The sequence below is a fragment of the Gammaproteobacteria bacterium genome, from assembly GCA_009845905.1.
Lineage (GTDB): Bacteria > Pseudomonadota > Gammaproteobacteria > Steroidobacterales > Foliamicaceae > Foliamicus.
Map to the genome: position 1 here is coordinate 171,397 of VXYS01000003.1, position 46,291 is coordinate 217,687.

47 protein-coding genes and 1 tRNA gene (1 of these 48 cut by a window edge) are annotated in these 46,291 nt (G+C 65.1%); 26 read left to right on the top strand and 22 right to left on the bottom strand.

Going from position 1 to position 46,291, the window contains the following annotated elements:
• The 7 genes in view from F4036_00850 to F4036_00880 are tightly spaced (at most 56 nt apart) and all read left to right on the top strand, a layout consistent with a single transcriptional unit that may run on beyond the window.
• Nucleotides 1-487, top strand: the end of a protein-coding gene (locus F4036_00850) for a TRAP transporter large permease subunit (GenBank protein MYK36291.1). Its footprint begins 767 nt before the window's first position; 487 of the gene's 1,254 nt are visible here — the last part of the coding sequence; the start codon falls outside the window, past its left edge; it ends in the stop codon at nucleotides 485-487.
• A complete protein-coding gene (locus F4036_00855; protein ID MYK36292.1) occupies nucleotides 484-1,584 on the top strand; it encodes a sorbosone dehydrogenase family protein in 1,101 nt (366 codons plus the stop codon). Before F4036_00850 ends, F4036_00855 begins: the two co-directional genes overlap by 4 nt.
• 50 nt (nucleotides 1,585-1,634) lie before the next feature.
• Nucleotides 1,635-3,488 carry a signal peptide peptidase SppA gene (gene sppA, locus F4036_00860; protein ID MYK36293.1) on the top strand — a complete coding sequence of 618 codons (1,854 nt, stop codon included), beginning with the start codon at nucleotides 1,635-1,637 and terminating at the stop codon, nucleotides 3,486-3,488.
• 56 nt (nucleotides 3,489-3,544) lie between these two features.
• On the top strand, nucleotides 3,545-4,288 hold the full coding sequence (locus F4036_00865; protein MYK36294.1) for an ABC transporter ATP-binding protein: 744 nt from the start codon (nucleotides 3,545-3,547) through the stop codon (nucleotides 4,286-4,288).
• Nucleotides 4,281-5,744 (top strand): ABC transporter permease, encoded by a 1,464-nt coding sequence (locus F4036_00870; GenBank protein ID MYK36295.1) that lies wholly within the window; start codon nucleotides 4,281-4,283, stop codon nucleotides 5,742-5,744. The genes F4036_00865 and F4036_00870 overlap by 8 nt, the downstream gene beginning before the upstream one ends.
• Complete coding sequence (locus tag F4036_00875) at nucleotides 5,725-6,555, top strand: alpha/beta hydrolase (GenBank protein MYK36296.1); 831 nt, start codon at nucleotides 5,725-5,727, stop codon at nucleotides 6,553-6,555. The genes F4036_00870 and F4036_00875 overlap by 20 nt, the downstream gene beginning before the upstream one ends.
• 11 nt (nucleotides 6,556-6,566) lie before the next feature.
• The gene (locus tag F4036_00880) at nucleotides 6,567-7,307 is read left to right on the top strand and encodes an alpha/beta hydrolase (GenBank protein ID MYK36297.1); all 741 of its coding nucleotides are present in this window, start codon (nucleotides 6,567-6,569) and stop codon (nucleotides 7,305-7,307) included.
• A 72-nt stretch (nucleotides 7,308-7,379) separates the two neighbouring features.
• Here F4036_00880 and sufT read toward each other — a convergent pair whose 3' ends face one another.
• Genes sufT through F4036_00915 form a run of 7 tightly spaced genes read right to left on the bottom strand, consistent with a single transcriptional unit; the run spans nucleotide 7,380 to nucleotide 13,250 of the window.
• The gene (gene sufT / locus F4036_00885; protein ID MYK36298.1) at nucleotides 7,380-7,931 is read right to left on the bottom strand and encodes a putative Fe-S cluster assembly protein SufT; all 552 of its coding nucleotides are present in this window, start codon (nucleotides 7,929-7,931) and stop codon (nucleotides 7,380-7,382) included.
• 5 nt (nucleotides 7,932-7,936) lie between these two features.
• Nucleotides 7,937-8,455: an SUF system NifU family Fe-S cluster assembly protein gene (locus F4036_00890; protein ID MYK36299.1), complete on the bottom strand. Its 519-nt coding sequence runs from the start codon at nucleotides 8,453-8,455 to the stop codon at nucleotides 7,937-7,939.
• Entirely contained in the window at nucleotides 8,455-9,714 is a 1,260-nt protein-coding gene (locus F4036_00895) for a cysteine desulfurase (GenBank protein MYK36300.1), read from the bottom strand. The genes F4036_00890 and F4036_00895 overlap by 1 nt, the downstream gene beginning before the upstream one ends.
• A 5-nt stretch (nucleotides 9,715-9,719) precedes the next feature.
• Nucleotides 9,720-10,583, bottom strand: coding sequence for a hypothetical protein (locus tag F4036_00900; protein MYK36301.1), 864 nt, complete (start codon nucleotides 10,581-10,583; stop codon nucleotides 9,720-9,722).
• Nucleotides 10,580-11,341 (bottom strand): Fe-S cluster assembly ATPase SufC, encoded by a 762-nt coding sequence (sufC, locus tag F4036_00905; GenBank protein MYK36302.1) that lies wholly within the window; start codon nucleotides 11,339-11,341, stop codon nucleotides 10,580-10,582. The genes F4036_00900 and sufC overlap by 4 nt, the downstream gene beginning before the upstream one ends.
• The gene (gene sufB, locus F4036_00910) at nucleotides 11,338-12,795 is read right to left on the bottom strand and encodes a Fe-S cluster assembly protein SufB (GenBank protein MYK36303.1); all 1,458 of its coding nucleotides are present in this window, start codon (nucleotides 12,793-12,795) and stop codon (nucleotides 11,338-11,340) included. Before sufB ends, sufC begins: the two co-directional genes overlap by 4 nt.
• The gene (locus F4036_00915; GenBank protein MYK36304.1) at nucleotides 12,792-13,250 is read right to left on the bottom strand and encodes an SUF system Fe-S cluster assembly regulator; all 459 of its coding nucleotides are present in this window, start codon (nucleotides 13,248-13,250) and stop codon (nucleotides 12,792-12,794) included. The genes sufB and F4036_00915 overlap by 4 nt, the downstream gene beginning before the upstream one ends.
• 153 nt (nucleotides 13,251-13,403) lie before the next feature.
• Between F4036_00915 and F4036_00920 the strand changes: the two genes are divergently transcribed.
• Nucleotides 13,404-14,420 (top strand): fructose-bisphosphate aldolase class I, encoded by a 1,017-nt coding sequence (locus F4036_00920; GenBank protein MYK36305.1) that lies wholly within the window; start codon nucleotides 13,404-13,406, stop codon nucleotides 14,418-14,420.
• A gap of 12 nt (nucleotides 14,421-14,432) precedes the next feature.
• Here the strand turns inward: F4036_00920 and F4036_00925 are convergent, their stop codons facing one another.
• Genes F4036_00925 through F4036_00940 form a run of 4 tightly spaced genes read right to left on the bottom strand, consistent with a single transcriptional unit; the run spans nucleotide 14,433 to nucleotide 18,332 of the window.
• Complete coding sequence (locus tag F4036_00925) at nucleotides 14,433-15,755, bottom strand: hypothetical protein (GenBank protein ID MYK36306.1); 1,323 nt, start codon at nucleotides 15,753-15,755, stop codon at nucleotides 14,433-14,435.
• A gap of 14 nt (nucleotides 15,756-15,769) precedes the next feature.
• A complete protein-coding gene (locus tag F4036_00930; GenBank protein ID MYK36307.1) occupies nucleotides 15,770-17,275 on the bottom strand; it encodes a M48 family metallopeptidase in 1,506 nt (501 codons plus the stop codon).
• A gap of 26 nt (nucleotides 17,276-17,301) precedes the next feature.
• The gene (locus F4036_00935; GenBank protein MYK36308.1) at nucleotides 17,302-17,769 is read right to left on the bottom strand and encodes a peroxiredoxin; all 468 of its coding nucleotides are present in this window, start codon (nucleotides 17,767-17,769) and stop codon (nucleotides 17,302-17,304) included.
• 32 nt (nucleotides 17,770-17,801) lie between these two features.
• Nucleotides 17,802-18,332, bottom strand: coding sequence for a glycine cleavage system protein R (locus F4036_00940; GenBank protein MYK36309.1), 531 nt, complete (start codon nucleotides 18,330-18,332; stop codon nucleotides 17,802-17,804).
• A gap of 45 nt (nucleotides 18,333-18,377) precedes the next feature.
• Here F4036_00940 and F4036_00945 point away from each other — a divergent pair, with 45 nt between their 5' ends.
• From F4036_00945 to F4036_00955, 3 genes are all read left to right on the top strand, one after another.
• Nucleotides 18,378-19,253, top strand: coding sequence for a 4-hydroxy-tetrahydrodipicolinate synthase (locus F4036_00945; GenBank protein MYK36310.1), 876 nt, complete (start codon nucleotides 18,378-18,380; stop codon nucleotides 19,251-19,253).
• A complete protein-coding gene (locus F4036_00950; protein MYK36311.1) occupies nucleotides 19,250-19,543 on the top strand; it encodes a hypothetical protein in 294 nt (97 codons plus the stop codon). The genes F4036_00945 and F4036_00950 overlap by 4 nt, the downstream gene beginning before the upstream one ends.
• Before the next feature lie 12 nt (nucleotides 19,544-19,555).
• Nucleotides 19,556-19,643: transfer RNA gene (locus F4036_00955), tRNA-Ser, on the top strand.
• Between the two features lie 72 nt (nucleotides 19,644-19,715).
• On the opposite strand, the gene F4036_00960 is transcribed toward F4036_00955, so the two are convergent.
• Genes F4036_00960 through F4036_00975 form a run of 4 tightly spaced genes read right to left on the bottom strand, consistent with a single transcriptional unit; the run spans nucleotide 19,716 to nucleotide 22,618 of the window.
• The gene (locus tag F4036_00960; protein MYK36312.1) at nucleotides 19,716-20,666 is read right to left on the bottom strand and encodes an N-acetylmuramoyl-L-alanine amidase; all 951 of its coding nucleotides are present in this window, start codon (nucleotides 20,664-20,666) and stop codon (nucleotides 19,716-19,718) included.
• Nucleotides 20,663-21,241 (bottom strand): glutathione S-transferase family protein, encoded by a 579-nt coding sequence (locus tag F4036_00965; protein ID MYK36313.1) that lies wholly within the window; start codon nucleotides 21,239-21,241, stop codon nucleotides 20,663-20,665. Before F4036_00965 ends, F4036_00960 begins: the two co-directional genes overlap by 4 nt.
• A 20-nt stretch (nucleotides 21,242-21,261) precedes the next feature.
• The gene (locus F4036_00970; protein ID MYK36314.1) at nucleotides 21,262-21,924 is read right to left on the bottom strand and encodes a DUF4440 domain-containing protein; all 663 of its coding nucleotides are present in this window, start codon (nucleotides 21,922-21,924) and stop codon (nucleotides 21,262-21,264) included.
• Nucleotides 21,911-22,618, bottom strand: a complete 708-nt coding sequence (locus F4036_00975) for a DUF3108 domain-containing protein (protein MYK36315.1) — start codon at nucleotides 22,616-22,618, stop codon at nucleotides 21,911-21,913. The genes F4036_00970 and F4036_00975 overlap by 14 nt, the downstream gene beginning before the upstream one ends.
• A gap of 58 nt (nucleotides 22,619-22,676) precedes the next feature.
• On the opposite strand from F4036_00975, the gene F4036_00980 reads away from it, so the two are divergent.
• Nucleotides 22,677-24,599, top strand: a complete 1,923-nt coding sequence (locus F4036_00980) for an NAD(P)-binding protein (protein MYK36316.1) — start codon at nucleotides 22,677-22,679, stop codon at nucleotides 24,597-24,599.
• 15 nt (nucleotides 24,600-24,614) lie between these two features.
• Here F4036_00980 and F4036_00985 read toward each other — a convergent pair whose 3' ends face one another.
• Genes F4036_00985 through F4036_01005 form a run of 5 tightly spaced genes read right to left on the bottom strand, consistent with a single transcriptional unit; the run spans nucleotide 24,615 to nucleotide 28,379 of the window.
• Nucleotides 24,615-25,370 (bottom strand): SDR family oxidoreductase, encoded by a 756-nt coding sequence (locus tag F4036_00985; GenBank protein ID MYK36317.1) that lies wholly within the window; start codon nucleotides 25,368-25,370, stop codon nucleotides 24,615-24,617.
• A gap of 35 nt (nucleotides 25,371-25,405) precedes the next feature.
• Nucleotides 25,406-26,155 carry a nucleoside phosphorylase gene (locus tag F4036_00990; protein ID MYK36318.1) on the bottom strand — a complete coding sequence of 250 codons (750 nt, stop codon included), beginning with the start codon at nucleotides 26,153-26,155 and terminating at the stop codon, nucleotides 25,406-25,408.
• A gap of 6 nt (nucleotides 26,156-26,161) precedes the next feature.
• Nucleotides 26,162-27,016 carry a carbohydrate kinase family protein gene (locus F4036_00995; GenBank protein MYK36319.1) on the bottom strand — a complete coding sequence of 285 codons (855 nt, stop codon included), beginning with the start codon at nucleotides 27,014-27,016 and terminating at the stop codon, nucleotides 26,162-26,164.
• The gene (locus F4036_01000) at nucleotides 27,013-27,576 is read right to left on the bottom strand and encodes a cysteine hydrolase (GenBank protein ID MYK36320.1); all 564 of its coding nucleotides are present in this window, start codon (nucleotides 27,574-27,576) and stop codon (nucleotides 27,013-27,015) included. The genes F4036_00995 and F4036_01000 overlap by 4 nt, the downstream gene beginning before the upstream one ends.
• Nucleotides 27,577-27,584: 8 nt before the next feature.
• On the bottom strand, nucleotides 27,585-28,379 hold the full coding sequence (locus F4036_01005) for a GntR family transcriptional regulator (protein ID MYK36321.1): 795 nt from the start codon (nucleotides 28,377-28,379) through the stop codon (nucleotides 27,585-27,587).
• Nucleotides 28,380-28,492: 113 nt separating this feature from the next.
• Between F4036_01005 and F4036_01010 the strand changes: the two genes are divergently transcribed.
• From F4036_01010 to F4036_01050, 9 genes are read left to right on the top strand one after another with little or no spacing between them, the layout of a single operon-like run.
• On the top strand, nucleotides 28,493-30,808 hold the full coding sequence (locus F4036_01010; GenBank protein MYK36322.1) for a TonB-dependent receptor: 2,316 nt from the start codon (nucleotides 28,493-28,495) through the stop codon (nucleotides 30,806-30,808).
• A gap of 35 nt (nucleotides 30,809-30,843) precedes the next feature.
• Nucleotides 30,844-31,308, top strand: coding sequence for a VOC family protein (locus tag F4036_01015; protein ID MYK36323.1), 465 nt, complete (start codon nucleotides 30,844-30,846; stop codon nucleotides 31,306-31,308).
• Between the two features lie 16 nt (nucleotides 31,309-31,324).
• Nucleotides 31,325-32,050, top strand: a complete 726-nt coding sequence (locus F4036_01020; protein ID MYK36324.1) for an SDR family oxidoreductase — start codon at nucleotides 31,325-31,327, stop codon at nucleotides 32,048-32,050.
• 11 nt (nucleotides 32,051-32,061) lie between these two features.
• On the top strand, nucleotides 32,062-33,192 hold the full coding sequence (locus tag F4036_01025; protein MYK36325.1) for an MFS transporter: 1,131 nt from the start codon (nucleotides 32,062-32,064) through the stop codon (nucleotides 33,190-33,192).
• Complete coding sequence (locus F4036_01030) at nucleotides 33,189-33,953, top strand: SIS domain-containing protein (protein MYK36326.1); 765 nt, start codon at nucleotides 33,189-33,191, stop codon at nucleotides 33,951-33,953. Before F4036_01025 ends, F4036_01030 begins: the two co-directional genes overlap by 4 nt.
• Nucleotides 33,954-33,963: 10 nt before the next feature.
• Nucleotides 33,964-35,436, top strand: a complete 1,473-nt coding sequence (locus F4036_01035; GenBank protein MYK36327.1) for an aldehyde dehydrogenase family protein — start codon at nucleotides 33,964-33,966, stop codon at nucleotides 35,434-35,436.
• 25 nt (nucleotides 35,437-35,461) lie between these two features.
• Nucleotides 35,462-36,409 carry an alpha/beta hydrolase gene (locus F4036_01040; GenBank protein MYK36328.1) on the top strand — a complete coding sequence of 316 codons (948 nt, stop codon included), beginning with the start codon at nucleotides 35,462-35,464 and terminating at the stop codon, nucleotides 36,407-36,409.
• Between the two features lie 13 nt (nucleotides 36,410-36,422).
• On the top strand, nucleotides 36,423-38,453 hold the full coding sequence (locus F4036_01045) for a pyrroloquinoline quinone-dependent dehydrogenase (protein MYK36329.1): 2,031 nt from the start codon (nucleotides 36,423-36,425) through the stop codon (nucleotides 38,451-38,453).
• Nucleotides 38,454-38,463: 10 nt separating this feature from the next.
• Nucleotides 38,464-39,123, top strand: coding sequence for a thiopurine S-methyltransferase (locus F4036_01050; GenBank protein ID MYK36330.1), 660 nt, complete (start codon nucleotides 38,464-38,466; stop codon nucleotides 39,121-39,123).
• A gap of 12 nt (nucleotides 39,124-39,135) precedes the next feature.
• Here the strand turns inward: F4036_01050 and F4036_01055 are convergent, their stop codons facing one another.
• Nucleotides 39,136-40,761 (bottom strand): mucoidy inhibitor MuiA family protein, encoded by a 1,626-nt coding sequence (locus F4036_01055; protein MYK36331.1) that lies wholly within the window; start codon nucleotides 40,759-40,761, stop codon nucleotides 39,136-39,138.
• 37 nt (nucleotides 40,762-40,798) lie between these two features.
• Here F4036_01055 and F4036_01060 point away from each other — a divergent pair, with 37 nt between their 5' ends.
• Genes F4036_01060 through F4036_01075 form a run of 4 tightly spaced genes read left to right on the top strand, consistent with a single transcriptional unit; the run spans nucleotide 40,799 to nucleotide 45,072 of the window.
• Nucleotides 40,799-41,629 carry a type 1 glutamine amidotransferase gene (locus F4036_01060; GenBank protein ID MYK36332.1) on the top strand — a complete coding sequence of 277 codons (831 nt, stop codon included), beginning with the start codon at nucleotides 40,799-40,801 and terminating at the stop codon, nucleotides 41,627-41,629.
• A gap of 19 nt (nucleotides 41,630-41,648) precedes the next feature.
• Nucleotides 41,649-42,932: an FAD-dependent oxidoreductase gene (locus F4036_01065; protein MYK36333.1), complete on the top strand. Its 1,284-nt coding sequence runs from the start codon at nucleotides 41,649-41,651 to the stop codon at nucleotides 42,930-42,932.
• A complete protein-coding gene (locus tag F4036_01070) occupies nucleotides 42,932-44,101 on the top strand; it encodes an alpha-hydroxy-acid oxidizing protein (GenBank protein MYK36334.1) in 1,170 nt (389 codons plus the stop codon). The genes F4036_01065 and F4036_01070 overlap by 1 nt, the downstream gene beginning before the upstream one ends.
• On the top strand, nucleotides 44,098-45,072 hold the full coding sequence (locus tag F4036_01075) for a pyridoxal-phosphate dependent enzyme (protein ID MYK36335.1): 975 nt from the start codon (nucleotides 44,098-44,100) through the stop codon (nucleotides 45,070-45,072). The genes F4036_01070 and F4036_01075 overlap by 4 nt, the downstream gene beginning before the upstream one ends.
• A gap of 25 nt (nucleotides 45,073-45,097) precedes the next feature.
• Here F4036_01075 and F4036_01080 read toward each other — a convergent pair whose 3' ends face one another.
• Nucleotides 45,098-45,616, bottom strand: a complete 519-nt coding sequence (locus F4036_01080; protein ID MYK36336.1) for a hypothetical protein — start codon at nucleotides 45,614-45,616, stop codon at nucleotides 45,098-45,100.
• A 111-nt stretch (nucleotides 45,617-45,727) separates the two neighbouring features.
• Here F4036_01080 and F4036_01085 point away from each other — a divergent pair, with 111 nt between their 5' ends.
• Nucleotides 45,728-45,922 (top strand): hypothetical protein, encoded by a 195-nt coding sequence (locus F4036_01085; GenBank protein MYK36337.1) that lies wholly within the window; start codon nucleotides 45,728-45,730, stop codon nucleotides 45,920-45,922.
• Nucleotides 45,923-46,291 lie beyond the last annotated feature (369 nt).

Consider the following 46,291-nt stretch of genomic DNA (forward strand, 5'->3'; position numbering starts at 1 on the left):
GCGCCTGCCTCTGATCATGCGCGATTCGATGACGCTGGTGGGCGGCATACTGCTGATCCTGGCGGTATCGCTGGCGTCCACCAACCTGATGATCGACGCCGAGGTGCCGCAGCGGCTGCTGGCGGTGGTCGGCAAGGTCGTGAGCGGGCCTGTGACTTTCATGCTGGCCTTGCTGGTCTTCCTGCTGATCCTGGGCGCTTTCCTGGACATCTTCTCCGCCATTGTCCTGGTCGTGCCGCTGATCCTCCCGGTCGCCGCCCAGTTCGGCGTGCACCCGGTTCACCTGGGCATCATTTTCCTGGCGACCATGCAGTTGGGTTACCTCACGCCTCCCGTGGGCCTCAACCTGTTCATTGCGAGCTATCGGTTCGAGCAGCCGATCGTTCGCGTTTACCTGGCCAGCCTGCCGTTTCTGCTGGTGCTCATGGCGTCGGTGCTGCTGATCGCCTTCTGGCCCTCGCTTTCCCTTTGGATGATCGGAACATGATTCGAAAAACTACTCTTGCATTGTGCGCCCCTGCGGTGCTTGCGTTCGCCGCCGGCGGGGCGCACGCGGACTTTGACATTGGCGAAGTCCGCTTGCCGCCGGGCTTCGAGATAGAGGAGTACGTGACCGGCCTGCGAAACGCCCGCGGGCTTGCGATCGGCGAGAACGGCACGCTGTTCGTCGGCACCCGGAACGCCGGGAAGGTGTACGCGGTGCGCAATCCGGGCGGCCCCGGCCAGGAGATCATCGAACTGGCCTCGCGCCTGATCCTGCCGAACGGCGTGGCGGTGCGCGGTTCCTCGCTGTTCGTGGCGGAGGTTCACCGCATTCTGGAATACGAAAACATCGAACAGCGGCTCGGGGAGGGCATCAGCCCCAGGGTGTTTCATGACGGCCTTCCCACCGCCCGGCATCACGGCTGGCGGGCCATGGGCTTCGCGCCCGACGGCTGGCTGTACGTGGCGGTAGGCGCGCCCTGCAACGTTTGCGACAGCTATGCAACGATCGAGCGTATTCCGGCGCAAGGCGGCGAACGCGAGGTCTATGCGCGGGGCGTGCGCAACAGCGTGGGCCTGGCCTGGCACCCGGAAACCGGCGAGCTCTGGTTCACGGAAAACGGACGGGACCTGATGGGCGACGACATTCCGCCGTGCGAGCTGAACCATGCTCCGCGGCCCGGCATGCACTTCGGTTTCCCTTTCTGTCACGGCACGGACATTCCCGACCCGGACGGAAAATGGGCGGCGCTGGGCGATTGCGCCTCGGCCGTGCCCCCGGCGCAGGAACTGGGGCCCCACACCGCGCCGGTAGGCTTGACGTTCTACACCGGCGACGCCTTTCCCGCCGAATACAAGGGGCGGCTTTTCGTTGCCGAGCACGGCAGCTGGAACCGCAGCAGGAAAATCGGCTACCGGGTGATGATGCTCGAACTCGAGGGCAATGAAGTCGTGAGCTACGAGCCTTTCGCCGAGGGCTGGTTGCGCGATGAAGAGACGCTTGGACGACCGGCTTACGTCATCGAGGATGGGGAGGGCAACCTGCTGATCAGCGACGACCACCGCGGCGTCGTATACCGCGTGCGCTACACGGGCGCCTGACGGGGCCTATCCGGTACACTAGGCGCAGCAAATATGAGGAGTAAAGGCTCATGATCGGGAAGTTATTTCGTGCGATCTGGACAGGTGTCGACGGTTTTCGGAAGGTCATTCACCTGGTCCTGATGATCTTCGTGTTCGTTGTGATGCTGGCGGCGCTGGGTTCGGGCCAGACGGCCGTGAAAATCGAGGACGGCACCGTCCTGCTTCTGAATCCATCCGGTGTGCTGGTGCATGAACTCAGTGCAGGAGAGCTTGATCTCGAATTGCTGAGCATGAACGACGAGCCGCCGGCCGAAACGCTGGTACGGGACGTTGTGCGGGCGCTCAGGCACGCCGCCGGGGACGACCGGATCGCGGCCGTGCTGGTGGACATCGACGGACTTGCCGGCGGCGGCTTCACCAAGCTGCAGGACATCGCCGCGGCGATGCGCGAGTTCCGGGAGTCGGGCAAACCCATGATCAGCTATTCGAGCTGGTACGGACAGAGCGGCTACCTGCTGGCGTCCCAGGCGGACGAGGTGTTCGTGCATGACTACGGTGGGGTGGACATCCGCGGCATGGGTCGCTGGCGGATGTACTACGCCGAAATGTTCAACAAACTCGGCATCGACCCGCACGTGTTCCGGATAGGCGAATACAAGTCCTTTGTCGAGCCCTATTTCCGCAACAACATGTCGGACGAGGACCGGCAGAGCGCCGAACAGTGGCTGGGCGCACTCTGGGGCGAGTATCAGCGCGAGGTCACGGAGGCCCGGGAGCTGGCCGCGGACGCGCTGGACCAGTACGCGGCGAACCTCACCGGGGCCCTGGAGGGTGCGGGGGGCGACCTGGCGCGGGTCAACCTCGAGGCCGGCCTGGTCGATGCGATACACAACGACGAGACCTTCAAGGAATACATGAAGGAACGCTTCGGTGATTCCGAGGACGGCGAATACCACAAGGTCGGATTCGCGGACTACCTGACGGTGGCCGACCGCGAGAACCCGCTGCACTCCGACGACGAAAACAAGGTGGGCGTGGTTGTGGTGGCCGGTTCCATCATTGACGGCAGCGCCGGTCCCGGCGCCGCCGCCGGCGACAGCATCGCCAAGCTGGTCCGGCATGCCGCCGAGGAGGACGATATCAAGGCCCTGGTGCTGCAGGTGGACAGCCCGGGAGGCAGCGCGTTCGCGTCCGAAGTGATTTCCGGCGCGGTTGCGACCGTTTCCGAGGCCGGCAAGCCGGTCGTGGTTTCCATGAGCAGCGTGGCGGCCTCCGGCGGTTACTACGTCGCCGCCGAAGCCGACGAGATCTGGGCCTATTCGGGAACCATTACCGGGTCGATCGGAGTGGGCGCGGTGTTCTTTACCGCGCCCAAGCTGCTCGAGCGTATCGGCTTTACCGAAGACGGGCTGGGCACGACGCCGCTGTCCGAACAGGGCCGTATCGGCGCGGACCTGGACGAAGGGCTCCGCCGGCAGGTCGATGCGCAGATCGGCAGGGTCTATGAGCGTTTCGTGGGCCATGTGTCGCAGGGGCGGGGCATGAGCTTTGACGAAGTGGACGATATCGGCCGCGGCCGCGTCTGGATCGGTTCCGATGCCGCGTCCATCAACCTCGTTGACCGTATCGGCACGCTGGAAGACGCGGCCGAGAGCGCCGCCGGGCTGGCCGGTATGGAAGAGGGCGACTACAGCGTGGAGCGGATCGAGCGCAAGCGCCCCTTCTTTACGGGCCTGAGCGAGTTCTTCCAGCTTCGCTTGGCGAGGCTCAAGCAAAGGCTCGGCATTGGTTCGGAGCCGGACCGGTTCATGGACGCGGTCCAGCAGGCGAGAAAGATATTGAACGCCGAACTGGACCAGCTCGCGCAGCTCAACGACCCGCGCGGCTTCTACTACCACTGCGGAACCTGCGCTGCCTATTGAGCGTTTCCTCGCACGGGAAATTCGATGCCTACGGCTGAGGGCAGGTCCGCGACGCGATGCTTGTAGCCGAGAACGTCACCTACAGCTACTGGGGGCAGGAGAAGCCCGCGGTTCGTGAGGCCGGCGTCCGGGTTTCTCCGGGCAGCATCGTGGCGCTGGTGGGGCCGAACGGCGCCGGGAAGACCACGCTGATCCTGTGCCTTGCGGGCCTGTTCGAGCCGCACGCGGGCCGAATCGCCCGGCATGGCGCCGACGTCCGAGACGGCCTTCGCCGGCACCGGGCGCGCACCGGTTTTCTGTCGGAGCACTACGGGCTGTATTCCGGGCTGACCGCGCGCCAGAGCATGGAATACGCGGCGCAGTCCCGCGCGCGCGCGTTTCCCGAGCTGCTATCGTCGGCGGCGCGCAACGAAGCGATCGAACAGGTGGCCGAGGAGTGCATGGTGGCGGACCTTCTGGACAAGGACCTCGACACGCTCTCGCGCGGACAGCGTCAGCTTCTTGCGATGGCCGAGGTCGAAATATCGCGTCCCCCGCTGCTGCTCCTCGACGAACCGGCATCCGGACTGGACCCCGATCACCGCGAGCTACTGGCGGCCAGGCTGGAAGAGCTGCGCGCGGAGGGCCGCGCGATCCTCGTGTCCTCGCACATCCTGGCGGAACTCGAGGAATACGCCACCGACCTGGTGGTGATGCAGGAAGGTGCGACCCTGCCGCAGCAGAGCGGGCTGTCGCCGGGCAGCCTTCGCGACGTCTATCGGCGGTTGCGCGCCGAGGCGCGTGGGGGCGGTCATGCGTGAATTCATTGCCCGCCTGAATCCCGAACTCCTGCGCGGATGGCGGGCGGAAGCCACGCGATTGCGCCTGGCAATCACGCTGCTGCTTTCGGCGGGGGTGGCCTGGTGCATCCAGCTGGCCTGGGATTGGTCCGCGCTTGGCCGGGCCGGCGCCATCGCGTTCGGCATATTCAGCTTTGTGGTCACGCCCATCCGAATCGTCGGCGCAATCGCGGAAGAGCACAACCGGCATACCTGGCAGCGCCAGCGGATGAGCGCGCTCAGCCCGGCGCAATTGATGCTGGGCAAGGCATTCGGCGCAACCGCCCTGACCGACCTGGCGGCGCTTTGCGCGCTGGTCTGCTGGGGGCTGGGGGTGTATTTGCCGGGGGAGAATCCGGTCGTCCTGGGTGGCGCGCCGCCCGAGGCCGCCGAGGCGATTGCTGAGCGAATGCGCGCCGGATTCCCGGTGAACGCCTGGCTGATGGTTTGCGCCAACCTGTTCGCGCGCCTCCTCGCGCTGGCACTGGCGATTCGCAACTGCGACCGCTCCAGGGCGGCGCGCGGCCGGTCCTTCGTCGTCGCGATCCTGCTGGCGCTGTTGCTGACCAGTCCGCTGACGGCCCTGAAGGAAGGCTTGGCCGGCCGGCTCTCCGGCGAAGCGGGCGATGCGGCGCTGTGGTTCGGCTTCGTGCCCATGAGCGGCGACGCCTTCTGGGCGGCAAGCGGGTTTGCATTCGTCGCGTTCGCGGCATTCTGGTGCTGGTGCGCAGCCCGCGAGACCCTCAGCGGGAGACGTTTCGCGGTGGAAGCTCCGGTGATTGGGCTCGGCCTGGGCCTCTGGTGGGCGGGCACGGCTTATGCGGCGGCCGACGCCGCACGGTTCGTTTCGATTGAAGGCGGCTACGGGCCCGGCCGGTACGCGACCGCGGCCCTGTTATTGATCCTGACGGCCATCGCGTACCTCTGGGGGGTGGCGGAGCGCGTGGACCGAAGAAGGGCGCGGGAATTCCTGGCCGCGCCCAGCTTGCGGGCCATGCCCGCCTGGTTGCTGATCCTGCTGCTGGCGGATGTAACTGTCGCGGTGCACCTGGTCGCCGGAGCGTTCGCAACGGGCGGTGAGTTGGGCTACATACAACAGAACTTCTGGGCCATCAGCCTGCTCGGGTTCCTGGTCCGCGACATGGGCATCCTGTTCCTGGTGCTGGCCGGGAGGGTTCGCCGTTGGCCCGAGTTGGCCGCGCTGGCCTCCTGGCTGGTGCTGGGCCTGTTCATTCCCGGAGCCCTGAGCGGGGCTGAGGCCGCCGTGGGAACATTCGAGCTGTACCTGCTGTTTTCTCCGATCGCATTGCAGGAGGCGACGGGGCATCTCGTCATCGGGGCGGTTTCGGCCTGGGTGCAGGCGGGCCTGGTGGTAAGTTGGCTGATCTGGCGCGGCCGCGCGCAGGGAGGTAATGAATATGTCGAAAGCAACGCGTAGGGCATTTGTCGGAGGGGCCATTGCGGCCGCGGGACTGCAGGGCGCGGGAGCGCATGAGCGGCCGGAGGACAGTGTCCTTTTCGTCCTCGTGCACGGCACCGGTCACGGCGGCTGGTGCTGGAAATTCGTGCGGGACATCCTCGACGAACAGGGGCACCGCGTGTATACGCCCACGCTGACCGGCTGCGGCGAGCGCTCGCACCTGCTTCACCCTGACATCGGGCTGGAACTCCACATTCAGGACATCGTCAACGTGCTCGAATGGGAAGAACTCGAAAACGTGGTGCTGGTGGGGCACTCCTACGGCGGGCTGGTAATTTCCGGCGTGGCTGACCGGGCCAAGGAGCGCTTGCGCCACCTTGTCTATCTGGATGCAATCGTTCCCGGAGACGGAGACAGCCTGCTTTCGGCGCGCCGCGACGCCAGCGCCGAGGAAGTAGCTGCCAACAAGGAGATCTGGGGCCGAATTGCGCCGGACGGCGAGTATGTCATGGGCTTCTCCGCCACGATGTTCGGAATTCCCCCGGAGTCGTCCAAGGCGGCCTGGGTGGAGCGCAGACTCACGCCGCACCCGATCAAGAGCTGGCTGGACCCGGTGAAGTTCGAGAACGGAGGCGAGGAAGGCGTGCCCTGCACTTTCATCGAGTGCACCGAACCCGCCATGCCGGGCGCCGGCCTCAGCGCCCACGCCCAACACGCCAAAGACCATCCGGGCTGGCGCTACGTGGAGCTCAAGACCGGCCACGACGCCATGGTGACCGAGCCGCAGGCCTGCGCCGACCTGTTCCTGGCCGCCGCCCGTTCTTCCTGAGCCTGGATACCATAACTTTCGTCCTCGTTCACGGCACCGGCCATGGCGGCTGGTGCTGGAAGTTCGTGCGCTCGATCCTGGAAGGGCAGGGACATCGTGTGTACACGCCCACGCTTACCGGCTGCGGCGAGCGCTCGCACCTGCTCCATCCGGACATCGGCCTGGAAACGCACATTCGGGACATCGTGAACGTGCTCGAGTGGGAAGAACTGGACGACGTGGTTCTGGTGGGTCATTCTTACGGCGGATGCGTCGTTTCCGGTGTGGCGGACCGGGCCAAGGACCGGCTGCGGCACCTGGTGTACCTGGACACGGTCATTCTGAGCGATGGAGAAAGCCTGGTCGGCTCCCGCCGGCAGATGAGCGATGCCGAGGGTGATGCGGATATCGAGCGCCGCCGGAGCATGGCGCCGGACGGCAAGTACATCGTGGCGCGCTCCGGAGAGTTCTACGGAATTCCGCCCGAGCCCGCGGACGTCCTCGAGTGGGTGAACCGGAGGCTGACTCCGCATCCGCTGAAAAGCTGGCTGGAACCGGTGAAGTTCGAGAACGACGGCGAGGAAGGCGTGCCCAGGACCTTCATCCGCTGCACCGACCCCGAAATGCCGTTCAGCGGAATAAGGGACCACGCGATGTTCGCAAAAGAGCACTCCGAATGGCGCTATGAGGAACTTGCGACCGGCCACGACGCGATGGTGACCGAGCCGCAGGCCTGCGCCGACCTGATCCTGGCCGCCGCCCGTTCTTCCTGACCCTGGGTGCGAGGGCGTCCTGCCCTCGACGAAGGCGAGACGGCCGCGAGGGACATGCCCTCGCTCCCAGGACTACATCAGGCCGGCTTCGAGCTGGGCGGCTTCGGACATCATGCTCTGGTTCCAGGGGGGGTCGAAGACGAGTTCGACGGCCACGTCGTCGATGGTGGGGATCAGGGCGATCTTCTCGCGCACGTCCTCCACCAGGATTTCGCCCATTCCGCAGCCGGGCGCGGTCAGCGTCATTTCCACGGCAACGTCGCGCCTGCCGTCGTCGCGGCGTCTGACCTCGCAGGAATACACGAGGCCGAGGTCGACGATATTGACCGGGATTTCCGGGTCGTAGCAGGTCTTCATCTGTTCCCACACCAGCGCTTCCACGTCGGAATCGCCGGCGTTGGCCGGCAGTTCAGGCGGCTCCGCGGGCTTCTTGCCGAGCGCGTCGGCGTCGACGCCGGCGATGCGGTACAGCCAGCCGTCCACATACACCGTGAAGCTGCCGCCCAGCGACTGGGTGATGAACACGAGCTGTCCGGCGTGGAGTTGCGCCTCCTCGCCGGCGGGGATGATGACCGCCCTGCAGTCGCGGGTCAGGGTGACGGGCTCGCTCTGGTCGCCGAACATGGAATTTACTCGGTGCTCACGGTGTTCGGATCGCCGTCCAGTGCCGCGGTAAAGGTCTTCCAGGGCAGGGTGACGCAGCGGATCCGCGAAGGGTAGGAGCGAACGCTGCCCAGCGCGACGATTTCGCCCAGATCACCCAACCCGTTCTCGACGCCGGGTTTGAACGCTTCCAGGACCTTTTCCGCTTGCTGCTTCGCATGATCCGCGGTCTCGCCATCGAGAAGTTCGGTCATCATTGACGCCGAAGCCAGGCAGATCGCGCAACCGGCCGCCTCGAAGCTGATCTCGGCAATATGAAACGGGAGCGAGGGCGTCTCGCCCTCGTTGGAGGACGGGACGTCCTCCCCCCCGCGGCGCAGGCCCTCCGTCCCGGGCGTGCGGAGATACACGGTGACCTTGTCGCCGCACAGGGGATTGAATCCCTCGGCCACCCGGTCGGGCTCGTCCATGGCGTGGAAATTGCGCGGCGAACGGCAGTGCTCCAGCACCGTGCGCTGATAGAGGTTCTGCAGTTTGCTGCTCATCAGGCCTGGCCAAGCAGCCTGCGCGCGGTTCCGATCCCGGCGGCAAGACGGTCAATCTCTTCACGGGTGTTGTAGAAGGCGAACGATGCGCGGGAGGTGCCGGGCACACCGAAGCGGTCCATCAGCGGCATCGCGCAATGGTGGCCGGCGCGAATGGCGACGCCTTCATGATCCAGCACGGTGCCCAGGTCGTGCGGATGAATGCCGTCGATCACGAACGACACGACCGCGGACTTGGGGGACGCCGTGCCGATGATCCTCAAACCCGGAACGTCCTGCAGGCGCTCCGTTGCGTGCTCCAGCAAATCGTGCTCCAGGACCGCGAGGCGTTCGAGTCCGTGCCCGGCGAGATAGTCCATGGCCGCGCCAAGGCCGACGGCCCCGGATATATTGGGGGTGCCGGCCTCGAACTTGTGCGGCGGATCGTTGTAGGTGGTGCCGTCGAAGCGAACTTCGAGGATCATCTCGCCACCGCCCAGAAACGGCGGCAGTTCGTCCAGCCAGGGCTTGCGCGCGTAGAGCGCGCCGATGCCGGTCGGGGCGTACATCTTGTGGCCCGAAAGCGCATAGAAATCGCAGCCGAGTTCCTGCATGTCGAGCGGGATATGCCCGGCGGCCTGGGCGCCGTCGATCAGGATGGCCGCGCCGGCGCGCCGCGCCAGTCCGCAAATCTCCGCGACCGGATTGATTACTCCCATGGCGTTGGACACATGGGCTACCGCCACGAGTCGCGTCCTGCCGCCGATCAGTCCGGCGAGAGCGGCCATGTCCAGCTCGCCCGAGTCCAGTACAGGCGCTACCCGGATTTTCGCGCCGGTGCGCTCGCAAAGCTGCTGCCACGGCACGATGTTGGAATGGTGTTCCATGCCCGTCAGCACGATTTCCGAGTCCGCATCCATGCGGCCGTCCATGCAGCGCGCCACAAGGTTGATCGATTCGGTGGCCCCGCGGGTAAAGACGATCTCGTCGTCGGATGCGGCGTTCAACCAGCCGCGCGTGCGTTTGCGCGCCCCCTCGAAGGCCGCGGTCGCCCGGTCGGAACGGGCATGCACGCCCCGATGCACATTGGCGTGCATCTCGACTTCATAGTCGGTCAGCGCGTCCATGACCGCCTGCGGCCGCTGGGTGGATGCGGCGTTGTCCAGGTAGGCGAGGGGATTGCCATGCACGGTCGTGGCCAGACCGGGGAAGTCCGCACGCAGGGTTTGCGCCGACAGCGGCTCCCGGACGGCGGCGAGGCGGGCGGTGGCGCTGCTCATGGTGTTCAGGCTGCCAGCCTTAGTGGCGCCAGGTCCCGAAGCGCGCGGCTGAGCATCCCGTCGGCCATCTTCTGCGCGCGGGGCATTTCGATGTCGTTGCTGATCGAGGAGGCGAACGCCCGCACCAGCATGGCCCGGGCCTGATCCGGCGGCAATCCGCGGGTCCTCAGGTAGAACAGCACCGCCTCATCCAGCGCGCCGGTCGCGGCGCCGTGGGCGCACTGCACTTCGTCGGCATAGACCTCCAGTTCCGGGCGGGTTTCCATGCGGGCGGACTCGTCGAGCAGGAGATTGTCGTTCCGCAGCCGGGCGTCGGCGCCCTGGCCGTCCGGCGGAATCAATATCCTTCCCGTGAAGCCGCCATGACTTTCCGCGCCCAGAACGCAGCGGCACAGGCTTTCGCTCTCGGCGTGACGGGCATGATGGGCGATTTCCAGGTCCAGTTCCGCGCGCCGTCCGGTGTCCGCCATCATCAGGTGGCCGTGCCGGAATCGGGACCGGGCACCCATCAGGCCGGCGCGCAGCGATTCGCGATCGAGGCTTGCGCCGGAACCCACGCGGACAAACTCGAGCCGCGCCTCCTGCGCAAGGCGAACCTGCCGATTGATCTCGATCGTGCCTTCGCCCGAATCGTCCACGACGGCGACGTGGCGCATTCGGGCGCCGCGGCCGACCTGAACGTCAACCTCAAGGTGTGCGGCAAAGTCGCCCCGCCCCTCGTGAAGCTCCTCGAGGTCCAGCACGCTTCCCGGTTCCAGCACGATCCGCAACACTTCCGCTGCCGGGGCGTCAGCGCGGTGATTCATGCGCAGGGTCTCGGTGCGCCGCTCGCCGGCCTTCACGACGATTTCCATGGCCTTGCCGCTCACGCCGCCTCCCGGAGGAATGGTTCGTATCCCGAAGCCTCCAGCTCGCTCACCAGTTCGGCGCCCCCGGACCGGGCGATGCTTCCACCGGCCAGGACGTGCACACGGTCGGGCGAAACCAGGTTCAGGATCCGCTCGTAGTGGGTGATCAGCACGAACGCGCGCCGTCCATCGCGCAGCGCGCGGATCCCCGAGGCAACGATCTTGAGCGCGTCGATATCCAGCCCGGAATCGGTCTCGTCCAGCACCGCCAGCCGCGGCTTCAGCACGGCGAGTTGAAGGATCTCGTTGCGCTTCTTCTCCCCGCCGGAGAAGCCTTCGTTCACGCCGCGCTTGAGCAGTTCGGGCTTGAGTTTCAGCCGCGCCGCCTCGGCGCGGGCCTGTTTCAGGAAAGCCGCGGCGTTGATTTCTTCTTTGCCCGCCGCCTTGCGCTGCGCGTTGACGGCCGAGCGCAGCAGGTACATATTGCTCACGCCGGGTATTTCCACCGGGTATTGAAAGCCGAGGAAAAGTCCCTTGCAGGCGCGCTCTTCGGGGTTCATGTCCAGCAGGGACTCGCCGTCCAGCAATACGCTGCCGCCTGTGACCTCGTAGCCGTCGCGGCCCGCCAGCGTCTGCGCCAGCGTACTCTTGCCGGCGCCGTTCGGCCCCATGATGGCGTGCACTTCGCCGGCCCGGACCTCAAGCGACAGGCCGCTCAGGATTTCCTTGTTCTCGACGCTGACCCTGAGGCCGCGAATGTCCAGCAGCGGCGCGCTCATCCGATTGCGCCCTCCAGGCTGACGTTCATCAGGGCCTGGGCTTCGACCGCGAATTCCATCGGCAGCATGTTGAACACCTGCTTGCAGAATCCGTTGACGATCAGGTTCACCGCGTCCTCCTCGTCCAGGCCGCGCTGGCGGCAGTAGAACAACTGGTCCTCGGAGATCCTCGAAGTGGTGGCTTCATGCTCCACCACGGCGTGCGGATGCGCGATGTCCATGTGCGGGAACGTGTGGGCGCCACAGTCGTGGCCGATCAGCAGCGAGTCGCACTGGGTGAAGTTGCGCGCGCCCTCGGCCCTCGGGAACACCTTCACGAGGCCGCGATACGTGTTCTGCGCCTTGCCCGCCGAAATGCCCTTGCTGAGAATGTTGCTGCTGGTATTGCGGCCGATGTGGATCATCTTGGTGCCGGTGTCGGCCTGCTGGAAGTTGTTGGTCACGGCCACCGAGTAGAACTCGCCGGTCGAGTTGTCGCCGCGCAGGATGCAGCTCGGGTATTTCCAGGTGATGGCCGAGCCCGCTTCCACCTGGGTCCAGGAAATCGCCGAGTTGTCGCCGCGGCAATCGCCGCGCTTGGTGACGAAGTTGTAGATCCCGCCGCGGCCTTCCTCGTCGCCGGGGTACCAATTCTGGACCGTCGAATACTTGATCCGGGCGTCCTTCAGCGCCACCAGTTCCACGACTGCGGCGTGCAACTGGTTCTCGTCGCGCATCGGCGCGGTGCAGCCCTCCAGGTAGCTGACTTCGCTGCCTTCGTCGGCGATGATCAGCGTGCGCTCGAACTGCCCCGTGTTCTGCTCGTTGATCCGGAAGTAAGTGGACAACTCCATCGGGCATTTCGTGTTCTTCGGGATATAGACGAACGATCCGTCGGTGAAGACCGCCGAATTCAGCGCCGCGAAGTAGTTGTCACGGTACGGCACTACGCTGCCCAGGTACTTGCGCACCAGTTCCGGGTGTTCGCGCACAGCCTCGGAGAACGGGCAGAAAATCACGCCGGCTTCGGCCAGGCGGCTCTTGAAGGTGGTGGCCACCGACACACTGTCGAATACGGCGTCCACCGCCACGCCCGCCAGGCGGGCCCGCTCGTGCAGGGGAATGCCCAGCTTGTCGTAGGTTTCCAGCAGTCGCGGGTCTACTTCGTCCAGGCTCTTGGGCGCGTCCCTGGCCGGACCGGGCGCCGAGTAGTAGGAGATGGCCTGGTAATCGATCGGCGGGATGTTCAGCTTGGCCCAGGACGGTTCTTTTGCCTCGCGCCAATAGCGGTAGGCACGCAGACGCCAGTCGAGCAGGAACTCCGGCTCGTCCTTGCGCGCGGAAATCACCCGGATGACCTCCTCGTCCAGTCCCGGCGGCAGGGTGTCGGACTCGATATCGGTGACGAAGCCGTGCCGGTACTTGCGCTCGAGCAGTTCGCGCACTTCCGGATTGCGTTCGGCCGTGCGGCTCATCTCCCCATCCTCGCGCTGAGGTCGGCCGACAGCCTGCGGGTCCTGAAGCCGGGAGCGGACCGCCGCAGGTCACTCAGCGTGACCTCCGTCAGCGCGCCGCGAATCGCGCGGTTGATCTGCCGCCACGCGCCGCCCACGGTACAGAACGACTCCAGCTCGCACTGGCTTTCCGCATGGCTGCATTCGGTGAGCGCCATTGGTCCTTCCAGCGCCTCGAGTATCTCCACCGCGTTGATGTCGCGCGCCGAGCGCGCCAGCCGGTAACCGCCCAAGGCGCCGCGCTCGGAACGCACCAGGCCACGGCCTGCGAGCTGCTTGAGAAGCTTTTGTGCAGTCGGTAGCCGGAGGTGGGTCGCGGCGGCAATTTTCTTGGCCGAAAGCGACTGGCCCTCGGCCTGCGCCAGACAGCCGAGGATCATGGTCCCGTAGTCCGTAAGCCTGCTGACTCTGAGCATTTGCGCGCGCTCCAAATTCAATCAGGACTATTTTAGTCCAAAATGGTCCCCCGAACCGGCCGGATGCTCGCCCGGAGGGCAATGAGGTGGCGGTCCGGCAAGCGCGGGAATACACTACATGCCGGAAATCACGGCGAACGGAGAAATCAGCAGATGACGAACGCGAACCTGGCCGAAACCGCACAAGCCATGGTGGCGCCCGGCAAGGGCATCCTGGCGGCCGACGAAAGCACTCCAACGATTGGAAAGCGCTTTGCGGGCATCGGAGTGGAATCGACCGAGCCGTTGCGCCGCGACTACCGCGCCATGCTGTTTGCCGCACCGGAAGCCGACCAATACATCGGCGGCGTGATCCTCTTCGACGAGACCCTCAGGCAGACCATGCCGGACGGCGAGCCGATTCCGCAGTACCTGGCGGGCAGGGGCATGATTCCGGGAATCAAGGTGGACAAGGGCGCCAAGCCGCTGGCCGGCTGCCCGGGCGAGAAGGTGACGGAAGGGCTGGACGGGTTGCGCGAGCGGCTGGCGGAATATCGCGGCCTCGGCGCCCGGTTCGCCAAGTGGCGGGCGGTGATCGCGATCGGCGAGGGCGCGCCCAGCGACTGCTGCGTGCATGCCAATGCCCATGCGCTGGCGCGCTACGCAGCGCTATGCCAGGAGGCCGGCCTGGTGCCCATCGTGGAACCGGAAGTGCTGATGGACGGACCGCACCCCATATCCCGTTGCGAGCAGGTGACCGGCGCGGTGCTCGATCAGACCTTCGACGAACTGGAACGGCAGCGGGTGGATCTGGAAGGCATCGTGCTGAAGCCCAACATGGTCGTGTCCGGCAGCGAGTGCCCGGCGCAGGCCGGCGTGGAGGAGGTAGCGGAAGCCACCCTGCGGACCCTGAAGGCGCATGTGCCGGCGGCGGTGCCGGGCATCGCTTTCCTGTCCGGCGGACAGTCGGCGGAAGAGGCGACCGCGCACCTGAGCGCGATGAATGCGCGGGGACCGCACCCTTGGCAGGTGTCCTTCTCGTACGGTCGCGCGCTGCAGGCGCCGGCGCTGGCCGCCTGGCAGGGCAGGGCGGATCAGCTGGGCGACGCGCAGCGGGCCTTCGGCGAGCGCGCGCGGCTCAACGGCCTGGCGCGCACCGGCGACTACCGCCCCGAGCTGGAAGCCGCCTAGCAGGAGCGAGAGTCAGGCTTTCGCGACGCCGCGTAGCGGGGGGATCAGGTAGTACAGGACCAGGTACGCCACCATCGAGCCTGCCAGGCCGGAAAGCGCCGGCACCAGCCATTCGGGCGCGTAGTAGTAGCTCAGCAGCCCCAGCGGGTAGGCGAACAGCGCGGCCCAGTTGATGACGGGCAGGCGCGCGTCCTCGCCGGCGTCCATTTTTCCGCGGGCCACGAAGTAGTAGTGCGCGATGACCGGACCGATCAGCGGCGGAACCCATATCGCCAGCGCGCCGATCCAGAACAGGAACTGCTGGTAGATTCCCAGCCCCAGTATGGTCCCCAGCAGTCCGCAGATCACCGTCATGACCCGGCGCGGCCGGCGCATGATGCTTGAAGTCTGGATGACCGGGAGGTAGAGATTCGCGTCGCCGGTGGTCCAGAGCGCGACGCTCATTCCGATGACGCCCAGCCAGGCGATAAACCCGGCCTGTTCGCGCAGGTAGGAAGTGAAATCGCCGTCGCCGCCATATACGACTCCTCCCAGCGCGCCCACGATCTGCAGGAACCACTGCGCGATGATCAGGACGATGAACGGTATGGCGATGGCCACCCACGCGCGCTTGGCGAAGCGCGTGTACTCCGCCATCACCACGGCCCCGACGATCCACGAGCCGATGACGACATTGACCCCGTTCAACACGCTCAGGGGCGATTCCGAATTCGCGGCCTTGTCGGCCGAGAGCGCGAGGAAGGCGTCCCAGCCGCCGGCCTGCCCGACATTGAGGTCGATCGAATACAGTCCGACCGCCACCAGCACGACCACCGACGGCACGCTGACCCATTCCAGGGCCCGGACACCGAAATAGGTGGTTACCGTGAACAGCAGGCCCGCCAGCAGCGCGACGACGTAAAACGCCGTGCTGTCGAAGTCCTGCGCCCAGGCGAAGCCGAAGGCGCCCACCACGATGCCCTGCCATCCGATGGTCAACAGGGCGATGAACAACACTGGAATGTAGGCGCCGAAGCGTCCGTACACGAGCCGGTACAAGAGGCCGCTGTTGCAGGCGGTCTTGTAACCCATGTAGCCCACGACCGCGCCGATCGCGAAATTGGCGAGGTTGCCGTAGAAGGAAGCCTGCACGGCATCGGGCCAGAAGCTCATCCCCTTGCCCAGCGCGCCTCCGGTCAGCAGGCCGGTCACCAGAAAACCCCATCCGAAGGCCAGCGTCAACAGCGGCAGCGTATTGCGCCGCTGCGCGTCACTGAGCGGCGTCAGCGGGTTGTCGGCGCTTTGCCGCTCCTCCTCGGGCTGCAAGGTCCACCATTCCTGTAGTCGATTTGCCATAGTCAGGATCCCCTCTATCCCCTCTGCTCCGACGATTCCTCGTCGGATTCCTCGTCTTTCCGTTCGCGCCTGCCGCCGTCTTCGGCCATCAGCTCCACCTGCTCCAGGCGCGCCTCGATGCGGCTGCGCCGAACATCGTCGGCATGTTCCGCGGCCTTGAGCGCGAGCTGAAGCTGCGTGTGGGCGCCATTCAGGTTGCGGCGCATGATCTCGTACTCGGCCATGTAGTAGTGGGCATCTGCCGTCTGGCCGGACTCTCCGCTTGCCTGGGCCAGCAGGCGCATGGTCTCCAGGTCGAGCTTGTCGTCCAGCAGATAGCCCATCAGCAGTTCGCGGGCGAGCGGCGCCTGCCCCTCGGCCAGCAGGACTTCCGCATAGCGATGCCCCAGGCTCGGGTTGCCGGGGAACAGCGCCAGCGCCTCTTCGAAAATCCGCCGTGCCGCGCTACCGTCCCCCGCAACCGCATGGGCCCGTGCAACCGCGATCCGCAACGGGATGGAGTCCGGATGGTCCGCCAGCAGGTTATTCAGAACAGCCTGTGCCTCATCGGCGCGTCCCATACCCAGAAGGGCCAGCCCCTGCCCGTAGAACCTCCCGACGTCCGCCTCGGTCTCCGTGAGCGGCTGCGAGCGAAACTGCCGCATCGCCTCTTCCGGGCTGTCACTGCCCAGCAGCCGAGCCTGCGCCCGCGCCAGGTAATAGCTGAGGCTGTTGTCGACGTTGCGCAGCATGTCGGGCGCAATCCGCGAGCGCGCCTCGGCGATGCGGTTGACGCTGACCGGGTGCGTGCGAAGGATTTCCGGTATGGCCCTTGCGGAAAGCGATTCCGCGCGCGACATCGTCTCAAAGAAAGAGGGCAGGCCGCGGGGATCGAAACCGGCGGCGTAGAGCGTGCCGATGCCGATTCGGTCGGCTTCGTGCTCGTGCGCCCGGGTGAAATTGATCTGCTGCTGCTGCGCCAGGCCCGTGCCCGCCATCAGTGCGCCCTGCATGAAATCGCCGCCGCCTCCCATCAGTCCGCCCACCAGCAGCGCGGCGAGCATCGTGGCCATGGTCATGATCGACGTGCCGCGCATGGCCTGAATCTGCCGCGAAATGTGATTCTGGGTCACGTGGGCGATTTCGTGCGCCAGCACTCCGGCCAATTCGCTCTCATTGGCGGTCGCGTCGATCAGGCCGGTGTGCACGCCGATATAGCCCCCCGGCAACGCGAACGCGTTGATGGACTGGGCCTTGACGACGAAAAAGTGGAACTGGTGGTCGCCGTTCTGCGCCCGGTAGGCAAGCCGCCGGCCCAGGTTGGCGACGTATTCGTTGATCTCCGGGTCGGTCACGAGCCGGCCGGCGCTGCGGAACTGCTCGATGACGCTCAGCGCGATTTCCCGCTCCTGCTCGCGCGTCAGCACCGTGTCGGCCGCGCTGCCCATGTCGGGCAATTCCGCGCCACCTCCCACCTGGGCGCCGGCCGGAAGGGCCTGCAGAGTCAGGGCCAGCATGAGCGCCGCGCTGGTGGCGCGCATCAGCGGTCTCGCTGGCGGAGGAGAGTTCACAACTCGCGGGCAGCCTCCAGCACTTCCTCGGCGTGTCCCTTCACCTTCACCTTGCGCCACTCGCGCCGCAAAACGCCTTGTTCGTCAATCAGGAAAGTGCTGCGTTCGATACCCATGTACTTTCGCCCGTACATGCTCTTCTCCTTGATCACGTCGTAGGCCTTGCACAGTGTTTCCTCCGGGTCCGACAGCAGGTGGAACGGGAAGCCCTGTTTGCCGCGAAAGTTGTCGTGCGACCGGATGGACTCGCGCGAAACGCCCAGTATGACGGCGTTGGCGGCCGTGAATTCGTCGTGCAGATCGCGGAAATTCTGCCCTTCCGTCGTGCACCCGGGGGTGTTGTCCTTGGGATAGAAATAGAGCACCAGTTTGCTGCCCCTGAGATCGCCCAGCGATTGCCGGCCGCCCTCAGTGCTGGCGGAATCGAAATCCGGCGCCGGCGCGCCCACTTCAGTCGAACTCATTCTGGTCCTCCTTGCGGATCCTCAGTTGCCGTCTAGCCGTGTATCGGTTCGATGACCGCATCCAGGTTGTTCTTGTCGCAGAAATCATGAAAGTCTTCGCGCAGCACGGCAATGCCCACCTCGCGCGGCACATGCACCTCAAGGCGCACCGCCAGCATGGCCGCGCCGGTACTCGGAGCATTGTAGCGCCGGGCATGGACCTCGGCGACGGCCAGCTCGCGCCGGGCAAAGAAACTCACCAGCGACAGCACGAGGTTGTCCCGTTCCAGCGCCACCGCCTCCACGTGATAGGGCGCCGCGGGCGTCTGCGGCTCACGCGAGGCCGTTTCGCTGACGGAAATCTCGCAGCCGGTGCGCTTGCTGTAGCGCTCCAGCGCCGTGCGCACCTTGTTCATCGCATGCCAGTTGCCGTTGACCAGCAGCAGGGCGCCGAAGCTGTTTCCCAGTTGGGTCATACGGGCGTCCCGGATGTCTCCACCCGCCTCGCTGACCACTTCGCTGAGCTCGCGCGCGGACGCCTCTTCTTGCGGGCCCAGGGCCGATATCGCCAACAATTTTTCCATGTTCCGGCTAGCTTACACGCCATGGCGATAAAATTCCGCGCCGATATGCGCGGAAGCCTCGTAGCCCTTGTCACGCCCATGGACGCCGCCGGCGACGTGGATTATCCGGCCGTGGACCGGCTGATCGACTGGCACGCGGATTCAGGCACAGCCGCCCTGGTCGTGGCCGGGACCACCGGCGAATCGGCAACGCTGACCCATGACGAGCACGCGGAACTCATTCGGTACGTTGCAGGGCAGGCGGGCGGCAGGATTCCGGTCGTGGCCGGCACCGGATCCAATTCCACGGCGCAGACGATCGCCCTTTCGCAGGCGGTGGCCGGCTCGGGAATCGTCGCCTTCCTGGTCGTTACGCCGTACTACAACAAGCCCACCCAGGAAGGCATGTTCAGGCATTTCACGGCGATTGCGGACGCCGTCGAGCAGCCCCTGATCCTCTACAATGTGCCCGTCCGCACAGCGGTGGACCTGCTGCCCGAAACGGTGGGCCGCCTGGCGGAACATCCCCGGATCGGGGCCTTGAAGGAAGCGACCGGCGAGGTCGAACGGGTGGGACGCTTGAGAGCGCTTTGCGGAGAAGGTTTTTCCTTGTACAGCGGCGACGATGCAACGGCGAGGGACTTCATGCTGGCCGGCGGCGACGGCGTGATATCGGTGACGGCCAATGTTGCGCCCCGGGCCATGGCGGACATGTGCGGGGCCGCGCTGGCCGGTGATTCCGCGCGCGCCGCGGAAAGCGACGCGCCCCTGGCCGCATTGCATGACGCACTGTTTCTCGAGTCCAATCCCATCCCGGTGAAATGGGCCCTCAATCGCATGAACAGGATCGGGGCCGGCATCCGGCTTCCGCTCACCGAACTTTCCGTTCCGCATCATGCACAGGTGCAGGCCGCGCTGACGGAAGCGAGAGCGTTGTCATGAACAAGCTGGCGCTTGCGGCCGGACTGACTGCGTTCTCGCTGGTCCTGCAGGGTTGCGGAATGATAGGTGGCGGTCTGTTCGGAGGCGGCACGCCCCCGTGCGAGAGCCCGCAGGAGTACCTGGCCGCCGAAGCCGCCAGCCCGATGGTTGCGCCAGAGGGACTGGAGACCCCCCAGGCTTTCGGCAATCTCGAAATTCCCGAAGGTGAGATACTTGAGGGTCAGGCGCGCCGGAACAACGGTTCCTGCCTGGAAGAGCCTCCGCGGATCGAACAGCCGGGAGCGCGATAATGGCGCATTGCCGGAGAGGTGGCCGAGTGGACGAAGGCGCCTGATTGGAGATCAGGTATACGGTCATACCGTATCGTGGGTTCGAATCCCACCCTCTCCGTTTTTTTCCTGAAGGCGATCCTCGGCCGATGGCCTGACGCCTTCGCTCCCGGTTAGCCGCGCGAAGCGAGTGCTACATCGACGATTCGAGCAGGGAGGCCAGCGCCCGCGGGCGGTATTTCTCCAGCAGCGCAAACACGATGGCGGCCGTTTCGGCGTCGGGCCGCCCCGACCAGTCCGTCGGTCGGAAGTGCATCTGAAATGCCGTCAGCGCGACCTGCGTGGGTTGATCGTGCTCGCCGGTCTCGTCAACGTCGTAACCATAGGCCCTGAGCGCTCGTTGCAGCAGCGCCAGGGCGGGCGGCCGCGCTTCGAAGCTTTCCCGGTACCGGGCCACGGTGTCGTCGTCGTACCAGGCTCCGATGCCGTGTTCGTATAGCCTGCGCCAGGGAAATTTAGGCCCGGGGTCCAGCCTGCGATCGGGCGCGATGTCGGAATGGCCGACGATATCGGCCGGGTCTATGCGGGGATGGCGTTCGAGAATGTTGAGCACGAGCTCAATGACCAGATCGATCTGTTCCGTGTCGTAATCGTGAAACTCGCAGCGATCTTCAGGCGGTTCCGGTTCAGTCCCCAGCGGCACGGGGGAGCAACCCGACCGGTTCACGATTTCGATGCCGATGGAACTCGCGTTCAGTGCGTCGTCGCCGTTCCAATGGCTCCGTCCGGCGTGCCAGGCGCGGCGCTCCTCGTCGACGAGCCGGTACACCCGCAGCCGCCGGTGCGGATAGGTCGGATCGCCGTTTTCCGGCACCAGGTAGTGTGCGCTGACGGGCCGCAGCGTGCGTTCGGTCAGCATGCGCATCGACCGGGCGAAGTCGGCACTCGTGAAATGCATGACGAGGTGCTCGATGCGGCTGCTCTGGTTCTCGGAGGCCACATCGACCAGGCGCAGCGGACTGCAGGCGAAAAGCACAATGGAGGTCAGGATACAGGCGGCCGCCATGCGCGCCAGCGTAATGAAACGGAACGGGTTGCCCGCAGGCAACGCGCTGGCCGTGACCGGCTCAACCGTGCCGGTCACTTCCCTTTCGGTCTGAACACCGTGGCCACGATGCCGTCGAGCTGGTTGCAGCGGTCCAGCCAGGCGCGCACGTTGGGATACGGTTCATAGTCGATAGCCTGCCCATGACGTCCGATCAGATACGGTGCGATGGCGAAATCCACGATGGACAGGTCGCCGAGGACGAACTCCCGGTCCTCGAGTTGGCCATTCAGGACTCCGATATTGAGTTCGACGTCCTTCTCGGCAGTCTTGCTCCTGGCGCGCACCGCGATGACCGTATTGATCAGGTGGAAGGCCTGCCAGTAGAGCCAGCGGTCGCAGTCCGCCCGGCCCCTGGGGTCGTTGGGCAGCATGCCCGTCTCCGGGTGCAGCGTGGCGAGGTAGCAGAGGATGGCGTTCGATTCCCACAGGCAGAAATCGCCGTTCACCAGCAGTGGGGCCTTGCCCATCGGATTCATGCGCCGATAGCCCTCCGTCCTGTTCTCCTGTTCGCGGAACCCCATCGAGTAAATCTCGACCGGGAGGCCGAAGTGCCTGATGAAGGCTTCGACCTTGCGGTTGTTGGGCGTGGGCGAGAACGAATAGAGTTTCACTGGAAATCTAGCCGCGGCCGCTAATCGCTGGCGGCCTGCTCTGCGTACTCGGCTCTCCAGGATTCCTTTACCTTGCGCGAGCGCTCAATCAACGGTGTGAACTTCTCGTGATCCACGTCACGCTGGAAGAGCTTCTCTATATAAACCAGGGCCGTCATCGGGGACTCGGCCCAATGGATATAGCGCCATCCCTCCGGTTTCTTGCGCATGACCGCGCTCACCCGGACCTCCTCTCCTATAGGGGGGCGGCCCCGTATCTTCATTTCGAAATGCATGTTCCAGGCGGCAATGGCCAGATCGTCGGCGATGAGCTTGACCGAAATGTCGCGCATCTCCTCGCGCAGACCTTCGACCGCCGGGCTCGGAAAGGGAGGGGCAAGATAGGCCTTGAGCGGCTCCCAGCCGATGAACCAGTCGTCCTGCTCCTCGGCAAGGTAGAAGGGCACCTCTTCGTCGGGGTCCCAGAGTTCCAGGACCGTTCGGTAATCCTGCGAGTTCCATCGTTCCGCGGTCTCGTGTACGAGCGCCTTTACGGCCTCGATATCGTCCTGCTCGGCAGCATGAGCCGAGTGAATGGCAAGTCCGGTCATGGTCAATGCCACCCCCAATGCAAAAGTCGCCCGCAGCGACGCTAACACAGTTGAAGACATGGTTCCTCCCTCGAAGACGCTAATACTCCTCATCGTATTCGATGAGATCGAAGTGGGCGTTCATGTATCCGCCCACGGTGATCTTGACGAAAAGGAACCCGTCGGGCGTGCACCACACGTCCTCGGTCGGGTGATAGTCGAGCAGGAACCGGTAATGGTCGGTCTCGAAGGTTCCGGCCGGCACGGTGACTTCTTCGCGCCCTACATATTCCAGGTCGAAATCGGTGGTGCACAGATTGGGCCCGGAGCATCCATCATGTTCACGCGAGGACATCAGGACGCCGCGGCACGGCTGCGGGTTCTGTTTCGAGGAGTGAACAAATCGGGCGCAGTGGATCGCGTCGCAGGACACAGGATGCGCCCCGAAGGACAGCGGCGGCGAGGTGAGATCCATGCGCTGGCTCGTGCGTCCGGTCGTGACGTTGACGGCTTCACACTCGGCTCCGCCGTCGGTGAAACGGAACCAGCCACTGCCGAGAAACTCGCCGCTCTGGTGCAATCGGACAAAGCAATCCAGCGGATGGTAGTCGCGGTCCGTCGTATAGACGGTCTCCCGCAGGACGGACCTGTCCGCGACGACGCCGGGTTCGATTTCGCAATGCGCCCGCAGCGTGCGCTGACCGTCCTCGTGGAAGGTGACCGACCACCATTCCCGCCCGAAATCGCGCCGTTCTCCTTCAGGATCAAAAATATAGGCAATCTTGCCCCGCACGTTTCGATGGTTCATTGCGCAAACCTAGCACAGTAGCGTCGCAGATACGCCTTTAGGGCATCATTTGAGCCCGATGCGGAAACAGGCACGGTTCGGTGCGGGCATAACGCGGCGCGACTTCGTGAACGGGGTGGCGGCCGGCGCGGGCGCCGCACTTGCGACGGGTGCTGCTTCGGCATACGGGCAGGCGGTTTCCGATCCGCTTGTGCTGCCGATGGGCGACGACTGGTACGGGTACGGCGGGGTCGGGCCGTACCGCCACTCGCACGGCAATTCGCCGGAAGTGGTGGAGGCGGCGCATCGCATTCTCGATGGTCGTTTCCCGGTCGATCTGGACCAGCTGGAATCGGTCGAGGAATGCGACGTGGCGATCGTGGGGGGAGGGATGGCCGGCCTGGGCGCCGCGCTTGAGTTCTCGCTGAGGCGCCGGAGCGGTCAGACCTGCATCCTGCTGGACAACCATCCGATGATCGGCGGCGAGGCCAAGGAGAACGAGTTCCTCGTGAACGGCGAACGGCTGATTGCGCCGCAGGGCGCGAACGGCTTTTTCGTGCCGGAGGCGCCCGACGACTTGAGCTCAGCCCAGGGTGATCCGTACTACTATGCCGAACTCGGCGTCCCGCGGGAGTTCGCCTTTGCCGCCTGGCCGCAAGACAGAAAGCCCTTGCGTTTTTGCCGTGACAACTACGGCTATCTCGTGGTCGGGCTGCAACGCAACGCCAGCGTGGGGCACTTCTTCGACGATGGAAGCGGGGAGGGCCGTTGGGCCGTCGACATGTTCCGCAATCGGCTTGCCGGTACGCCGCTTTCGGAAGCATCGCGCAAAAGCCTGATGGCGTGGTTCGAGTCGGGCGCCGCCCGCCGTTTCGATTCGCCGGATAGGGCGCGGCGGGTGCTCGACACGATGTCCTACGAGCAGTTTCTCCGCAACGAACTGGAGCTGGGCGAGGAGGGGATCCGTTACGCGGACCTGTTCCTCGCTTCCGCCTGCGGCCTGGGGAGCGACTGCGTGTCGGCCTATGCCGCATACGGGATGCCCATGCCCGGACTTTTCGGGTCCATGCCGGACAACATGCGGCGGGTCTCGTTTCCCGGCGGAAACTCCGGGTTCGTCCGGTATTTTCTCAAGCGTCTGGTCCCGGACTCGATCCAGGGGGGTACGAGCTTCGAGGACATCATCACAAAGCCGGTGGACACGGCCGCCCTGGACCGGCCGGGCCAGCCCATCCGCATGCGCACTGGCGCTACCGCCGTTCATGTCTCGCATGAAGGCGCCGCGGCAGGCGCGGGTTCCGTTGCCGTGATTTACGCGCGCAACGGGCGCTACCACGGCATCCGGGCGAAGGCGGTCGTGATGGCCACGGGGAACTGGATCAACCCGTATATCGTGGGCGATATGCCGCCTTCGTACCGGGAGGCCTGCGCAAGCTTCCTGCATGCCCCCTTCCTGGTGGCCAACGTGGCCCTGACGAATTGGCGCTTTCTCTACCGGCTCGGCATTACCGCGGCGATCTGGGACCGGCAGGAGGACGGATTCGGCTTCACCTGCAACATCCGCAACCCGATGCAGGTGGGCGACTACAGGCCGCCGCTCGATCCCGACAAGCCGGCCGTCCTGTCGTTCTATACGCCCTTTCATTCGCCCGGCCTGGACCCGAAGGTGCAGGTCACGCTGGGCCGGGCGGAACTGCTCGGCTCCTCCTATCCCGAATACGAGGCACGGGTCCACCGGCAGATGTTGCGGCTGTTCGCCACCGCCGGTTTCGATCCGGCGAAGGATGTGGCGGGCCTGATACTCAATCGCTGGGGGCACGCGTATTCGGTGCCGTATCCCGGGTTTTATGGCGGCGCGAACGGTACGGCGCCGCGCGATACGCTGCGGAAGAACTACGGACGCATCGCGTTCGCGCACTCCGAACTCGACGGCAATCAGCATTATGGCCCGGCCGCCGACGAAGGCCGCCGGGCCTTCCGGCAATTGGCGGACGCGCTTTGACCTGAGCCCGCGCGGCTAGACGCGGTCGGAGCGGCCGCCGTCCACCGTGACGTTGGCGCCGACGACGAACCGTGCCCGGCGCGAACAGAGGAACACCACGACGTTCGCTATCTCTTCGGGTGTCGCCATACGGCCCAGCGGTATCTCCCCGGCCTTCGCGCGCACGTAGTCGGGGTCTTCCGCCTCCAGTTGCGCCCAGATCCCGTCTTCGGACCAGGTCGGGCCGGGCGAGACCATGTTGACCCGCACGCCGCCGGACGCAAGCTCATGCGATAGACCCTTGGCGACGTGTGCGAGCGCGGCTTTGGTGGCCCCGTAGGCGTCCCGCTTGCGCGACGAAGCGGCCGAGGTCGAGCCGATGACGACTATGGCGGCATCACCGCGTTCCCGCGCCGCCTCCAGAAGATGCGGGCCGGCGACATCGACGATGCGCGTCAGGGCGGCGATCTCAAGTCGGTAGTTGGATCCCCAGGCCTCCTCGGTATCGCCTGCGGCCATGGCGCTGGCGTTGAGCACCAGTACGTCCAGCCCGCCCAGACGTTCGATGGCCTGTTTCAGCCACGCCCGCGTTGAGCGGGAATCCTCGAGGTTGACGGCCGTGCCTTGCACCGCTGGCGGCGAAGCGCCGCCGGACGGCGTCGCTTCGGGCAGCGACCGGGCACAGAACTCGACCCGGCCCCCCTCCGCCGCCAGTGTTTCGACGATGGCGCGTCCTATGCCGCGGGAGCCGCCGGTAACGATGGCCCGCGATTGGCCGAGGTGCAGGTCCATTTCGCTTGTGCCCGGGCGGTCGGGATTGAAGGCCCTCAGGCCGGATCGACCTGCTTCAGGGCTTCAAGGGCGATGGATATAAGCGTGCGCTCGGCGTCGGCATGCTCCTGCTTGCCGATTTTCTGCTTCTTGAGGCTGTTGACGGTGGATGCGCACATGCTTCCCGCCTTGCACCCCAGGGCCTTGCCGACCGTGAGAATCGCGGACGTCTCCATGTCGACAGCGAGCACGTCCTGCCCGGCCAGTCGCTCCAGGTTGCTGCGGACCCGGTCTTCGGTGACTTCATCCAGCGCGAACATGTCCTGGTAGAAGCCGTCGAAACTGGCAAAGGCGCCGACATGGTGGGTGGCCTCGCGCCGCGATGCCGCGCGGGTCAGGGCGCTCACGAGGCCGGGATCGGCGCTGGAGTTCCCGGCGCCGTGGGCGTAGGCGGAGGACGTGCCTTCGAACGACTTCGCGTTCCGCGCGATGATCATGTCGCCGATATTGACGGGAGAGAGCCCGATGCTGGTACCTATGCGCAGGAAGACCGAAGCGCCCAGGTTGGCCAGTTCATGCAGCACGATCGCGGCGATGGGGGAGCCCATCCCGAAAGCCGACAGGGTGATCCGGGTGTCCCCGTACATCCCGGTCACGGTAGCGAGCCCGCGGTTGACCGGCATTGCCTGAACGTCGCTCAAGTATTGACTGAAGCGGGGCACCCGGCCCGGGTCGCCCAGCAGAATGACCCGTTCGGCCACCTGCTCGGCGCTGCATCCGATGTACCAGGCCTTTCGCGAATTCATTTCCCGCTACCCATACGAGCGTTCCCGCAACAGCGATGCGGCCGCGTCGATACCGCTTGCGACGACGGTCCGCAGGTCCGACTCTCCGGCCAGCAGTGCCGACAGGCAGCCGCCGGCCAAAGTGTCGCCGGCGCCCGACGCATCGTCGAATGTCAGCGGCTCCACGTCCACCCGAACCCTGATGCCGTCCCATTCCGCCTTGACGGCTTCGCCGCCGGCGGTTTCCACGATCACGGGCCGGCGTTGCGCAGGATTTGCCGCCAGCCCTTCATCGACCCACTCACGCTCCTGGCGGTTGCAGAAGATGTAGTCGGCGCGCGCAGCCAGCGTCGTGCGAAGTTCGATCGGATATGAGAGCGGATCGTTTTTCATGACCCATGCCACCTTGCAATCGCCGTCGATCAGTGCCAGTGCCTCCCCGGCGATCCCGGGAGGCCCCACCGTGACGCACAGCAAATCCGCGGCCGCGATTACCTCCTTCTGCCGGTCGGTCAGCATTTCCCGTCCCAGCATGCCCGGATCGAACAGGCAGCCGCAACTGCCGTCCTGCTGGTAAATCATGAAACATACCGGCGTATTGCCCGGCTCGATGGTGGCGATCGCGTCCACGCCGACGCCATCGCTTTCGGTCCATGAAGTGAACAGCTCACCGTGATGATCCGCGCCCACCCAGGTCACGATGGAAACGTCCATGCCTTTCCCGGCGATGGGGCGGGCTATATACAAAGGGCAGCCGCCGGGCCGGGGAAAGGCGTCGGCCGGGCGCTGTTTGATCATTACCGTGCGGTCGCCCGAAAAATAGCCGTCGAGAACCGCGGGAAAGTCGATCGACGCGTATCCGATCACCGCCACCCTGTTCACGACAGCAGCCTGACGCCCTCTTCAAGCGGCACGACCCAGCCCAGGTAGCGTTCGATGTCTTCCAGCGATGCTTCCGCCAGGTGCGGGCGATTGGAGTTCACGGCGTCGCGCACGACGTGGCAGCGATATCCCAGCGAGAAAGCGTCCTGAACCGTGGCCCGCACACATACGTTCGCCTTGACGCCGCCGATGACCAGAGTGCCGACCTCGAGTTCCCTCAACAGGAGGTCCAGGTCGGTGGAATGAAACGCGCTCATGCGTCGTTTTGGCACCAGAATTTCGTCCCGGCCCCGGGGCGAGAAGCCATCCACCAGCTGCGAGTCGAATTCTCCGTCCACGCAATGGACCGGAAGCTTTGCCTGCTCGAAGTCGGTCAGCCCGGGCCGGTGCCGCTCGGCGACGAAAATGACGGGACGTTGCGCGGTTCTGGCGCCGTGGAGCAGTTTCCGCAAGGCGGGCAGCACCTCGGCGCTTTCGGAATAGTAGTTCTGACCGTCTTCGTGAAAGAAGGAATTCTGCAGGTCGATGAGCAACAGCGCGACGGCTGTGGCGTTTCCCATTTGCTCGCTCACGAAGACTTGCGCGGGTCGGTCGGCTCTCTTTCATGGTACAGCACCGACAGAGGATTCGAGCGCACCAGGCGAGCGTCATACGTGTAGCAGTCCTGAAGATACACGGCTTCGATCAGTTCGATGAGATTGCCCCTTCGGTCGAAGCTCTTTCGATACACGAGCATCACCGCGGACGGCAGTTCTATGCCGAGTTGCACGGCCTCATTCTCCGTGGCCAGACGGACGTTGATCGTCTCGTCGGCGTGGTCGATTTCGAGCCCGGCCTCGTCGAAGGTCCTGTAAAGCGAGAAATCCGAATCGGCGACGCGGCTGTCCCGGCCGGCAAGCGCCGGTACCGCAGCGGCGATGCGCATGGGTATCAGCGCCGTGTGTATGGCCCACGGAAACCCATCGACCAGGCGGATCCGCTCCAGCAGCAATGCGGGTTCATCGCAGCCGTACTGCAGGGCCTCGCTCCGATCCAGTTGCCGCTGCCCGACCAAGCGATGCGAGGGAACCCGGCCCTGGCGGCGCACGGTTTCCGAAAAGCCGAGCAGGTAGCCGGGAGAGCGGTGCAGGGCAGGCCGCGATACGAAGGTCCCTACGCCCTGGCGCCGCTGCAGCAGCCCCTCGGCCAGCAACACGTCAATGGCCTTTACCACCGTGCCCCGGCTCACGCCGAACTTGAGGCAGAGTTGCGCCTCGCTCGGCAGCAGGTCGCCCGGGACCCATTTGCCTGCACGAATGCCGTCGCGGAGCTCGTCCGCCAGGACCGCGTAGCGCGGTTTTCCTGCGTTCCGGTGTGGGGTCATCGGGAGGATTCCTTGTGTGGAACTGCGATTGTGCAAAATGACTACTTGACTAGTCAACTGAATAATTATATTTTCAAGCCTTACCCGTGCTTCAACCTCATCGCTGTCGGCTAATGCGACAAACTCATCCAACAAGGGGACACGCCATGCGAAAGATACTGTTGGTCCTTACCGCCTTCTCGATCCCATTCATGATTGCGGATGTCACGGTTGCGCAGGAATCGACCGTGGTGCTCGAAGAAATCGTGGTCACCGCGCAAAAGCGCGAAGAATCGCTTGCCGACGTGGGTATTGCCGTTGACGTGGTAAGCGGCGACCGGCTGCGCGAGGCCGGCGCCGTGTCGCTGATCGACGTTGCCCGCTACTCGCCGGGCCTCAACATCCAGACGCCGTTCGGAGAATTCGGCTATCCGCTGATCGCAATACGCGGCGTGAATACCGACGGATTCATCGAAACGCTGCCGCAGTCGACCGGCGTGTATGCCGACGGCGTATATGTATCGCAGCCGCCCATGCAGGCTTTCCGGCTGCTTGATCTCGAGCGAATGGAAGTGCTCAAGGGGCCGCAGGGAACCATATACGGACGCAATACCATCGCAGGCGCGATCAATCTCATCTCGAAACGCCCCACGTTCGAGCCGGAAGGCTACGCGACGGTGGGATTCGGCCGCTACAGCCGGGCCTCGTTCGAGGGCGCCTACGGCGGACCCATTTCGGACACGGCCGCCGGGCGGTTTGCCGTGAAGATCCTTCGTCAGACCGACGGTCCCCTGACCAACATGCATCCCGACAGGGACGACGGCGGCGAGCTGGATCAGCTCATGGCCAGAGGCTCTCTGCTGTTCCGGCCCAGCGACGATGTCGAGGTCCTGGTCCGGGTCTATGCCGGGCGCGACGATTCGGACGTCTGGCCCTGGGCGACCATTCCGGCCGGGCAGGACACGGACGGCGACGGCATTCCGGACCAGGTCTGCCCCGAATACGCGCGCGGCGACGTTGCCGGGGCCCAGGTGAATTGCCTGGCGCGGGACCCCTTCGTCAGCGGCGACACTTTCAACGACACCGACGGCGACCCCTACACGATCAACCAGAACTTCATCGGCGAACACGCGTACAAGTCCAGCGGCATTTCCGCGGAGTTGAACTGGGACCTGGGGACGAGAACCGTCACCTCGGTGACCGGCTGGGACGACTTCGAGCGCCACGACGTGCTGGATGAAGATGCGGGCCCCACCGTGGCCCTGGACGACGTGCGGAAATCGGACGTGTCGCAGTTCTCGCAGGAAATTCGCATCGCGTCGAACGCCGGCGAGGGCCTGCAGTGGCTGGCGGGCCTGTACTACTCCTCCGATGAACTGGAAGGCGACCCGGCCTTTGACTCGGGCGGCCGGCAGGACTTCTCGGTGCTGGAAACCGACACCCTCGGCCTGTTCGGGCAGGTCGAGTATCCGCTGGCCGACAACCTGGTCCTAACTGTCGGCGGCCGCTGGACGGACGTGGAACGCGATTTCTACTACGAGACGACCGGTTTCTTCGCCGCCCCGGAATTGCAGGCGGGAGCGTCCAGCACCTTCTCGGACAGCGATTACTCGGCCAGGCTGGCGCTGGACTGGAGGGTAAACGAGGACACGCTGATTTATGCGAGCATATCCCGCGGATTCAACGCCGGCACCTTCAACAGCCAGTTTCTGGCGACGGTGGACAACCTCGAACCGACGAAATCGGAATCCCTTACCGCCTACGAGGTGGGTCTGAAGTCAACGCTCGCCGGCGGCCGCGCCAGCGTTGAGGCGGCGGTCTACTTCTATGACGCGACCGACCCGCAGGTGGTGGCGGTCGAGCCTCTGAGCCTGATCTCGGCCAATTTCCTGATCAACGCCGACGACTCGCAGATGCAAGGCGCCGAATTGCAGCTTCGGGCCCTCGCGACCGATTGGCTGGAGCTGAGTTTCGGCGCAGCCTACATCGACAGCGAATACGGCAATCTCATCACCTCCATTGCCGGCACGGGCACGGGCAGTCCGTATCCCGACAACGCACCGGTGTTCGGTTCCACGCTGGCGGACCTGACCGGCAACCGCATTCCGAACACGCCGGAACTGAGCATCAATTCCGCGGCCACGCTGCAATGGCCGGTGAACGAGGGGTGGACCTTCATGGGGCAGCTCGATTTTCTCTGGGAAGACGACATTCCGCGTGACCTGCGCGCCTCGCCGGCGCTGTACTCGGAAGCCCACATCGACGTGGACCTGCGGCTGGCGCTGCAATCCACCGACGGCAAGTGGGATGCTGCCTTCTGGGTGCGGAACCTGACCGATGAGACCTACCTCACCGAAGCGTACGAAGTGCTCGGTTTCGGCTTCTACATCGCGGCCGGAAACTACAACTACCCGAGGACCTTCGGGCTCGAACTGACCCGCAACTTCTAGCAGGCTGCGAACGGGAAAGGAGGAGCCGCTTCGACATGCCGGAGCAGAAGCCGAAAGTCGCGATTTCGATCATCACGCTGGGCGTCGACGACGTCGAGCGTTCGGTGCGGTTCTACACCTCGTTCGGCTGGGATATGTCGCCGGACTCCGACCCGGCCATGTGCACGTTCATCAACACGCCTTCTACGGTGCTGGGGCTGGTGGGGTACGAGTTTCTGGCCAACGACGCGCTGCTGAAGGCGAAGCCGCGGGCGCAATACCAGGGCTTCACGCTGGCCGTGAACGGCTCGTCTCCCGAAGAGGTGGACGCGATATTCGAGAACGCTATCCGCAACGGCGGCACCGTGCATCAGCAACCGCAATGGAAGGACTGGGGCGGATACGACGGCTATTCCGGCTATTTCCTCGATCCGGACGGTTACCCGTGGGAAGTCGCCTACGCGCCGTTTCTCGAACTCACCGAGGACGGCCGCCTGATGCCGAAATCCGCGTCCGAATAAAGGGAACCGCGCAGGCGTGGCAACGGAGACCTCTCGCGGACTGGCGATCGTCACCGGCGCCAGCCGCGGCATAGGGCGCGCGCTGGCGATCGGTCTGGCCGAGGCCGGTTACGGGCTGGCGCTGGTCGCGCGCGACGAGGGCGCGCTCAACGGTGTGCGGGCGGAGATTCGGGGCGTCGATCCGGGCACTACCGTGAGTTGCCATCCACTCGACGTGACCGACGCGGCGGCGGTCCGGGATCTCGTGGCCGGGCTGGAAGCCGAACACGAGGCGATCGACGTGCTGATCAATAACGCCGGCCAGTTCCGGCCCGGCGGTGTTGAAGCGGAAGTTGAAGAACTCGAAACGGTTATGGGGACCAACCTGAAAGGCGCGTTCCTGATGCTGAAGGCGGTGGTGCCCGTGATGAAGGCGCAAGAGCGCGGCCACGTCATCAATCTGTCGTCGATTGCCGGGAAGTGGGGCTACGCGGGTTACGGCGTATATGCTGCATCCAAGTTCGCCTTGCAGGGCCTGTCCGAGAGCCTGTACAAGGAAATGCTGGAGCACGGAGTGAAGGTGACGGCGATCTGTCCCAACTGGGTCGCGACGGAAATGGCCGTTGCGGCCGGCGGGACCCTGCCGCCGGAGGACATGATTCAGCTTGACGATCTGGTCAGGACGGTGTCGTGGCTGTTAAGCCTTTCGAAGGCCGCCTGTCCCCGCGAAGTGGTGATCGACTGCATGGGCCATCCGTATTAGGTGCTGAACATATGAAAGTGGACAACCGTAATTTCGCCGGCGCGCTGGGCATCTACACGATCGGGGGCCTGTTCTGGGCCTTCCTGCCGTTCTTCGTGGGGCTGAAGGTGTCGACCGGCGGTTTCAGCCAGACGCAGGCTGGCTCGCTCGGTTCGGCCTACCTGATCGGCTTTTCGCTTGCGTCCATGACCGCACTGTGGTGGGCGGGCCGTTTCAACTGGCGGAAACTGGCCGCGGTCATGGCCGCTGTCGTGATTGCCGCGCTGCTGTTGCTGTCGAGGGTCGAAGGCTTTGGATTGAGTCTGATGATCGTTCCCGTCGTGGGGCTCATGATGGGTGCGTTCTGGACGGTCGCGTACCGGATCTTCAGCGGCTCGGCGAACCCGGAACGCGCCTTCTCGATCGGAATCGTCGTGTCGTACAGCGCGCTTGCGCTGGTGACCTTCATCATCGGAGAGTACGTGGTCGCCGATTTCGGGCTGAGCGGCTCCAGCTATGTGCTGGGCGGCGTGGTGCTCGTGCTGGCGCTGTCGGCGCTGCTGCTGCCGCGCGGCCTTGAATCGGGTGGCGAAGACTCAGGCCAGGCCTCGTATCGACCTTCGCTGCCGGTGGCGCTGGCGCTGCTCGCGATCCTGGGCACCAGCTTCGGCTTTGCGGCCGTATGGGCCTTTACCGAAAGAATCGGCATTGACGCCGGGTTCAATACGTCGCAGATCAGCCCGGTCATCGCGTCCAACCTGCTGGCGTCGGCGGGCGGTTCGGTGCTGGCGACCCTGCTGGGGATGCGGGTGGGGCGCATGCTGCCGCTGTTCGTGGGAATGTTCGCGATCCTGCTGTCCATCGTCAGCCTGGCCACGGTGGACAGTTTTTCGACCTACGCGGCCGCGGTGGCCGGCCTGGGTCTTTCCATCGGTTTCGTCATGCCCTACCAGATGGGCTATCTGGCGGCGCTGGATCGCGATAACCGTTTCGTGCTGCTGATTGCCGCCGCGCAGGGCATCGGCTCCGCCGCCGGGCCGTTTGCCGGAGGCGCCGCGGCGGACGCGGGCGGATACCGCCTGCTGGTGATCATTGCAGGCGCCGTCGTTGCCGCAAGCATGCTGGCCATACTGTTTTCTACAAGGGTGAAGAACGAATCATGAGCATTGTTCAGGACTACCGGCGATTGCTGGATGAGAAGCTGGCCCTCGTTTTCGACAACCAGGAAGACACGATCGACAAGGCGGCGGAGATCTGCGCCGCCAGCATCGGAAAGGGCAAACTGGTGTTTACCTTCGGAACGGGTCATGGCTCGTTCGCCGCGCTGGAGATGTTCCCCCGCACCGGCACCGCTGTGGGGTTCCGGCCGATCGTCGAGAGCACGATGATCTCCTTTCATCGCGTGCTGGGCGACATGGGCGCCAGGCAATACCGGTTCATTCACGCCCAGGAAGGCTACGGGAAGGCAATACTGTCCTCGCATCAAACCGACCCGGATGACGCGATGCTGATCTTCTCGCATTCCGGAATCAATGCCGTGACCATGGACATCGCCGTCGGCGCCAGGGAGATCGGCATGAAGGTCATCGGCGTAACCAGCGTCCCGCATTCCTCGCAGGTCCCGTCCCGGCATTCTTCCGGCCTGCGTCTGTTCGAGGCGGCCGATGTCGTTATCGATACCGGCGCCCCGCTGGGCGATGCCGGCATTTCCATCGACGGACTGGAAGGCAGCGTCGGCGCCACGTCGAGCAGCGTCGCCATTGCGGTGGGACAGGCCATCAACGCCGCCACGGTGGAAAAGCTGGTGGCGCGCGGCGCGCAGCCGATGATCATGGTCAGCCCGAACACAACCGAGAAGGCCCGGGCGAACCGGCTCAACGATCTGAACTACGAGGAGTTGTGGCGGCGCTTGTCCTCGCGGTAATCTCCCGCGAATGCCAGCGCCACTCGAGTGCCTGCCCTTCTACGGGGGCGAATTTCACGCCCCGGCGTCCGACGAGTGGCGCGTTGTAGATGATCCCGCGGACGGTTCGCGGGTCGGACGCTGTGCGCTCGCGAACGCCGCGGACATTGACCGGGCCGTCGGTCATGCGTTGCGGGCGAAGTCCGCCTGGGCGGACATGCACGCCGACGGGCGCGCTGCGATCCTCCACCGCGCGGCGGACCTGATCGAAGCGCGCGGCGACGAGATCGCGGAGCTGCTCACGCGGGAGCAGGGCAAGCCGCTTTGCGACAGCCGCAAGGAGATCGGCTTCGGGGTCCAGGTGATCCGCTATTACGCCGAGGAAGGCCGGCGCAAATTCGGTTCGCTTCGCCCTTCCTCCCTGCCGAATGTCAAGAACGTGGTTTCATATTTCCCGGTGGGAGTGGTGGGCGCCATCGTGCCCTGGAACTACCCCGTGGACCTGTACTGCTGGAAGGTGGCGCCGGCGCTGGCGGCCGGCTGCCCGATCGTCGTCAAGCCGCCGCACGAAACGCCGTTCGCCATTGCCGTGGTCCTGGAGTGCTTCGTGGAGGCGGGCGTGCCTTCGGGCGTGCTGTCCAACCTGCCGGGCACCGGGCCCGAGGCCGGCGCCGCGCTTGCCGGCCACCCGGACGTCGCCTGCATTTCCGCAACCGCCTCGGTAGCGGCCGGACAGGACATCATGCGAAACGCGGCCGGCAACCTGAAGCGGCTGTCGCTGGAACTGGGCGGACACTCCCCGTTCATCGTGCTGCCGGACGCGGACATCGAAGCGGCGGCCAAGGCGGCCATGCGGCGTTCGTTCTCCAACATGGGGCAGATCTGCATCACGGTGAACCGCATCCTCACCCACCCCGACGCCCATTCGCCGTTCGTGGACGCGCTGGTCGCGGAAACGGAAACGATCGAGCTTGGCCCCGGGCTCGACCCCGGCCGGCAGTACGGTCCGGTCACGACGGCCTCGGTGATCGAACGCTCGCAACTCCACATCGAGGACGCCGTATCCAAAGGCGCCAGGATCATTACCGGCGGAGGCCGCGCCGCTAGCGGGGAGCTGGCCAAAGGCCTGTTCTTTCATCCCACGCTGCTCGATGGCGCGCCGCTCGACAGCCTTCCGATGACCCAGGAAACCTACGGGCCGGTGGCCGCCATCAGAAGCTTCGCATCGCTGGATGAGTTGCTGGCCGTGTCGAACAGCCTCAGCTTCGGGCTTGCCGCCTACGTCTATTCGGAGGACCTGGAGCTTGCCTGGGCGTTGGCGGACCGCCTGGAGTTCGGGGCCGTGGGCATCAACGTAAACGATACGTCCGAGCTCCAGGCGCCGTTCGGCGGCTGGAAGCTCAGCGGTTTCGGCCGGGAGCTCGGTCCGGAGGGCCTGGATGCGTTCCTCGAGCCCAAACATGTCAAGATGCGGGTGAACCCGTTGGTGCAAAGGCATTTGTGAGACACAACACCAGGGAGAAGTATTAGTGAGCATTCACCCCGACCTGCTGCCCTTTCGCGATCAATTCCCGACACTGGAATTGACCGGTGAAAACCTCGTCCGGACGCGCGGGGAACTGAACCGAATGACGCTGGAGACGGCGGCGGCGATTGAAGGTTTCGAACAGGTCGATGTCGCGGACAGGCAGATCGACGGACCGTCCCCCGGCCAGTCGCTCCGGCTGCGGCTGTATTCGCGCGGCGATTCACGGGGCTTGCGGCCGTGCCTGTTGTGGATCCACGGCGGCGGCTACATTCTGGGCTGTCCGGAGATGGACGAGCAGCTTCTTTGCCGCAAGGCCGACGAGCTGGGCTGCCTGGTCGTGGCCGTCGATTACCGCCTTGCGCCCGAGCATCCGTATCCGGCAGCGCTCGACGACTGCGATGCGGCGCTGGGCTGGATTCTGGAGAACGCCTCCGAGTTGGGTGTCGACACGAACACGCTCGTGCTCGGCGGCGCTAGCGCCGGAGGCGGCCTTGCGGCGGCCCTGGCGCTTCGTGCGCGGGACCGCCGGCCCGGCGCGATCTCCTTTCAGTGCCTGATCTATCCCATGCTCGATTACCGCACGGGCGCCGCGGAGGCGGAAGACTCAGGGGATTACTGGCTGTGGGGCGCCGATCACAACCGCTTCGCCTGGAACGCCTATCTGGGGCCGAATGACCTGACTCATGGCGTTTCGCCGTTTGCTTCTCCGGCGGCGGCCAGGCGACTCGACGGCCTGCCGCCCACGTACCTTTGCATCGGAGACCAGGACCTCTTCTACGAGGAGGACATCGATTACGCGCGCCGGCTTCGGGACAGCGGAGTGGCGGTAGAACTCGAAGTCGTCCCCGGGGCTCCACACGGCTTCGACAAATTGCCTGCGCCCCTGTCCGAACAGTCCCTGCAGCGCCGTTTCAAGGCGCTTTCCCGGCATTTCTCGGCGCAAGCCTGAATCGGACGGAAAGATGCGCAATCTTCCTGACAACCGGCGGCCGTTGATGCCGGCCATCCTGGCGGCCGCCCTGCTTGCCGGCTGCGGGGATGGCGGCGGACGGCCGTTTGAGGCGCCTGCCGTCGTTGAGGATCCGGGCTGGCCCACGTACGCGGGCGCGGAAGGGGGAACGCGCTATTCGCCGCTGAACCAGATCAACCGCTCCAACGTGGAGGACCTCGAGATTGCCTGGACCTACAACACGGGTCACCTGGATATTGCGCCGCGGTTGCGCCCAATGGTGGGCTTTCAGGTGACTCCCATTCTCCTGCCGGAAGAGACGGGGCGGCATCTGGTGTTGTGCGATCCATTGAACCGCATCATGGCGCTGGATCCGGCGACCGGAGAAGAACGCTGGCTGTTCGATCCCGAGATCGACCTCAGGCCATTTGCGGGGCGCTTCAACTGCCGGGGCGTGACGCACTGGCGAGATCCTGAAGCCGCCGAGGCCGACCCGTGCGCGCACCGTCTCATTCTGGCCACCAACGACCGCCGCCTCGTCGCCGTCGATGCGCGCAACGGCGAGCCCTGCGCGGGGTTCGGCGAAGACGGCTTCGTCGACGTGACGCCGATCATTCTCGAGTTGCAGCCGGCCAACCAGCTTTTTACCATGCAGTTGAATTCGCCGGCCGCGGTGGTCAACGGCGTCATCGTCATTGGCGGGACCGCCGACAAATTCAGGGACGCCAGCTCCATGAACGGCGCCGTTCGGGCCTTCAGCGCCCGGACCGGCGAGCATTTGTGGACCTTCGACACGCTGGTCCGCGAGCCGGCGGACGATCCCGAGAGCAGCGCCGGGCACGTCGGCGGAGCCAATGCGTGGATCAATTTTTCCTGGGACAGCGAGCGCGACCTGGTCTTTATTCCCACCTCCAGCCCGGCGCCCAATTTCTATGGCGGCAAACGCCCCGGAGATAACCGCTACGCGAATTCCGTCATCGTGCTGCGCGCCGCCACCGGGGAACTGGTCTGGCACTACCAGGTCCTGCATCACGACCTGTGGGACTGGGACCTGCCGACGAATCCGATCCTGGCCGAGATCACCCGCGACGGCGAGCAGGTCCCGGTAGTGATGCAACTGACCAAGCAGGGCATGATCTTCACTTTCCACCGCTATACCGGCGAACCCTTCTTCGAGATCGAGGAGCGTCCGGTTCCGATCGACGGTTTGCCGGAGGACGACGTTTCGCCCACGCAGCCGTTTCCGGTCAAGCCGCCGCCGCTGGTAAAGCATGGCATCGGCCCGGAGGATGCCTGGGGCCTGACGCCCTATGACCGGAACAAGTGTCGTGAATTGATCGAGTCGATGCGCTACGGGCCGATCTACACGCCTCCTACAACGGAGTTCACGCTGATGATGCCGAACGTGGGTGGAGGCATGAACTGGGGCGGCGGCGCCTTCGACCCGAACAGCAACATTCTGGTTACGCCGGTGGGTCAATCTCCTTACAGACTCCGCCTGATTCCCAACGAGGAGATCGACCCGGTAGCGGGCAGGCTGCCGACGGCCGGCCTCCCGATCGGGCCGCCCGGATACATTGAAGGAACCGACTACGGCCTGGAGCAGGGCCCATTGTTTTCGCCCTTCATGATGCCGTGCACGGCGCCGCCTTGGGCAAAGCTCGTGGCGGTCGACATGGCCGCCGGTGAGATCCTGTGGGAACAGCCGCTGGGTCTGGTCGACAAGCTGGCGCCGGTGCCCATACCCCTGCGCTGGGGCACGCCCTACGCCGGCGGGCCGATCGCGACCGGGGGCGGCCTGGTCTTTATCGGCGCGACCGCCGACGAGCGCTTCCGCGCCTACGACACCGAAACCGGCGAACTGTTGTGGGAGTTCGAGGGCCCGACGTCAGCAAACGCCACGCCCATGACCTACATGGCCGGCGGCAGGCAATACGTAGTCGTCGCCACCGGAGGCCACAATTGGGTCTATCCCTTCAAGAAGGGCGACTCGGTAATCGCCTACGGCCTCCCTGGGAGCGAGGGCGTCCCGCCCTCGGAATGAAGCAAGTCAGATGAAAGCGGAATTCTGGCTCAACAAGTGGGAGCTGAACGAGATCGGTTTCCACCAGGAATCCACCAACGAGTCCTTGCAGGCGTATTGGCCGTCCGCGCGGGCGCCGGCGGGCGGCGCCGTGCTGGTTCCGCTGTGCGGCAAGTCCCTGGACATGTGCTGGCTCGCGGAGCAGGGGCACGCGGTAATCGGCATCGAAGTGAGCGCGCTGGCTTGCGAAGCGTTCTTCGCCGGACTGGAACTCGAGCCGCGCATCGAAGAGTCGGGAGTGCTGCTCAGCATGAGCGCCGGACCTTACCGCCTGCTGCAGGGCGACTTCTTCGCGTCAAACGTTGCGGACATCGGTGCGGTGGACGCGTTCTACGACCGCGCCGCCCTGGTGGCCATGCCCCCGGACATGCAGCCGGTCTACGTCCGTCAACTGATCGGACTGTTGCCTCCGGGCACGGTGGGCATCGTGAACTGCGTCGAGTATCCGTCGGACGCGATGGAAGGACCGCCGTTTTCCATCGACGAGGCCCGTTTACGCCAACTGCTGGCGCCGTATTGCCGGGTGGAAAGGTGCGCGAGCAGGGAAGTCGAGACCCTGGGGTCCGGATTGAAGGAGCGCGGCCTGGCGGGCCTGACGGAAACGGTCTACCGGGTCCGCGTCAATCCATAGCGCCCCGCCGGTTCAGCGCTGCGCCGCCAGCACCGTGTTCCCGGGATAGCTGACCTCGTACTGGTGCACGATGCGCCAGTTCTCTCCCGGTTCGAGTTGCTTGCGCCAGGCGATCACACCGGGCCGCTCCTCGAAGTCCTTGCTTTCGGGCGGGGTGGCGCCGCGCGGAACGGTGACCTCGATCCGCTCGTCCCTTGACACGGGGTAATAGTCGAGCACTTCGATCGCGGTCCGAGTCGAGTGGCGATTGACGATCTCGAACAGGAAATCCGTCAGTTCGGTCGTTCGGCTGGACAGGATTCCCTGGCTGCCTTTCTCCCCGCCCTGGTCGATCGCGAGCACGTCGATTTTCCGGTCCGGTCCCATGGGCAGCACCGTCTCCGCTCCCGGCAGCAGTTCCGGGAAGGTGGAGCGCCCCACGTAGGCGCCGTCGATAAACACCCGCATAGTCCCCGCAACAAGCGGCAGGTCGCTGTCGTTGCTTATCCTTGCGGTCAGGAAGGCTTCCGCGCTCTGGCGCGGGGTAATGCGGGTCACGAGCGCAGCCCGGTTTGTGTATTCGGTAAGCGGCACGGTATGCGCCTGGTCGGCGCTGTTGGAAATACTGGCCCGCTCCAGGGGGCTGTAGGAAACCGTACGGCTGTTCCGCACACGGCGCGTATCCGCACGTGCAGCAGAGTCCGTTGCGGACAGGTCCTCGCCCATAGCCATTGCCCGGGAGAGCATTCTTTCCTCCGAATCCGCCCAGGGCACTGGGTCGTAAACGTCCAGGAACCGGCTGTCCTGCTCCGGCGCCTTCATCCGGCCGCTCGGATTCGAGGTGGACAGGACCAGTTGCACATCCCGCCACTCTTCTTCCGTTCCCTGCCGTACCCGTGCCTCGTGCGTGAGCCTGAGAACATTCCCGCGGGTGTCGAGGTAGGCGCTGTAGCCGGAGTCCCAACCCGCGTTGGACTGAAGGTAATGCACCCGAATATCCGTATCCAGGGCAGCGTCGGCATGCAGGAGAACCGACAGGCGGGCCGACGCCGGATTACGGCCGCGCAGGTCATGCAGTTGCCGTTCCAGCACCGACAGGCTTCCCTCCAGTTGCCTGCGATCGATGTGGGCCTCACGAATCCGGCTCCGGGCCTTGGCCGCGCCTTCGTGGAGCATGTCCAGCGCCTGACGCCAGGAACCGATATCGGCCTGGCCGCCGGCCGCCCTGAGGCGCTCGGCTCCGGCACTGTCGTTTGCTATTCCCTTCAGGAACTCGAGTTGCAGTTCGGCGGTAGCGATGTCGTCGTCAATTGCGGCAATGCGGTGCTGCAGTTCCGTGATTTCGTTCGCCAGTCGGCCAATCTCGGCGTTGTATGCGTCGCGCTGCGGAACAAGGTCGATTTCGACCGAGCGCACTTCGACATTGCCGCTGGTGGAGTCGACCTGCACGCCCGGCAGGCTGATGCCGCCCGGCAGACCGTTCAGCGCGATCCGGTTCGGGCCCTTCGCGAGCCGGACCCGGGCCACTCTCGTAACGCGCGCGCCCTGCGGGTAAACGGTTACCGCATCAATGGAGGAGTCGACCGTTTCGATCGCCCGCGCTTCCAGGGAAACTGCCGCCAGCGCGACAGCAGCGAATGCCACGATTCTCAAGGCCATCTGAGGTTCTCCCGCTTTGAATTGCCCGGTGCCGATAATGGGATGCGGGAGAGACCGGAAAGCGTTGCGCGGGCTCCGGCGGACGCTTTGCGTCCCACCCTGCCATCGGGCGCCGCGAAGTACAATGAATCGGCGCGATACCCGACAAGCAGTGATGAAGAAAGTACTTGTAATCCGTAACGTCAGCTACGAAACCGAGGGCCTGCTGGAATCGCTTCTTCGCGACCAAGGGCTGTCGCTGGATATCGTCGACTTCCAGAAGGATCCCGCTGCCGAACCACGACTTGACGGCTACGGGGGCCTGGTTGTCATGGGCGGCCCGATGGGCGCCAACGATACGGATCGTTTCCCTTACCTTCTGCAGGTGGAGCGCCTTTGCTCCGAAGCCATGGAACGATCGGTGCCGCTGGTGGGCGTGTGTCTCGGCGCGCAGATCATGGCGAAGGTCCTGGGCAGCGACGTGTACCCCAATCCGGTACGCGAAGTAGGGTGGTATGACCTGACGACCGCGGAGGGCGCCGGCAGCGACGCGCTGTTTTCGGAACTGGAACCGCATGAGGTGGTCCTGCAGTGGCACGGCGACACATTCGACCTGCCGAAGGGCGCCGTCCTGCTGGCGTCGTCACCGGACTGCGTCAACCAGGCGTTTCGTTACGGCGAAAACGGCTACGCGGTGCAGTTTCACCTGGAAATCCTGGAATCGATGATCCGGGAATGGGTCCGGCGGGACGCCGCGCGCGGCTGGCTGGGCGAGGAGGGCCGCATCAGCGCCCCGCGCATTCTTGCCGACACGGACACCTACATGAGCCGCTCGGAAGAACTGGGTCGGCGTGTGTATACGCGCTTTGCCCGCATGATCGCCGCCTGAGACCTGCCGGGGCGGGGTCATGCATGTCCTGATCGTCGGGTGCGGCGTTATAGGCGTCACTACCGCCTGGTATCTCGCCCGGGGAGGCGCCGCGGTTACGGTAGTGGAGCGAAGGGAGGGGCCGTCCCTGGAAACCAGCTTCGCAAACGGCAGCATGCTTACTCCGAGTCTTTCCGCGCCCTGGAATTCACCGGGCGTCTGGCTGACGGTTCTCAAGTACCTGGGCCGCGAGGAAGCGGCGCTGCTTGTCAGGTCGGCCGCATTCCCCGCGTTGTTGGCCTGGGGCTACCGGTTTCTGCGAAACAGCCGGCCCGCCCGCCATGAGATAAGTTTTAGAAAGAACCTTAATCTATGTAACTATTCCATTGATATAATGGCAGAAATACGATCCGAGATAGCCATCGAATACGAGGCCGCCCTGACCGGCGTCCTGGAAGTATGCCGCGATGAGGCTGCAATGAGGCGCGGGCGGGAGCATTCCCGCATACTTGGGGCGAACCAGGTGTCGGCGAAGGAATTGAGTACTGCCGCGTTGGTGGAGATGGAACCGGCACTGGAGGCGATTCAACACGATCTGGCCGGCGGTTTCTTTTACCCGGCCGATGAAGTGGGGGACGCCTACAAGTTCAGTTGCCGCTTGCAGGGACATGCGCAACGCCATGGCGCCAACTTCCGTTTCGGAGAAAGCGTTGAAGGGTTGCTGGCGCGGGACGGGCGCTTGCAGGGTGTACGCTTGCGCGGTGGCGAGGAGATCGAGGCGGATCAGATCGTGGTGGCCGCCGGCAGCTATACGCCGGGGCTGGTGCGCCCGCTGGGCGTTCGCGTGCCGGTGTGTCCGGCCAAAGGCTATTCGCTTACCGCGCCCATGCCGGAAGGATTGCCTGTCCTGGGCCATGCCGTTCTGGACGACCGCTACAAGGCCGGCGTAGTGCCGCTGGGCGGCCGTCGGATCCGGGTCGGGGGAACGGTGGAGTTCACCGGCTTCAACCTCGAGCTTTCGTCCAGGCGGGTCGCAAACCTGCGCAGACTGCTGGCCGGCGTTCTTCCGCGGCACGCAGAGCGTATTCCGGTTGATGAAATGCGGCCCTGGTGCGGCCTTCGTCCGGCCTCGCCGGACGGCGTGCCGATCCTGGGCGCCGGCGGCGTGGACGGATTGTCCCTGGCGACCGGGCATGGCCACCTGGGCTGGTCGATGGCGGCCGGAACGGGCAAGGCGGTGGCGCAGGAACTGCTGGGCGAGCGCCCGGAATTTTCGCTCGCCGGATATGAATTGTCGAGGTTCGGCCAGGAGATTCGACACTGATGTCGCGCAAACTCGATCGCTGCTACAACCTGGAGGACCTCCGCAAGCGGGCGCGCAAACGCCTGCCCTCGCCGATGTATCACTACATGCGCGGAGGCGCCGACGACGAGTGGTCGCTCGGCAACAACACCGCGGCTTTCGACCGGTACGAGCTGCTCCCGCGCTACCTGGTCAACGTGGAGAAGATCGACGCCGGGGTCACGGTGCTGGGCCAGGAACTCGAGTGGCCGCTGTTCCTCTCGCCCACCGGGATGTCGCGCATCTTTCACCACGACGGCGAGATCGGGGCGGCAAGGGCGGCGCATCGCTCGGGCACGATGTATTCGCTGTCCACGCTGGGTTCCACGAGCATCGAGGACGTTGCGGCGGCCAGCGAAGGGCCGCGGATGTTCCAGATCTACGTGCTGAGGGACCCGGTGCTGAACCGGGAGTTCATCGAGCGCTGCCGGGAAGCGAAGTATTCCGCGCTCTGCCTTACGGTGGACGTGCCCGTGGGCGGCAATCGCGAACGGGATTTCCACACGGGCATGACGGTGCCGCCGAAGCTGACCTTCATGAGCAAGCTCGACGTGGCGCGGCATGTCGGCTGGTCGTATCACTACCTCAGGTCGGGCGCCGCCGAAATGGCCAATTTCGCCTACCGCGTACGGGATTCGGAGGACACCAATCTGATGGGCTATGTCAGCCGCCAGTTCGACATGACGGTCGATTGGGACGACGCCGCCCGGATGATCGAGCAATGGGGCGGGCCCTTTGCCATCAAGGGCGTGATGTGCGCGGAGGACGCGCGCCGCTCGGTGGAGGCGGGCGCCAGCGCGGTCATGCTGTCGAATCACGGGGGGCGGCAATTGGACGGGGCTCCCGCCCCGGTCGATCTGGTTCGCGAGGTCCGCGACGCCATCGGTGACGCCGCCGAGGTGATCGTCGACGGCGGAGTGCGGCGGGGAACGCACGTCCTGAAAGCCCTGGCGCTGGGCGCAACCGCCTGTTCCACCGGCCGCGGCTACCTGTATGGGCTGGGAGCGGGTGGCGAGGCCGGTGTGGACCGGGCCCTGAAAATTCTTCGCGACGAGGTGGAGAGGGATCTGGCCCTGCTGGGCTGCGTGCGTGCGCGCGATCTCGACGGGCGCTACGTGCGGGAGGTCGGACATCCAGGAGCAGGGAAATGACTGTTCAGGGTCCCCCCTCACTCGCCGAGATTCGCGCCTACAGGGAAATTGTCAAAGACCGTATCGTGCGCACACCCGTGCACGAATGGCGCGGAACGGAGGTCGGCAAGCGCGCGCCGGACATGCGCATATCGATCAAGTTCGAGCTGTTGCAGATGACCGGCACGTTCAAGGCCAGGGGCGCGCTGGCCTGGATGCTGTCCCTGCCGGAGGAAAAGGTAAGGCAGGGCGTTACCGCCGTCAGCGCCGGCAACCACGCCGTTGCCGTATCCTGGGCGGCGCATGTGATGGGCGCGCCGGCCCACGTCGTGATCATTTCTCCCGCCAATCCGGCGCGGATTCAACAGGCGAGGGCCTGGGGCGCCAGGGTGGAGCTGATCGACAACGCGGAAGCCGCCTTTCAGCGGGTCCTGAACATCGAGAAGGAGGATGGCAAGACTTTGGTGCATCCATTCGAGGGACGTTCGATCGCCATCGGCACGGGCGCTCTCGGAATGGAGTGGCTGGAGCAGGCGCCGGACCTGGACGCGCTCGTGATCCCCGTCGGAGGAGGGGGGTTGATCGCCGGTGTGGGCGCGGCCGTCAAGCAAATTCGTCCGGAGATTGCCGTGTACGGGGCGGAGCCTTTTGGCGCCGATTCGATGTTCCAGAGCCTCGCCAGCAACAAAGCGGTCGACGCGAGTCGCGTCGATTCGATCGCCGACAGCCTGCGGGCGCCCAACGCGCGGGAATACAGCTTTTCACTGGCCAGCCGCCATATGGACGATCTCGGACGGGTCGGCGATGACGAGATCCGCGAGGCGATGCGGCTGATCCTGCAGGAACTGAAGATGATGGTGGAGCCTGCCTGCGCGACCGCGACGGCCGCTGCCCTCGGACCGTTGCGCGAACGGCTGGAGGGCAAGCACGTGGGCGTGCTGCTGTGCGGATCCAACATCGACCTCGCCACCTTCAGCCGCCTGATCAACTGACTCAGGGCCGCTTCGATCCCGCCGTTCAGTAATTGAGGGCGAGGGTGCGCGGTTGACCGAATGAGGGCAGGCTGATGAGGTGCAATCTTCCCGGTCCGAATTCCGCCAGGTTGAGTGCGGCGGGGTCCCATTCGGCCAGCAGCGCCGACGCCAGGTTCGCGCCGGCCACGATGATCACGATTTTTCCGCGGTGCTGCCTGGCCAGACCGCGCGCGAAGGCGGCCGGGTCCTCGATCAGCACATCCGTAATGGGCTGTTCAAGGCTTTCGGAAAGCACGCGGACCGTCTCGCGCTCGGGTTCCCCGCCGGCGCTGAAGATACCGGCCAGCAGGTCGGGGGCCGCGAGGTTGCCCGCAAGCCGGCCAAGCGCCTCGGCGCGGGCACGGCCGGTAATGCTGAGCGAAGCGGAGTCGCCGTCCTGACGCTCGGCGGATGTCACGAGCAGCACCGTCGTGGTGGCTTCGCTGCCCTGAAGTTGCCAGACGACGATCAGAACGCCCGCCAGGAAAACGGCTGCCAGCAGGTTGCGGTAGCGCGGGCGCAATCTAGTACCGGCATGTGTCGGCAAGGGACATGGCCTCGATAGTACTACCGCGATCTGCGTAAAATAAAGCGCATTGACGACACACTTTCGCGCATGTGAGGCGAGTTACAAGTGGACATCTTCAGCTTTTTCTTCGACAACGTGGGTGCGCTGTTCGCGCTCGCCTTTGTGCTGTTCAACCTGGCTGCCTGGGTCATGAGGCGCGTCCGGCAAAAGCGCGAACAGGAGCGATACGGGCACTATCCGCCCGCCGTACGGTCGGGCCGGCTGAATTACGACGAGTACAGCAAGCGACGCGACGGCTGATTGGCGCATCAAATGCCTAAAGGGCCCGGAGCCATGCCGGTGGTATGCTAGTTTCAAATGTGAGTGTCGGCCGACTGCAATGAAAGCAACAGTGCGTATTTCAGGTTTTTGTGTGGCGCTCTCCGCAGTGCTGATTCTGGCGAACTGCCAGACGACCGGAGGCGTTTCCTCGCCGTCCGGCGGTCCCCCGGTTTCGATGCCATCGCCCAGCGGCAGCTCGGGTTCCTCAGGCGGCTCGCAAGGGTCGATGGGCGGTTCGCAGGGTTCCATGGGCGGATCGCAAGGCTCGATGGGCTCCTCCCGGGGCTCCATGGGTTCGTCCGGGGGTTCTCAAGGTTCAATGGGCGGTTCGATGGGTTCCTCCGGCGG

Bases quoted from the DNA above. Each gene is read 5' to 3' on its own strand.
- F4036_00855 (MYK36292.1), top strand. From the start codon at position 484: ATGATTCGAAAAACTACTCTTGCATTGTGCGCCCCTGCGGTGCTTGCG.
- sppA (MYK36293.1), top strand. From the start codon at position 1,635: ATGATCGGGAAGTTATTTCGTGCGATCTGGACAGGTGTCGACGGTTTT.
- F4036_00865 (MYK36294.1), top strand. From the start codon at position 3,545: ATGCTTGTAGCCGAGAACGTCACCTACAGCTACTGGGGGCAGGAGAAG.
- F4036_00870 (MYK36295.1), top strand. From the start codon at position 4,281: ATGCGTGAATTCATTGCCCGCCTGAATCCCGAACTCCTGCGCGGATGG.
- F4036_00875 (MYK36296.1), top strand. From the start codon at position 5,725: ATGTCGAAAGCAACGCGTAGGGCATTTGTCGGAGGGGCCATTGCGGCC.
- sufT (MYK36298.1), bottom strand. From the start codon at position 7,931: ATGTTCGGCGACCAGAGCGAGCCCGTCACCCTGACCCGCGACTGCAGG.
- F4036_00890 (MYK36299.1), bottom strand. From the start codon at position 8,455: ATGAGCAGCAAACTGCAGAACCTCTATCAGCGCACGGTGCTGGAGCAC.
- F4036_00895 (MYK36300.1), bottom strand. From the start codon at position 9,714: ATGAGCAGCGCCACCGCCCGCCTCGCCGCCGTCCGGGAGCCGCTGTCG.
- sufC (MYK36302.1), bottom strand. From the start codon at position 11,341: ATGAGCGCGCCGCTGCTGGACATTCGCGGCCTCAGGGTCAGCGTCGAG.
- sufB (MYK36303.1), bottom strand. From the start codon at position 12,795: ATGAGCCGCACGGCCGAACGCAATCCGGAAGTGCGCGAACTGCTCGAG.
- F4036_00915 (MYK36304.1), bottom strand. From the start codon at position 13,250: ATGCTCAGAGTCAGCAGGCTTACGGACTACGGGACCATGATCCTCGGC.
- F4036_00920 (MYK36305.1), top strand. From the start codon at position 13,404: ATGACGAACGCGAACCTGGCCGAAACCGCACAAGCCATGGTGGCGCCC.
- F4036_00925 (MYK36306.1), bottom strand. From the start codon at position 15,755: ATGGCAAATCGACTACAGGAATGGTGGACCTTGCAGCCCGAGGAGGAG.
- F4036_00930 (MYK36307.1), bottom strand. From the start codon at position 17,275: ATGCGCGCCACCAGCGCGGCGCTCATGCTGGCCCTGACTCTGCAGGCC.
- F4036_00935 (MYK36308.1), bottom strand. From the start codon at position 17,769: ATGAGTTCGACTGAAGTGGGCGCGCCGGCGCCGGATTTCGATTCCGCC.
- F4036_00940 (MYK36309.1), bottom strand. From the start codon at position 18,332: ATGGAAAAATTGTTGGCGATATCGGCCCTGGGCCCGCAAGAAGAGGCG.
- F4036_00945 (MYK36310.1), top strand. From the start codon at position 18,378: ATGCGCGGAAGCCTCGTAGCCCTTGTCACGCCCATGGACGCCGCCGGC.
- F4036_00950 (MYK36311.1), top strand. From the start codon at position 19,250: ATGAACAAGCTGGCGCTTGCGGCCGGACTGACTGCGTTCTCGCTGGTC.
- F4036_00970 (MYK36314.1), bottom strand. From the start codon at position 21,924: ATGAGGAGTATTAGCGTCTTCGAGGGAGGAACCATGTCTTCAACTGTG.
- F4036_00975 (MYK36315.1), bottom strand. From the start codon at position 22,618: ATGAACCATCGAAACGTGCGGGGCAAGATTGCCTATATTTTTGATCCT.
- F4036_00980 (MYK36316.1), top strand. From the start codon at position 22,677: ATGCGGAAACAGGCACGGTTCGGTGCGGGCATAACGCGGCGCGACTTC.
- F4036_00985 (MYK36317.1), bottom strand. From the start codon at position 25,370: ATGGACCTGCACCTCGGCCAATCGCGGGCCATCGTTACCGGCGGCTCC.
- F4036_00990 (MYK36318.1), bottom strand. From the start codon at position 26,155: ATGAATTCGCGAAAGGCCTGGTACATCGGATGCAGCGCCGAGCAGGTG.
- F4036_01000 (MYK36320.1), bottom strand. From the start codon at position 27,576: ATGGGAAACGCCACAGCCGTCGCGCTGTTGCTCATCGACCTGCAGAAT.
- F4036_01005 (MYK36321.1), bottom strand. From the start codon at position 28,379: ATGACCCCACACCGGAACGCAGGAAAACCGCGCTACGCGGTCCTGGCG.
- F4036_01010 (MYK36322.1), top strand. From the start codon at position 28,493: ATGCGACAAACTCATCCAACAAGGGGACACGCCATGCGAAAGATACTG.
- F4036_01015 (MYK36323.1), top strand. From the start codon at position 30,844: ATGCCGGAGCAGAAGCCGAAAGTCGCGATTTCGATCATCACGCTGGGC.
- F4036_01025 (MYK36325.1), top strand. From the start codon at position 32,062: ATGAAAGTGGACAACCGTAATTTCGCCGGCGCGCTGGGCATCTACACG.
- F4036_01030 (MYK36326.1), top strand. From the start codon at position 33,189: ATGAGCATTGTTCAGGACTACCGGCGATTGCTGGATGAGAAGCTGGCC.
- F4036_01035 (MYK36327.1), top strand. From the start codon at position 33,964: ATGCCAGCGCCACTCGAGTGCCTGCCCTTCTACGGGGGCGAATTTCAC.
- F4036_01045 (MYK36329.1), top strand. From the start codon at position 36,423: ATGCGCAATCTTCCTGACAACCGGCGGCCGTTGATGCCGGCCATCCTG.
- F4036_01050 (MYK36330.1), top strand. From the start codon at position 38,464: ATGAAAGCGGAATTCTGGCTCAACAAGTGGGAGCTGAACGAGATCGGT.
- F4036_01055 (MYK36331.1), bottom strand. From the start codon at position 40,761: ATGGCCTTGAGAATCGTGGCATTCGCTGCTGTCGCGCTGGCGGCAGTT.
- F4036_01060 (MYK36332.1), top strand. From the start codon at position 40,799: ATGGGATGCGGGAGAGACCGGAAAGCGTTGCGCGGGCTCCGGCGGACG.
- F4036_01065 (MYK36333.1), top strand. From the start codon at position 41,649: ATGCATGTCCTGATCGTCGGGTGCGGCGTTATAGGCGTCACTACCGCC.
- F4036_01070 (MYK36334.1), top strand. From the start codon at position 42,932: ATGTCGCGCAAACTCGATCGCTGCTACAACCTGGAGGACCTCCGCAAG.
- F4036_01075 (MYK36335.1), top strand. From the start codon at position 44,098: ATGACTGTTCAGGGTCCCCCCTCACTCGCCGAGATTCGCGCCTACAGG.